The sequence below is a fragment of the uncultured Sphingobacterium sp. genome (assembly GCF_964277905.1).
Classification (GTDB): domain Bacteria; phylum Bacteroidota; class Bacteroidia; order Sphingobacteriales; family Sphingobacteriaceae; genus Sphingobacterium; species Sphingobacterium siyangense.
Genome location: NZ_CAXYKD010000030.1, coordinates 1 through 57,671 on the forward strand (window position 1 = coordinate 1; position 57,671 = coordinate 57,671).

The 57,671-nt window shown below is 39.9% G+C and carries 52 protein-coding genes (1 of these 52 running past the window's edge); 32 read left to right on the top strand and 20 right to left on the bottom strand.

What is annotated here, in order from left to right:
* From ACHWSC_RS13910 to ACHWSC_RS13920, 3 genes are all read left to right on the top strand, one after another.
* Positions 1 to 242 (top strand): hypothetical protein (locus ACHWSC_RS13910; RefSeq protein ID WP_394677166.1); only part of this gene is annotated, 242 nt, incomplete at its 5' end.
* 230 nt (positions 243 to 472) lie between these two features.
* Positions 473 to 1,363 (top strand): DUF4886 domain-containing protein, encoded by an 891-nt coding sequence (locus ACHWSC_RS13915; RefSeq protein ID WP_394677167.1) that lies wholly within the window; start codon positions 473 to 475, stop codon positions 1,361 to 1,363.
* A gap of 7 nt (positions 1,364 to 1,370) precedes the next feature.
* A complete protein-coding gene (locus ACHWSC_RS13920; protein ID WP_394677168.1) occupies positions 1,371 to 1,871 on the top strand; it encodes a DinB family protein in 501 nt (166 codons plus the stop codon).
* A gap of 76 nt (positions 1,872 to 1,947) precedes the next feature.
* On the opposite strand, the gene sucD is transcribed toward ACHWSC_RS13920, so the two are convergent.
* Together sucD and ACHWSC_RS13930 are read right to left on the bottom strand one after the other, a co-directional pair.
* Complete coding sequence (gene sucD / locus ACHWSC_RS13925; RefSeq protein WP_070564656.1) at positions 1,948 to 2,820, bottom strand: succinate--CoA ligase subunit alpha; 873 nt, start codon at positions 2,818 to 2,820, stop codon at positions 1,948 to 1,950.
* 90 nt (positions 2,821 to 2,910) lie between these two features.
* On the bottom strand, positions 2,911 to 3,444 hold the full coding sequence (locus ACHWSC_RS13930; protein WP_070564659.1) for an RNA methyltransferase: 534 nt from the start codon (positions 3,442 to 3,444) through the stop codon (positions 2,911 to 2,913).
* 113 nt (positions 3,445 to 3,557) lie between these two features.
* On the opposite strand from ACHWSC_RS13930, the gene rpsT reads away from it, so the two are divergent.
* On the top strand, positions 3,558 to 3,812 hold the full coding sequence (rpsT, locus tag ACHWSC_RS13935) for a 30S ribosomal protein S20 (RefSeq protein WP_046671646.1): 255 nt from the start codon (positions 3,558 to 3,560) through the stop codon (positions 3,810 to 3,812).
* 147 nt (positions 3,813 to 3,959) lie between these two features.
* Here rpsT and ACHWSC_RS13940 read toward each other — a convergent pair whose 3' ends face one another.
* Together ACHWSC_RS13940 and ACHWSC_RS13945 are read right to left on the bottom strand one after the other, a co-directional pair.
* The gene (locus ACHWSC_RS13940; RefSeq protein WP_394677169.1) at positions 3,960 to 4,811 is read right to left on the bottom strand and encodes a DUF1080 domain-containing protein; all 852 of its coding nucleotides are present in this window, start codon (positions 4,809 to 4,811) and stop codon (positions 3,960 to 3,962) included.
* Positions 4,812 to 4,850: 39 nt separating this feature from the next.
* Positions 4,851 to 5,684, bottom strand: coding sequence for an AraC family transcriptional regulator (locus ACHWSC_RS13945; RefSeq protein ID WP_075991193.1), 834 nt, complete (start codon positions 5,682 to 5,684; stop codon positions 4,851 to 4,853).
* A gap of 433 nt (positions 5,685 to 6,117) precedes the next feature.
* Here ACHWSC_RS13945 and ACHWSC_RS13950 point away from each other — a divergent pair, with 433 nt between their 5' ends.
* Positions 6,118 to 7,614, top strand: a complete 1,497-nt coding sequence (locus ACHWSC_RS13950; RefSeq protein ID WP_070564668.1) for a succinate CoA transferase — start codon at positions 6,118 to 6,120, stop codon at positions 7,612 to 7,614.
* 141 nt (positions 7,615 to 7,755) lie between these two features.
* On the opposite strand, the gene ACHWSC_RS13955 is transcribed toward ACHWSC_RS13950, so the two are convergent.
* Both ACHWSC_RS13955 and ACHWSC_RS13960 read right to left on the bottom strand, forming a co-directional pair.
* A complete protein-coding gene (locus tag ACHWSC_RS13955) occupies positions 7,756 to 8,481 on the bottom strand; it encodes a DNA alkylation repair protein (RefSeq protein ID WP_394677170.1) in 726 nt (241 codons plus the stop codon).
* Positions 8,482 to 8,497: 16 nt separating this feature from the next.
* Positions 8,498 to 8,995 carry a DinB family protein gene (locus tag ACHWSC_RS13960; RefSeq protein WP_075991195.1) on the bottom strand — a complete coding sequence of 166 codons (498 nt, stop codon included), beginning with the start codon at positions 8,993 to 8,995 and terminating at the stop codon, positions 8,498 to 8,500.
* 315 nt (positions 8,996 to 9,310) lie between these two features.
* Between ACHWSC_RS13960 and ACHWSC_RS13965 the strand changes: the two genes are divergently transcribed.
* From ACHWSC_RS13965 to ACHWSC_RS13980, 4 genes are all read left to right on the top strand, one after another.
* Positions 9,311 to 10,357, top strand: coding sequence for an alpha-L-fucosidase (locus ACHWSC_RS13965; RefSeq protein WP_394677171.1), 1,047 nt, complete (start codon positions 9,311 to 9,313; stop codon positions 10,355 to 10,357).
* 83 nt (positions 10,358 to 10,440) lie between these two features.
* On the top strand, positions 10,441 to 10,848 hold the full coding sequence (locus ACHWSC_RS13970) for an EthD family reductase (RefSeq protein ID WP_120335265.1): 408 nt from the start codon (positions 10,441 to 10,443) through the stop codon (positions 10,846 to 10,848).
* A gap of 184 nt (positions 10,849 to 11,032) precedes the next feature.
* Positions 11,033 to 13,423, top strand: coding sequence for a peptide-binding protein (locus tag ACHWSC_RS13975; protein ID WP_394677172.1), 2,391 nt, complete (start codon positions 11,033 to 11,035; stop codon positions 13,421 to 13,423).
* Positions 13,424 to 13,784: 361 nt separating this feature from the next.
* The gene (locus tag ACHWSC_RS13980) at positions 13,785 to 14,216 is read left to right on the top strand and encodes a DoxX family protein (protein WP_145328162.1); all 432 of its coding nucleotides are present in this window, start codon (positions 13,785 to 13,787) and stop codon (positions 14,214 to 14,216) included.
* A gap of 89 nt (positions 14,217 to 14,305) precedes the next feature.
* Here ACHWSC_RS13980 and ACHWSC_RS13985 read toward each other — a convergent pair whose 3' ends face one another.
* Positions 14,306 to 15,598: a hypothetical protein gene (locus ACHWSC_RS13985; RefSeq protein WP_120335268.1), complete on the bottom strand. Its 1,293-nt coding sequence runs from the start codon at positions 15,596 to 15,598 to the stop codon at positions 14,306 to 14,308.
* A gap of 636 nt (positions 15,599 to 16,234) precedes the next feature.
* Between ACHWSC_RS13985 and ACHWSC_RS13990 the strand changes: the two genes are divergently transcribed.
* Positions 16,235 to 16,810, top strand: a complete 576-nt coding sequence (locus ACHWSC_RS13990) for a 2,3-diphosphoglycerate-dependent phosphoglycerate mutase (protein WP_394677173.1) — start codon at positions 16,235 to 16,237, stop codon at positions 16,808 to 16,810.
* Positions 16,811 to 16,888: 78 nt separating this feature from the next.
* Here the strand turns inward: ACHWSC_RS13990 and ACHWSC_RS13995 are convergent, their stop codons facing one another.
* Positions 16,889 to 17,413 carry a hypothetical protein gene (locus ACHWSC_RS13995; RefSeq protein WP_394677174.1) on the bottom strand — a complete coding sequence of 175 codons (525 nt, stop codon included), beginning with the start codon at positions 17,411 to 17,413 and terminating at the stop codon, positions 16,889 to 16,891.
* A gap of 224 nt (positions 17,414 to 17,637) precedes the next feature.
* On the opposite strand from ACHWSC_RS13995, the gene ACHWSC_RS14000 reads away from it, so the two are divergent.
* From ACHWSC_RS14000 to ACHWSC_RS14010, 3 genes are read left to right on the top strand one after another with little or no spacing between them, the layout of a single operon-like run.
* Positions 17,638 to 17,862 (top strand): hypothetical protein, encoded by a 225-nt coding sequence (locus ACHWSC_RS14000; protein ID WP_394677175.1) that lies wholly within the window; start codon positions 17,638 to 17,640, stop codon positions 17,860 to 17,862.
* A complete protein-coding gene (locus ACHWSC_RS14005) occupies positions 17,859 to 18,092 on the top strand; it encodes a hypothetical protein (protein ID WP_394677176.1) in 234 nt (77 codons plus the stop codon). Before ACHWSC_RS14000 ends, ACHWSC_RS14005 begins: the two co-directional genes overlap by 4 nt.
* Positions 18,093 to 18,113: 21 nt before the next feature.
* Complete coding sequence (locus tag ACHWSC_RS14010; protein WP_394677177.1) at positions 18,114 to 19,526, top strand: aldehyde dehydrogenase family protein; 1,413 nt, start codon at positions 18,114 to 18,116, stop codon at positions 19,524 to 19,526.
* A 47-nt stretch (positions 19,527 to 19,573) separates the two neighbouring features.
* Here the strand turns inward: ACHWSC_RS14010 and ACHWSC_RS14015 are convergent, their stop codons facing one another.
* Genes ACHWSC_RS14015 through ACHWSC_RS14030 form a run of 4 tightly spaced genes read right to left on the bottom strand, consistent with a single transcriptional unit; the run spans position 19,574 to position 22,771 of the window.
* A complete protein-coding gene (locus ACHWSC_RS14015; RefSeq protein WP_120335282.1) occupies positions 19,574 to 20,512 on the bottom strand; it encodes a glycerophosphodiester phosphodiesterase family protein in 939 nt (312 codons plus the stop codon).
* Between the two features lie 3 nt (positions 20,513 to 20,515).
* A complete protein-coding gene (locus tag ACHWSC_RS14020; protein WP_394677178.1) occupies positions 20,516 to 21,031 on the bottom strand; it encodes a shikimate kinase in 516 nt (171 codons plus the stop codon).
* Between the two features lie 5 nt (positions 21,032 to 21,036).
* Positions 21,037 to 22,221 carry a BT_3928 family protein gene (locus ACHWSC_RS14025; RefSeq protein WP_394677179.1) on the bottom strand — a complete coding sequence of 395 codons (1,185 nt, stop codon included), beginning with the start codon at positions 22,219 to 22,221 and terminating at the stop codon, positions 21,037 to 21,039.
* 7 nt (positions 22,222 to 22,228) lie between these two features.
* Positions 22,229 to 22,771, bottom strand: a complete 543-nt coding sequence (locus ACHWSC_RS14030; RefSeq protein ID WP_088163452.1) for a DUF1599 domain-containing protein — start codon at positions 22,769 to 22,771, stop codon at positions 22,229 to 22,231.
* A gap of 305 nt (positions 22,772 to 23,076) precedes the next feature.
* On the opposite strand from ACHWSC_RS14030, the gene ACHWSC_RS14035 reads away from it, so the two are divergent.
* From ACHWSC_RS14035 to cysM, 4 genes are all read left to right on the top strand, one after another.
* Positions 23,077 to 23,874 carry a HipA family kinase gene (locus tag ACHWSC_RS14035; RefSeq protein WP_120335285.1) on the top strand — a complete coding sequence of 266 codons (798 nt, stop codon included), beginning with the start codon at positions 23,077 to 23,079 and terminating at the stop codon, positions 23,872 to 23,874.
* Positions 23,852 to 24,235, top strand: a complete 384-nt coding sequence (locus tag ACHWSC_RS14040) for a DUF3037 domain-containing protein (protein ID WP_120335286.1) — start codon at positions 23,852 to 23,854, stop codon at positions 24,233 to 24,235. The genes ACHWSC_RS14035 and ACHWSC_RS14040 overlap by 23 nt, the downstream gene beginning before the upstream one ends.
* A gap of 121 nt (positions 24,236 to 24,356) precedes the next feature.
* Positions 24,357 to 25,166 carry a serine O-acetyltransferase gene (locus ACHWSC_RS14045; protein ID WP_075991214.1) on the top strand — a complete coding sequence of 270 codons (810 nt, stop codon included), beginning with the start codon at positions 24,357 to 24,359 and terminating at the stop codon, positions 25,164 to 25,166.
* Between the two features lie 5 nt (positions 25,167 to 25,171).
* Positions 25,172 to 26,044 carry a cysteine synthase CysM gene (gene cysM, locus ACHWSC_RS14050; RefSeq protein WP_088160358.1) on the top strand — a complete coding sequence of 291 codons (873 nt, stop codon included), beginning with the start codon at positions 25,172 to 25,174 and terminating at the stop codon, positions 26,042 to 26,044.
* Between the two features lie 76 nt (positions 26,045 to 26,120).
* Here the strand turns inward: cysM and ACHWSC_RS14055 are convergent, their stop codons facing one another.
* On the bottom strand, positions 26,121 to 26,480 hold the full coding sequence (locus ACHWSC_RS14055; RefSeq protein WP_394677180.1) for a bleomycin resistance protein: 360 nt from the start codon (positions 26,478 to 26,480) through the stop codon (positions 26,121 to 26,123).
* 245 nt (positions 26,481 to 26,725) lie between these two features.
* Between ACHWSC_RS14055 and ACHWSC_RS14060 the strand changes: the two genes are divergently transcribed.
* Complete coding sequence (locus ACHWSC_RS14060) at positions 26,726 to 27,700, top strand: YeiH family protein (RefSeq protein WP_394677181.1); 975 nt, start codon at positions 26,726 to 26,728, stop codon at positions 27,698 to 27,700.
* Here ACHWSC_RS14060 and ACHWSC_RS14065 read toward each other — a convergent pair.
* The 3 genes from ACHWSC_RS14065 to ACHWSC_RS14075 form a co-directional block, all read right to left on the bottom strand.
* Positions 27,697 to 28,161 carry a GNAT family N-acetyltransferase gene (locus tag ACHWSC_RS14065; RefSeq protein ID WP_201666096.1) on the bottom strand — a complete coding sequence of 155 codons (465 nt, stop codon included), beginning with the start codon at positions 28,159 to 28,161 and terminating at the stop codon, positions 27,697 to 27,699. The genes ACHWSC_RS14060 and ACHWSC_RS14065 overlap by 4 nt on opposite strands.
* Before the next feature lie 40 nt (positions 28,162 to 28,201).
* Positions 28,202 to 28,660, bottom strand: coding sequence for a MaoC family dehydratase (locus ACHWSC_RS14070; RefSeq protein ID WP_046673910.1), 459 nt, complete (start codon positions 28,658 to 28,660; stop codon positions 28,202 to 28,204).
* 169 nt (positions 28,661 to 28,829) lie between these two features.
* Positions 28,830 to 29,261 (bottom strand): SRPBCC domain-containing protein, encoded by a 432-nt coding sequence (locus ACHWSC_RS14075; RefSeq protein WP_075991220.1) that lies wholly within the window; start codon positions 29,259 to 29,261, stop codon positions 28,830 to 28,832.
* 178 nt (positions 29,262 to 29,439) lie between these two features.
* On the opposite strand from ACHWSC_RS14075, the gene ACHWSC_RS14080 reads away from it, so the two are divergent.
* The 5 genes from ACHWSC_RS14080 to ACHWSC_RS14100 all read left to right on the top strand — a co-directional run bounded on the left by ACHWSC_RS14080 (position 29,440) and on the right by ACHWSC_RS14100 (position 34,782).
* On the top strand, positions 29,440 to 30,246 hold the full coding sequence (locus ACHWSC_RS14080; protein WP_394677182.1) for an alpha/beta hydrolase: 807 nt from the start codon (positions 29,440 to 29,442) through the stop codon (positions 30,244 to 30,246).
* Positions 30,247 to 30,392: 146 nt separating this feature from the next.
* Positions 30,393 to 30,797 (top strand): hypothetical protein, encoded by a 405-nt coding sequence (locus tag ACHWSC_RS14085; RefSeq protein ID WP_394677183.1) that lies wholly within the window; start codon positions 30,393 to 30,395, stop codon positions 30,795 to 30,797.
* A gap of 173 nt (positions 30,798 to 30,970) precedes the next feature.
* Positions 30,971 to 31,852: a DUF3347 domain-containing protein gene (locus tag ACHWSC_RS14090; protein ID WP_394677184.1), complete on the top strand. Its 882-nt coding sequence runs from the start codon at positions 30,971 to 30,973 to the stop codon at positions 31,850 to 31,852.
* A gap of 11 nt (positions 31,853 to 31,863) precedes the next feature.
* The gene (locus ACHWSC_RS14095) at positions 31,864 to 32,295 is read left to right on the top strand and encodes a hypothetical protein (RefSeq protein ID WP_394677185.1); all 432 of its coding nucleotides are present in this window, start codon (positions 31,864 to 31,866) and stop codon (positions 32,293 to 32,295) included.
* A 210-nt stretch (positions 32,296 to 32,505) separates the two neighbouring features.
* Positions 32,506 to 34,782 (top strand): multicopper oxidase family protein, encoded by a 2,277-nt coding sequence (locus tag ACHWSC_RS14100; RefSeq protein WP_394677186.1) that lies wholly within the window; start codon positions 32,506 to 32,508, stop codon positions 34,780 to 34,782.
* A gap of 377 nt (positions 34,783 to 35,159) precedes the next feature.
* On the opposite strand, the gene ACHWSC_RS14105 is transcribed toward ACHWSC_RS14100, so the two are convergent.
* Both ACHWSC_RS14105 and ACHWSC_RS14110 read right to left on the bottom strand, forming a co-directional pair.
* Positions 35,160 to 36,158 (bottom strand): beta-ketoacyl-ACP synthase III, encoded by a 999-nt coding sequence (locus tag ACHWSC_RS14105; protein WP_394677187.1) that lies wholly within the window; start codon positions 36,156 to 36,158, stop codon positions 35,160 to 35,162.
* 305 nt (positions 36,159 to 36,463) lie between these two features.
* Complete coding sequence (locus ACHWSC_RS14110; RefSeq protein ID WP_394677188.1) at positions 36,464 to 37,897, bottom strand: PLP-dependent aminotransferase family protein; 1,434 nt, start codon at positions 37,895 to 37,897, stop codon at positions 36,464 to 36,466.
* A 218-nt stretch (positions 37,898 to 38,115) separates the two neighbouring features.
* On the opposite strand from ACHWSC_RS14110, the gene ACHWSC_RS14115 reads away from it, so the two are divergent.
* Both ACHWSC_RS14115 and ACHWSC_RS14120 read left to right on the top strand, forming a co-directional pair.
* On the top strand, positions 38,116 to 39,273 hold the full coding sequence (locus tag ACHWSC_RS14115; RefSeq protein WP_394677189.1) for an aspartate aminotransferase family protein: 1,158 nt from the start codon (positions 38,116 to 38,118) through the stop codon (positions 39,271 to 39,273).
* 135 nt (positions 39,274 to 39,408) lie between these two features.
* Positions 39,409 to 39,822: an NUDIX domain-containing protein gene (locus ACHWSC_RS14120; protein WP_394677190.1), complete on the top strand. Its 414-nt coding sequence runs from the start codon at positions 39,409 to 39,411 to the stop codon at positions 39,820 to 39,822.
* Between the two features lie 14 nt (positions 39,823 to 39,836).
* On the opposite strand, the gene ACHWSC_RS14125 is transcribed toward ACHWSC_RS14120, so the two are convergent.
* Together ACHWSC_RS14125 and ACHWSC_RS14130 are read right to left on the bottom strand one after the other, a co-directional pair.
* A complete protein-coding gene (locus ACHWSC_RS14125) occupies positions 39,837 to 40,364 on the bottom strand; it encodes a hypothetical protein (protein ID WP_394677191.1) in 528 nt (175 codons plus the stop codon).
* 112 nt (positions 40,365 to 40,476) lie between these two features.
* Complete coding sequence (locus ACHWSC_RS14130; RefSeq protein WP_394677192.1) at positions 40,477 to 43,650, bottom strand: AsmA-like C-terminal region-containing protein; 3,174 nt, start codon at positions 43,648 to 43,650, stop codon at positions 40,477 to 40,479.
* A gap of 176 nt (positions 43,651 to 43,826) precedes the next feature.
* On the opposite strand from ACHWSC_RS14130, the gene ACHWSC_RS14135 reads away from it, so the two are divergent.
* The 7 genes from ACHWSC_RS14135 to ACHWSC_RS14165 all read left to right on the top strand — a co-directional run.
* Complete coding sequence (locus tag ACHWSC_RS14135) at positions 43,827 to 45,173, top strand: sensor histidine kinase (RefSeq protein WP_394677193.1); 1,347 nt, start codon at positions 43,827 to 43,829, stop codon at positions 45,171 to 45,173.
* 382 nt (positions 45,174 to 45,555) lie between these two features.
* Positions 45,556 to 48,159 carry a zinc-dependent metalloprotease gene (locus ACHWSC_RS14140; protein WP_394677194.1) on the top strand — a complete coding sequence of 868 codons (2,604 nt, stop codon included), beginning with the start codon at positions 45,556 to 45,558 and terminating at the stop codon, positions 48,157 to 48,159.
* A 19-nt stretch (positions 48,160 to 48,178) separates the two neighbouring features.
* The gene (locus ACHWSC_RS14145; RefSeq protein WP_201666067.1) at positions 48,179 to 51,517 is read left to right on the top strand and encodes a SusC/RagA family TonB-linked outer membrane protein; all 3,339 of its coding nucleotides are present in this window, start codon (positions 48,179 to 48,181) and stop codon (positions 51,515 to 51,517) included.
* A 20-nt stretch (positions 51,518 to 51,537) separates the two neighbouring features.
* Entirely contained in the window at positions 51,538 to 52,857 is a 1,320-nt protein-coding gene (locus tag ACHWSC_RS14150; RefSeq protein ID WP_394677195.1) for a RagB/SusD family nutrient uptake outer membrane protein, read from the top strand.
* A 74-nt stretch (positions 52,858 to 52,931) separates the two neighbouring features.
* Entirely contained in the window at positions 52,932 to 53,657 is a 726-nt protein-coding gene (locus ACHWSC_RS14155; protein ID WP_120335304.1) for a LytTR family DNA-binding domain-containing protein, read from the top strand.
* Between the two features lie 230 nt (positions 53,658 to 53,887).
* Entirely contained in the window at positions 53,888 to 56,998 is a 3,111-nt protein-coding gene (locus tag ACHWSC_RS14160; protein ID WP_394677196.1) for a SusC/RagA family TonB-linked outer membrane protein, read from the top strand.
* Between the two features lie 36 nt (positions 56,999 to 57,034).
* A protein-coding gene (locus tag ACHWSC_RS14165) for a RagB/SusD family nutrient uptake outer membrane protein (RefSeq protein WP_394677197.1) crosses the window boundary here: on the top strand, positions 57,035 to 57,671 show its start. It continues 848 nt past the right edge of the window; 637 of the gene's 1,485 nt are visible here — the first part of the coding sequence; its start codon is at positions 57,035 to 57,037; the stop codon falls past the right edge of the window.

Sequence of the window (57,671 nt, forward strand, 5' to 3'; positions counted from 1 at the left end):
ATCGCAGCACAGGACCGTCGGTGAGTCCGGTCCATCGGAAGCTGTTCCGCAACCGTCGCTATCCTGCAGCCTGCATTGACCGTATCAAATCCTATTACTTTTTAGCTGTATCCTATAGCTGCATATCGGCAAGTACCGCAAGGGCTACTTCTGCTACTAGCCCTGTCAAGCTATATTGTTTTTCGTCTGTATCGTATTGCTGTATATCAATGGACATTGCAGTAGCTACTTGTCATAACTAGTTGTATATGCTATCTGACTGTCGGGAAGTATACAGGTAGTGATTACAGATATAACTACCAGAATTACGCACTATACAGCTATTATACTCTATTATTAAGCTTTATGAGCAGATATCCCTGTCCCAGCTGTGCTGTCTCGATAACTTACAGATGGGAGAAAATCTCCCTTTCTAGGTATATCATTCGTATTTCTACGAGATATTATCTAATTTAGTTGTTATTGCATTATTATGATGATAAAAGTAAAACAGGTATTGGTTTTTGGTTTTTTAATCGTGTTCTTTTTGAATAATAATCGATTAAATGCGCAAAATAAATCTTTAGATGATGGTGTGCTACGAATATTGGCCATCGGTAATAGTTTCTCGGAAGATGCTATTGAACAGAATTTATATGAATTGGCGAAAGCCGGGAAGAAAAAGATAGTGATCGGCAATCTCTATATTGGGGGAGCTCCTCTAAGTTTACATGTAAGTAACGCAAAAGAAGATAAGCCAGCTTATCGCTACCGGAAAATAAATTTTGACGGGCAAATGTCCGAGAAAGCAAATGAGCGCTTATCTGAAGCGCTTATCGATGAGGCTTGGGATTATATTAGCTTTCAGCAAGCAAGTCCGCTATCAGGAGATTATGATTCGTATGCGGAGGATCTACCGCCTTTATATGATTATGTAACAAAACATATTCTATTTCCTGAAACTAAGTATATATTGCATCAAACATGGGCATATCAGAACGGTTCATCGCATGAAGGTTTTGTTCGTTATAATCGTAGCCAAGATAGTATGTATAGGGCTATTGCCAATACTTCGCAAGAGGTGTTTAACTGGGGTAATTTCGATCTGTTGATTCCTTCGGGTACAGCTGTTCAAAATGCGCGTTCGAGTTTTGTAGGGGATAATTTTACGCGTGATGGTTATCACCTAAATCTGAACTATGGACGTTTCGTTGCTGCCTGTACCTGGTATGAGGCGTTATTCCATGAAAATGTACTGAACAATACATTTTTACCGCTGAAGGTAACCTATGTAGAGGGAGAAATTGCGCGAGCAGCAGCACATAAGGCTGTAGAATTCCCTTATGCTGTTACCGTATTAAAAGATTTTCAATTAATGAATTAGTATTTATATGAGTATCAAAAAGAGCTATTTGATCGAATTGGATCACGAAACAAAAAATACCAAACGTATTCTAGAACGGATACCGGACGATAAATTGGATTGGCGCCCACACGAAAAATCGATGAGTTTGGGCGAATTGGCCGCTCATGTTGTCGAGTTACATAATTGGGTACACAAGGCGATACCAAAGGACGTATTTGATTTTAGAGTAGATTATAAGCCTCTCAAAGTATCCTCTGTAGAAGAGTTGAAAACAATCCTCACTCTTGGACTGGAAGAGAACAAGGCAACACTAGCGGATATCGCCGAATCGGATTGGTTTAATGAATGGGTGCTTAAAGCTGGGGACCATGAGATTGCCCGTTTGCCACGAGCTGGAGCGATACGTTTTATTGTCAATAATCATATCGTTCATCATCGTGGTCAGTTGACTGTTTATTTGCGATTATTGGATATTGCTGTACCGGGCTTATATGGACCATCGGCAGACGAAGCAATGTCGAGTTAATGTTGTCATCTAATTATTAGGTATAAAAAAAGGGAATCAAATTTGATTCCCTTTTTTTATATGCTCGATGGTCTAATTATTTAGCCAATTCTTCTGCGATTGCTTTTCCAATTTCAGCTGGAGATTCAACAACACGAATACCACACTCACGCATGATTTTCATTTTTGCAGCAGCAGTGTCATCTGCACCACCTACAATTGCACCAGCGTGTCCCATACGACGTCCTGGAGGCGCTGTTTGACCTGCGATAAATCCAACAACAGGTTTAGTACCGTGTTCTTTGATCCAACGAGCAGCTTCAGCTTCCATTCCACCACCAATTTCACCGATCATGATGATCGCTTCAGTTTCAGGGTCATTCATTAATAATTCAACAGCTTCTTTCGTTGTTGTACCAATGATAGGGTCACCACCAATTCCGATTGCTGTTGTGATACCTAATCCTGCTTTTACAGTTTGATCTACGGCTTCGTAAGTTAAAGTTCCTGATTTAGAAACAACACCTACATTACCTTTTTTGAAGATAAATCCTGGCATGATACCGATTTTAGCTTCGCCTGCAGTGATGATACCTGGGCAGTTAGGACCGATCAAACGAGAGTTTTTGTCGCTCAAGTAAGATTTTACTTGGATCATATCTTTTGTTGGGATACCTTCTGTAATACAAACAATCACTTCGATACCAGCAGCGGCAGCTTCCATGATCGCATCTGCAGCAAATGCTGGAGGTACAAAAATAATAGAAACATTAGCTCCTGTAGTGTCAACTGCATCTTGCACAGTATTGAATACAGGACGGTCTAAGTGTTGTTGACCACCTTTACCAGGAGTAACACCACCAACTACATTTGTTCCGTACTCAATCATTTGAGTAGCATGGTAAGTACCTTCGTTTCCAGTGAAACCTTGAACGATTACTTTTGAATCTTTATTAACTAATACACTCATTTCTTCTTTAAATTTTGCACACAAATCTACTATTTTGCTTTCTAAAATGGAAGCAATGTGAATAGGAATGTGACCTTTATTGATAAATTTTTAATTGAAATTGCGTTTTTGGATAAAATCCCAAAGAATAATGCCAATTGCGACAGATACATTTAAGGAATGTTTGGTTCCGTATTGTGGGATTTCGATGCAGGTATCAATTTTTTCCATGACATCTTCATCTACTCCATTGACCTCATTTCCAAAAATCAATGCATACTTTTTGTCATTTTCTGGTTCAAACTGATGTAACATAACACTATCATCTGCTTGCTCGATGGCAATAATGACATAACCTTCTGACCGAAGCTGATCAACAACAGCTGTGGTATCTTTGTGGTATTCCCAAGCAACTGATTGAGTAGCCCCGAGGGCGGTCTTTTCGATTTCGCGATGGGGAGGTGTGCCCGTAATGCCACACAAGTATATTTTTTCAATAGCAAATCCGTCTGCAGTACGGAAGGCCGAGCCTACATTATGCATGCTCCGTACATTGTCCATAACGATTGTGATAGGAGTTTTTTCTTGTTTTTTAAACGATTCAACATCTGTACGTTGAAGTTCATCCATCGATAATTTTTGCATGTCGCAAATATACTAAACCTAAAAAATAAAATAGATTTTGAATATTGAAAATAAGGTGTTATTTTTGCAGTCCGAATTACAAGAAAAAATTGAATAAAAATTAGCTAAAAAAAATGGCAAATCATAAATCAGCGATCAAAAGAATTAGAGCAAACGCTACTAAACGTTTAAGAAACCGTTACCAAGCAAAAACTACACGTAACGCAATCAAAAAATTACGTCACACTACTTCTGCAGAAGAAGCAAAAACATTGTTACCACGCGTAATTTCTATGCTTGATCGTTTGGCAAAGAAAAATGTGATCCACAAGAAAAAAGCTTCTAACAACAAATCTAAGTTAACAAAATTTGTTAACGGTTTAGCGTAAGCTTTTCGTATAGATATAGAGGGGTACAGCTCGCTGTATCCCTTTTCTTTATGTTATATACTTTGGATTTCTCTTTCCAAGCGAATGGTAAATAAAAAAGCATCGATATTCGATGCTTTTTTATTTTAAAACTGGTTTTCAGCGTATTTATTGCTGCAAATTTGGAAGTAACTCAGCGATGACCTTTTTCAATTTGTTGGGATCTTTCATGTAAGGTTCCAAATCGTAAAGTTCCACCTTTTTGAAATCAATAGGATGACTCTCACTCTGTAGTGAAATAGTCCCCTTACTTAAAAGCTGACCATCCTTTTTCACTTTAGGATCGAAACCACTTACATTACCGCCACCAATTTGGGGTTTATTATACTGTAATACGACCTTATTTTCAAGGATATGCTGCACAAGTGAGTCTCCCAATACCAAGAAATCAGCAGTTACCCATTGATCTCCCGCATAGGTTTTTGATGTTGAGCTGATGCAATGTGGTGTAAATAGCTTATTGTCGATTACAACGTTTGTGCCTGGTGTACAAAGGTTACTTGTGGTCCGTTCGTCATTGCCATTTCCACCCAACAGTTGCCCTTCGATCGATATTGGAAAGTCTTGATCCACACCCATGGTATTAGGATCCTGTCCATGTAGCATGGCTCCGCTATTACGCCAGGCCCAACCTTCTCCACCATTTACCTGTTCACCAACAAATCTGTAAGTGACGCGCAATAAATAAGCTGAGAATTCTTTATTGTAGAATAGATGGCCATACTGAAAATTAAAATTATCATAACCATCATATCTTACTTTGAGTAAACCGTCTTCTACACGAAATGTATTTTTATAATTATCCCCAACTTTGTGGTTTCTGATTTTTGGGGTCCAGTTCTTCAAATCTTTCCCATTAAATAACTGAATGGGTTTGGGTTTCTTATCTTGAGATTTGGCAAATAAAGAAGTGCTGAGCAATAAAATTCCAGCACTATAAATGATATGTTTGAATTTCATCCTGAATTAGGTTTATTGACCTAAATTAGGTAAACATTTTTAAATAAGCAATTCTTTTTGTTTGACATATTCGCTTGGACGGATACCGACGACCTTATTGAATGTGTTACTAAAGGTGGGGAGACTATTGTATCCAACTTTGAGTGCAACTTCATTTACACTTAGTTTTTCGTCTAAAAGGAGCTTAAGAGCAGTCAGCATTCTGAGAATAGTGTAGTACTGGATAAAAGACATATTTAATTCTTTTTGAAATAGTCTGGCTAATGTACGTTCACTAATGTTAAATAATCCGGCAAGTTTTTTAAAGCTGACATTTTCCTCTATATTCTCTTCGAGGTAAGTGACGATATCCTTTAATTTCTGATGATTAGGATAGGGCAAGGCCAATGGAAGCTCATGCAGCGATAATTCCGGCAGGATAAGTTTAAATGCAGTAGCAATACTATATTTAGGTTCTTCGACCGGAAAGATATTGCCATTCCAGCGGTTGGTAAACATAATCAGTTCTATCAAAAGATCATTTACTGGATAGATTCCCATTTTGCTATAGAAGGGTGCGTCATTATTGGTTTTGGGAAAGTACAAATTACGCATAACGACCTCCGGGGTACTTGGATGAATACTATGTTTTATTCCAGCGGGAATCCACAAATAATGTCGGGCAGGTAGAAAATATGATTTTTCCTCTGTCTTAACAAATACGACACCGCCTTCTGTATATAAAAATTGGTCCTTATCGTGGCAATGTTCGGAAATATGATTCTCTGCAATAATAGCGTGGTGACAGTAAATGCTATCTTCAAATGAGTCTACTTCCGTCATATAATAACGGTTGACATATTTAGCATCTGTCGTTATATCTTGTGTATTCATTTTAACCTATAATACTATGTCACAAAGGTAAGACTTTTTTACTAGACCCCACCTTTACTTCTTGAAAGTGAGTGTATGCTTACGTTAAAATGGCAATTAATCGACCGGAGAGTTAGTCTTTACTTACTTTAGTTTTACCCTTGTTATTGTAAGTTGTTTGTTATCAGTGTGATATATATTGTCGATCAGTGTGATATAAAATATTTTTTTATTATGATTTGTTGTATATTTTTGATTTGTAGTGAGTTGTGGTTTTTTAGTCTCGTTTGGATAATTTTGTGTCGAATGGTAATAAATATGCAGTTGAAAAAAATGCTAAAATTGTTTGGTTAAGAGGTGGGAAAATATAACAAAGAACTTTACAAATAAGGGAAATATATAGGTTTCAATTTCTTAAGTTTACAATAATGGAATAAAATCAAACTATAACAATATGGCTTACGAAAGAATAAAAGTTCAAAGCTTACATGATAAAGTGATTACAGCGGAAGAAGCTGCTAAGCTATTTCAAAACGGAATGGTCGTTGGATCGAGTGGTTTTACTAAGGCTGGAGACAGTAAGGTTGTGTTACCAGCCTTGGCTGAACGTGCAAAAGTGGATCCATTGAAAATAACCTTGATTACTGGGGCTTCGTTGGGACATGGAACAGACGGTAAATTGGCGGAAGCGGGGGCACTATCCAAGCGGATGCCTTTTCAGGTAGATCGTATTTTACGTAATAAAATTAATGCCGGGGATGTGCTGTTTATTGATCAGCATCTAAGCGAAACAGCCGAATTGCTGCACAATAAGAATTTGCCTCAGGTGGATATTGCTGTTTTGGAAGTAGCAGCAATAGAATCAGACGGAAGTATTGTTCCAACGACTTCTGTGGGAAATTCGGCTACTTTTGCTGCATTGGCTAAGCAGGTTATTTTGGAGGTCAATACTGCGATACCGATGACGATTAAAGGGATACATGATATTTACCAAGCGGAAGATTACCCTCGCCGTAATGTTATTCCAATTGTAGCTCCTGAAAATAAAATTGGGCGTAAAACTATTCCTTTGGACGCAAGCAAGGTGGTGGGAATTGTGTTTACGAATGAGCTTGATAGCCCAGCCGATATTGCTGAACCGGATACCAAAACTACAGCGATAGCGAAGCATATTTTACAGTTTTTCGAAAATGAAGTAGAGCTAGGCCATTTGTCAGAAAGCTTGATGCCCCTCCAAGCGGGTATTGGAAAAGTAGCTAACGCTGTTCTGACCGGATTTATACATAGTAAGTTCCGTAATCTAACGATGTTTTCTGAAGTGTTGCAAGATAGTACCTTTGACCTTATCGATGCTGGAAAACTGGATTTTGCTTCTGCTTCTTCAATTACTGTTTCGGAAGAGTGTTATTCAAGAGTGTTCGATCATTTGGATCGATACCGCGATAAAATTGTATTGCGCCCACAGAACATTTCCAATACACCTGGACTGATCAAACGTTTGGGAATTATAGCAATTAATACAGCCATAGAGTTTGATATTTATGGAAACGTAAATTCTACCCATACTTCAGGAACAAATATCATGAATGGTATCGGTGGATCGGGGGACTTTGCACGTAATGCTTATTTGAGCATCTTTGTTACACAGGCAGCCTCTAAAGGGGATGCAATTTCTCATATTGTTCCTATGGTTTCTCACGTAGATCATACCGAACATGATGTCGATATTTTGGTAACAGATTATGGTTTGGCAGATTTGCGTGGTTTAGCGCCTCGTGAGCGAGCGAAAGTAATTATTGAGAACTGCGTACATCCCGATTATAGGGAGCAGCTATCAGACTATTATAACCGCGCTTGTGAAAGGGGAGGGCATACACCACATTTGTTAGAAGAGGCTTTTAGCTGGCATATTAATCTTCGTGAGAAAGGAACAATGAAAAAAGATCACTAACCGAGGTCGCGCGGTTACATATAGACTAAATGTATAAAGAAAGGCGAGGTTTAATGGTAGACTTCGCCTTTTTTGATGTATAACTATCACAAAGAAAATCACGTATTCATTTTATTGGTTTCAATGAGCCATTGTGGCTTCCTACTGGATCTGTTTAGCCCCCAATTTGTGGCGATTGAGACCAATCGTAATTTTTGTCCGAAACCATTGTTTGGTTTCGGGCGATTCAATTTCTTTACTGTAGCAAGCAACTAGCTTAGGGTGAAACTTTGCGATTGTTTTGGCCCCCCAGCCAATTCCTTTCTTCACATGGAAATCTGTCGTGTTTGACAATGAAATCAGCAGCTTCAATAAAATGTCTACGTATGTGGCTGGTAGTCCCTTTTTTACAGCATAGTGCGTAGCTACACCAGTGGTACGAACAATCCATTTATCAGGATGATGAGCTAATTCTTCTAATAATGGTATTGCTTTTTTAGGTGAAGTCAACAGCGCATGACCAAGTACGCGTTCGCCGATGATATCACAGACGTACCATTGATTGCCCATGGTTATATAGGTGCAGGCTTTATGGATGGATTCTTCAAAGTGTTCGGGGAGACGTTGCTGAAGAATTATTCCCGTTAAAACATAACTTCCCATTTCTGTTGTGGCAATGAGACGATCTGTCAAGTGTAACTGTTCGGCCTCAGGCACGAATAGCATAATTTCCCTGGCCGCAAACTCCAGAAGTGGAAATCGAACTTTCTTTTTCAGTAAACACTCTTGTAAGCTTAATATAAGGCATTCAATACCGGATTGCTGTCCTTGCTGTTTCGCAGCTGCGACAATTTCTCGGATCTGTACTTTACTGGTAATTTGGTCCATAGTGCTGCTCGAATCCCTACTCTTGATCTTTATAAATATTCCAATAATTAAAGTCTGTCATTGGGGCATCCGTAATTCCAATAGCTCGACCCATTGTAACGATTTGTCCCCTATGATATGTTCCGTGGAGGATCAGCTGTTGTATGTATTCATACTTTGTGAAATCGCATTGAAACCATGGTGATTCCACTTTGATATTTTTTTCAAGATCTAACTCCGATAGCTTGTTTATATAATCCACAAGTTGGACTGAACTTCTTCTTAGCGCTTCAAATATTTCTTCTTTTGTGGTTCGCTTTTTTTCAAAATCGAAATCATTGCTTTCTGAAATGTGGCTCCACCAATATTCCTGTGTCTGCAAGATGTGGTTTAAGGTTTTCAAAATGGTCGGGAAGCTTGAAGGTACCTCCTGGTTAAGTTGGTCGTCCGATTTATCAGCCAGCCAATTGATGTATTTATTGACAACCCAGTCGTTATACTCGGCACTTTTTGTGATTAAGGTCTTTAAACTCATAATTTCAATCTATAGTATGGTTTTTAATGAAATATTTACTAAATATAAATCCTTTTTGGAAAGAATTTATATTAAATTTCATAGCAGATAGACTGTTTGATAAGCTGCTTTGGAAGTTTTTATTTTTGTAAAATTGAGGCAGGTATAGCCCTATACGCTAAGCGTAACTTCTTTGCAATAAATAAAAAGTGTTGTTCATATTTTTTATATTTATTTTGCAATAGCAGAATGGTTTAGCATTTGTCGAATGCGCAAGATACCAATAGAAGATTTGACAGCCGCTTGAGCTTGTTGGATTAACCAATTACAATAAATATGATAAAAGCAACGCATTGTATTCTTTCTCTACTAGCCATGTTGTTTATGAACATGGGAAACGCCCAAGTTAATAATTTACAGGAATCCAAAAAGGATTTTGATGAACGGATGCATTGGTTTAGGGAAGCAAAATATGGAATGTTTATTCATTTTGGGCTTTATAGTCAACTTGGAGGGATATATAAAGGGAATTCAACCAAAGGATATGCCGAGTGGATACAATCGGAAATGAATATTCCGAAGGCAGCCTATTCGGAGCTGATTAACACATGGAACCCCAAGGACTTCAATGCAGATCGTATTGTTCAATTGGCTAAGGATGCTGGAATGAAGTATATTGTCCTGACGACCAAACACCATGAGGGCTTTTGTCTGTGGGATTCCCCCTACACAGATTATGATATAGCTTCGACCCCAATGAAAGGAAGAGATCTCGTGCGGGAGTTGTCCACAGCTTGTAAGAAAGCTGGGATTAGATTTGGTACCTACTACAGTATTATCGATTGGCATCACGATTCGCAATATGTCGATCCCAATGGTAAAGGCGATTGGGGCCAGATCCTCATCAAGCCAGAACAGAAAGCTGCTTATATTCAATACATGAAAAATCAATTGAAAGAATTGGTTGTAAAGTATGATACCGACATCCTTTGGTTTGATGGGGACTGGGTGAACTGGTGGGATATGGCGGCAGGGGAAGATCTTTATCAATATCTACGCAAATTGAAGCCCTCTCTTATCATTAATAACCGCGTAGCAAAGCGTGATCAATTTAAGCGAGATTTTGGAACGCCTGAACAAGAACATCCTGGAGCATTACTGGATTACGATTGGGAAGCCTGCTATACCCTGAACAATTCTTGGGGATATAAAAAATTAGATAATAATTGGAAATCTCCCACAGAAGTAAATACTAAGCTACGAGAGATAAATGAAAAAGGTGGAAATTTGCTGCTCAATATTGGACCTGATGCTAACGGAAACGTGCCGGTTGCTAGTAAAGAAATTTTGTTGAAAGCAGCCGCAGAGCGCAAAAAGAACTAATCTAAGCAATATTCGCTGTTTATTGACTCATGGCAAATGTTTTTGGAAAAAAGAGTGTTATTTAATCTTACTTATCAACAAATATGAAAACAAAGATCATTTTAGTTATGGTTTTGATAACCATGCTGTTGGGGTTTCAGTGCAATGTAAAGGCAGATCCACCTTTTCATAAAAAAGGGATGATCAAGGTATCGATCTTTTATCGTAATGGACCTGGAAAGACATTTGATTGGGATTATTATCTCCCTAAACATATTGCGCTTGTCAAAAAAGTTTACGGTAAAGCACTGAAAGGCGTAACCATTGATAAAGGGCTTTCGGGACGTAGCTCAGCAGAAGGTCCGATCTTTTTGGCCATTTGCCATTTGTATTTTGATTCTGTTGCAGCCTATCAGGATCCTTTAAAAGAAAATGGGAAAAAGTTTGCCGAAGATTTTCCAAAGTACACGAATATTACGCCAGAGGTACAGATCAGTGAAGTGATTCAATAGACCCTTCGTTAATTAGGCGAAATACTATTGTTTTGTGAAATATAAATCTGATTGAATGAAACACGAACTGAAAAAGTCGTTTGTGCATAGCAAACGACTTTATTTTTATGGACTTATAGACCTAACTATATAGCAGGTTTATAGTCGATGTAATCTAGCTAAAACTATATGAACGATTAAAATTATGAAGATATCTTGTATGCTATTTCCTAAATTATTATTTATTGGCCTTACCGGTGTCACTTCGCTTAGTGTGCATGGGCAACAGGCTGGCTCGGTCAAACGTATTTATGTCAGTACAAAAGGAAGTGATAGAAACCAAGGAACTATGGCCAGTCCCTATGCCACAGCTGAAGCCGCATTGCGATCGGTAGAAAAACAGAAGCAAGGGAAAAATACACCAGGCATCGAAATCATCTTTATGGCAGGCACCTATCAGCTGGATAAACCGATTGAATTGTCTGCTGGGATATCGGGTACAAGAAGGCAACCCTTGCGGATTAAAGCTGAGGATGGAGCACAAGTTACGCTGAGTGGTGCCAAATCGCTTAAACTCAAATGGAAACAGGGCGATCATGGTATTTGGGAGGCTAAGGTCCCAAGAGGATTAAACTTCCAAAGTCTATATGCTAATGATAAGCATCTTGTCCGAGCACGTTATCCAAACTACGACCCCACTGTCTTGCCATTTCAAGGCTATGCTGCAGATGCATTAAGTCCCGAACGTGTTGCAACCTGGAAAAACCCTAAGGGGGGAATTGTACATGCTTTGCATGCTGGTCGCTGGGGAGGATTCCATTATAAGATTACCGGAAAAGATGGCTTATCAACAGTTACACTTGAAGGTGGACAGCAAAATAATCGTCCCAGCAAAATGCACGAGACCTATCGCTTTGTAGAAAATATCTTTGAAGAACTCGATACCTTTCAGGAGTGGTATTTGGATGAGGAGAAGGCACTCTTGTATTATATGCCTGCTAAAGGAGTTGATCCCAACCAGCTGAAGTTTGTAGCGCCACAATTGGAAAATCTAATCTATCTTTCAGGTTCATCTTCCAGACCAGTGCATGATATTGAGGTTAGTGGCCTTCGCTTCATGTATACTGCTCCTACCTTTATGAAAACAAGCGAACCACTCTTACGTAGTGATTGGACGATCTATCGACAGGGAGCCGTAAAGATTGAAGGTGCGGAAAACTGTATCTTCCGCGCGAATGATTTTATCGCTTTGGGTGGCAATGCAATATTTGTTAATAATTACAACCGCGGGGTCAAAATCGAAGGCAACCGGATTGAACAGATCGGTGCCGGAGCGATCAATTTTGTAGGAGATCCAGCAGCAGTACGCTCACCGGAATTTCGATATGAAAAATTTGTTCCGTTTGACCAAATGGATACCATCAAAGGGCCAAAAACCGATAATTATCCTATGGACTGTGAGGCGAGTGACAATCTGATTCATAACATTGGATTGATCGAAAAACAAGTAGCAGGTGTACAGGTCTCTATGGCTGAATCTTTACGAATTTTGCATAATACCATTTACAATGTGCCTCGAGCAGGTATTAATGTAGGTGATGGAACCTGGGGCGGTCATGAGATAGCTTACAATGATGTTTTTAATACAGTCTTGGAAACCAGTGATCATGGAGCCTTCAACTCATGGGGGCGCGACCGATTTTGGCATCCCAATCGAAAGGAGATGGATGAACTGACGGGGAAACATCCCAATTTAATATTGCTGGATGCAGTCAAAACAACTAAAATTCATGATAATAGATTTCGCTGTGATCACGGTTGGGATATTGATTTGGACGACGGATCGTCCAACTATGAAATTTACAACAATCTTTGTTTAAGTGGGGGATTAAAACTAAGAGAAGGATTTTATCGCAAAGTGTATAACAATGTGATGATCAACAATGGTTTTCATCCACATGTCTGGTTTCAAAATAGTCACGATGTATTCCGTAATAATATTGTGATGGAGTCCCATCAGGATATACAGGTCAAGTATTGGGGGGAAGAGGTAGACCATAATATCTACGGAAGGCAGGATGACCTAGACAAAGATCGGGCGAAAGGCATAGAAAAACATGGTCGTGTTATTCAATTGAACTTTACGAATCCTGCACATGGCGATTTCCGATTGAAGAACTGGAAAGATCAGGATTTTAAAAATTTTGACATGCTGCATTTCGGGGTTATGAGTAAAAGACTTAAATCTCTTGCCGCTAGTCCTGAAATACCTCAGTTGATCCAATCCGAAGCAAAGGAACAGGGGAGCAGATGGGCCTGGAAGTCGGGCTTATTTAAATCAGTGGAGACTTTGGGAGAGCAGTCGGCTGCGGGCCTACCCTCGATAAACGGTGTGCTGCTACTCCAGTTGGATGAAAAAGGCAATCTTTATAAAAGCGGTTTGCGTGTCGGTGATGTTGTACTGAATTACCAGGGCGAGAAAATAGATCAATTAATAGACTTGCAACAAGCGATTAAAAAGCATGTACACGCAGATCAGCCGAAGGTGTTAATTTTTAGAAACCAACAGCAGCAGGAATTAACGCTGCAGCTGTAGCAAATAGTTTTGATTTCCATTAGGACTATTGAGCATCTTGGTCGTCATTATAACAGTGTGTTATCATTTAATGGAGTAGACACATGATATTAAATTCTTATTCGTATTAATTGATGTATAAGGCTGTACAGCACCCATGTGCTGGCAGCCTTATTGATTTAACTGTGCAATGGATTTAACCACAGGTGATCGCCGAACGATGAGCGAGGAAGTGAAGGCACAACACCGGTACGACAATGAGAGGGTCTTTGTGGGTATGGGATGGTTGAAACAAGTTTCTTAAACTGGTTTAAGTTTGGACTGTTTTTGTTCTCTTAAATTTGATTTATATCGTTTATACCATATTTATATAATTTATACCATGTATAATCAACTTTTTGTACGTATAGCTGTATCGACAGCATTTTTGTCTGCTGTTGCAGATCGTTTGGGACTGTGGGGGGCACCGGGGGCATCACATGTTTCCTGGGGAAATTGGGCCAATTTTGTAGCTTACTCAAATACCCTTAATTTTTTTGTGCCTGAATCTTTCGGTAATATACTTGCTATAGGTGCAACATTATTAGAGGTTGTCTTAGCAATCCTATTGTTGATCGGCTATAAACTGCGTTTTACGGCATTCGTTGCCGGGATTCTACTGATCAGCTTTGCGATAGTGATGACACTCTCTTTAGGAATTAAATCGACCTTCGATTATTCAGTCTGGGTGGGAGCAGCGGCATGTTTTCTTCTGCGTACTGCCGATAATTTTCCCATTAGCATAGACCGCTATATTGAACTTCGAAAAAAGTAAATGGATAGATGATCTTCTCATTTTAGGAATAGATCTCAAAAAAAATAAAAAATGCCGTTAAACGAGTCTGTTTAACGGCATTTTTAGGATTACATTTCCTTTAAGTTTACCTCTTTTTTTTCGCCGTCTTTGTCGATGCTGACGTGTTTCTCGATATTGGCTTTGTCGACATAAGATGATCTTGCCGTACCGTAATTTGTCGTGGAACCTGTATAACCCCAATAGTTATAATAATTGGTGTAGCCTGATACATAGGAATAGTTGTAAGAATTGGTGAAATCGAAGCTCGCCATAATCACGTATGCACCTGGCATGAGGTCTGCAAATTCGAAATGCCCCTCATCATCATACACTTTTGCTTTTTTAACCGCATAACCAAAATCAGGGTCTAATGGAACTTCCTGGACCTTTTTCTGTTTTCGGATCTTTTTATTGACTTCAAGCCATTCTTCGTAATAGGCCGAGTTGGCGAATAGCGTAATTTCTGTTCCTTTTGGAGCATATTGCTTTTTTGCAGTATTCACGAGCCCGCCAAGTTTTTTTCCGGAGCTAGATCGTGCGTAAGCCGTCCCGATAATAACACTGTTCCCTTGAGAAATCTGTTGGGCAGCCTGTTCTTTGTTGAATCTATTTTTAATAGGTTGATAGTCCAGTTCTTCGTTTACGGTAATTTCCCACTTTCCGTTTCCCATGGACATTTCCCTTTGCCATAATCGGCGATCTTTTTTATCGATGACATAATTGTAGATGGCTCCGGTACTTTCTTCTAAAAGTGTAACCAGCCAACTGTCGTGCTTACCTGTTTTTGGGGAACCATAACTGTAGCTTTTTACTTCCTTGATGGTATAGTCTTCGACAAAAATGTCGGAATCACTATTGTAATAAAATTGCGGGATGCGCGCTTTATACCCTAGATCTAAAGGTAGAGTTGAAATCAGATGGTCTGTCCAGTTAAAATCTACAAAAGGTCTAGTTGGCTGTAAGTTGATCTTTTTTTCCTTTTTAGTTTTCTTCGAGTAATAATTGCCTGTAATTGTTTCTGCAAAGTTGAGGTTTACTTTTGTTTCCTTGCCATCGCTAGCGTAGCTGATGGACCGAAGTGTTTTTGCGTCGGCAATCGTTGTGCGGATCGAAGTCCAGGCATTGTCTTTCGGAACATAGGTATTGGTTAAGGTCAGCTGATTGTTGGCCGCTACGATATCGTAGGTCAATGATCCTTGTTTGTCCCAGGTGTTATCTTTAACATAATATACCGTATACAGTGATTTCTCCGGTTTGATATAGTTGGTATTGATATCGCTGCTACCAGGGGTGACGGTCTTTTGACATAATCCTACGGCCGGAAGTAAGCCTACTCCCAAAACAAAGGCATATAATTTCATATATGTGAACTATAGTTAATGAAAAACAAGTTGTTTTCTTGTTCGATTTATTTATCTAAGGTAATAAAAAAGTTTTTTATTTTTTGCTGGGGATAGCCTCGTCGAATAAGCTTATGCTATAGCGGGAATTTGACGCTGTAACCTTTTGGAGGTTTATCGTTTACTTGGTGTAAGGAGTAGACATGTAGTAATGATAGGAATTATATTTCGAAGAGTTCTACTAGCTATTTTTTATTCACAGATTTTACTTTTGCTTCGGGTTTCATTTTTAGGATGATCTTTGCTAGCGTTTCCTCCTTAACTTGAATATTTTTTTGATCTTGATATGAACTGAGATTGGCATTGGCGGAAAGATTGATCCGTTAGGGTTGACGCAGTTGAATATCTTCGACCCTTACTTTCTCAATTTTAGGTGTTACTTGCAATTCTTCAATTATGGTTGCAGATTTTTTGATGGGGCAGATTTTTTGAGGACTGAATGGTTAGACAAGCACGAAATAGTATAAATAAAACAAAATTTAGCATATCGCTATTATATGATAACCTTGGTGGCGTGATTTTATCTTATCGTCTCTCTAGAAATTGAACTTTTTTTGATGGTTAATTGAATAGGTTTAGACAAACTTTGAATAACTAATGGCAAAACTTTTTTTAGTCCGACATGGACAGTCGCAATGGAATTTAGAAAATCGCTTTACGGGCTGGCAGGATATTGATATTACCGAATTGGGACAACAGGAAGCTCGGCAGGCAGGCTTGGCGCTGGCAAATGAGCCGATTGATATAGCATTTACATCGACGCTTATCAGAGCGCAGCATACGTTAGAGATTATTTTGCATGAAATGGGTAATCCTCACATTCCCATTGTTATCAATGCTGCTTTGAATGAGCGTGGTTATGGAAAGCTCGAAGGATTGAACAAAGCTGAAACGGCGGAAAAATATGGCGCTGAACAAGTGCATATCTGGCGAAGATCTTTTGATGTACCTCCGCCTGGTGGCGAGAGCCTAAAAGATACATACGAACGTGTTATTCCATATTATGAACGTTTTATAGCACCAGACCTTACAGCAGGTAAAAATGTACTTATTGTTGCGCACGGGAATAGCTTAAGGGCCTTGATCATGTATCTAGAGCATCTTTCCCCTGCACAGATACTGGAAAGAGAGATTGCTACCGGGCAGCCGATCACGTATCAAATTGATGGATAAACATGAAACGCAATGAAAACAAAAAATCCTGCCATATGGATGATGAGCAGGATTTTTGTTATTTGTATTCGCGTTATGCTATTTCAAAACGAATTTAAATCCTAAAGAAAAACGCGATGGCTCGAAATTAGAACCATGAGAAAGATTCCACCAAGGTTTCCAGTCGAAATGCATGGCCAATGGTGCAGAAGGTATTTTGAACTCTAGACCCAAAGCTGGACGGATCGCAAAATCAGTATGTGTTTTTCCATCTTTCCAATGGTAGTCGTCATACCAGTCGTCGTGCCATTTACCATAATCAATAAATGATACTTGTGGACCAACACCAATGTACCATGAAAGACCTCGAGATCCAGGAATACGTTTGTTGTATGAATAATCCACGCCGATAACAGTAATATTATCGCCAAATAATACTTGCGCATTTCCAGCGTCATTTCCACCGAAATTGTGTTTTATCTGTGGACCGAATAATGTTTGTCCATCGCCGACATCTATTCCAAGACCAATGGCTGTCCGATAAGGAGTTTGTGCGTTTGCTTGCTGAAGAGCAGCAAATAGGAGCGTAAAAAGTGTTAGAAAAGGTAGAATTACTTTTTTCATGATAATTTAAAAAAATATAAGTTGTGTGCTTCCGATTAGAAAGCTTTCGCTGTTCAAACAAATAGTTTGCCAAAGATTTTTTTGATATTTTGACAAACAATAAATGATTTGTAACTGCTTCTTTTTTAGTGTTCTTTTTTTAGGATAATCTAAAAATAAATCCACCCTTATATTCTAAGGTATTGTTCTACTCAAGGTGTGCTAAAGCTCGAAACCTCAATTTTGTGCGATTAGGTGATTCGATCAATCAACTAGCCAAATGGCTTTCCCTTGGCCGGGTGGTCAATATGCCCGATCTAAAGAATGTACCCCAATTGCCGGTATGGACCGATGAAAACAAATTCAGTTTGGAACAACGGGCAAGAGCCTATTTAGATGTGAACTGTGCACATTGCCATACTAAAGGGGGAGACGCTTATAATACGGGTTTTTACTGGATTATGATGTGAAAATTCCTGCCCACCTTGGTATTGGTAAAGCTCCTGTTTCAGTGGGAGGTGGAGCAGTTGGCTTGCATTTTGATGTGGTTCCCGGAGATGCCAAGCATTCTATCCTGCTTTATCGCATGAACAGTGTTGAACCCGGTACAGCGATGCCAGAGTTGGCCAGAAGTATAATACATAAAGAAGGTGTGGATCTGATTCGCCAATGGATCGATAATATGCCATCAAAAAAATAATAATATTGATCTTCAATTGGTATGAACAAAGAGACGTTAACGGATCAGATAGGTTTAATATTTAAACAGCAGCAGCTTTTTAAATATGAATTACGGTCTAGTAGTGCACAGGAGCGTATAAAGAAACTCTATAAGCTAAGGGCGCTTATTGAAAGTCATGAAGATTTAATCTATGCGGCGCTCGAAAAAGATTTACGGAAGTCACGAAGTGAAGCTGCCATAAGTGAAGTATTGTTTATTTACGGTGAAATAGCATTTGCAATACGACATTTACGAAAATGGATGAAGCCTAGACGAGTTGGCCGCTCGATGACCAATTTTCTTGCTAAAAGTACAATTACTTACCAACCTAAGGGTACGGCGCTCATTATATCGCCTTGGAACTATCCTTTTCAGCTCACAATGAGCCCTTTGATTTCAGCTATAGCAGCGGGCAATTGTGTGATTTTAAAGCCCTCAGAACATAGTCCATTCACTTCTGCAGTTATTGGGGAGATATTGACCAAAGGATTTGACCAACGGGAAGTGGCCTGTATTGAAGGTGAACAGCGTGTTTCCGAAGCACTATTAGAGCTTCCCTTTGATCATATTTTCTTCACCGGGAGTCCAGCAGTAGGTAAATTTGTTATGCAGGCTGCTTCCCGCAATCTCAGTTCTGTAACCTTGGAGCTTGGAGGAAAATCACCCGTTATATTAGATGAGACAGCAGATTTGGAAATGACTGCCCATAAAGTTGCTTGGGGAAAATTAATCAATGCAGGGCAAACCTGCATTGCACCAGATTATGTTCTTTTGCCTAAAGATAAGCGGGATGAATTTGTAGACTATTATCTAAAGGCGATTAAAAGTATGTTTTTTACGGAAGATGGGCAGCTGGATCGAACAGTTTATGCAAAGATCATTAACCAAAAGCACGCTAGTCGTCTTGTTTCATTAATCGCGAATGCAACAGCATGTGGGGCAAAACTGACCGAAGGTGGACAATTAGCCGATGATCTGACATTAAGTCCGGCATTGTTGATCGATGTGAAGGCCGACAACAGCATTATGCAGGAAGAAATATTTGGTCCCATACTTCCGATAGTAACCTATGAAGACCAAGAAGAGGCGCTAGCAATTATAAATCGTGCTGAAAAGCCTTTAGCTTTATATATATTTAGCAATAACAAGTCTAATATTCAATATATCCTGAAACAGGTGTCCTCAGGAGGGGCTTGTGTGAATGATGTTTTGATTCACGTTTCCAACCCTCATTTGCCTTTTGGTGGTGTCAATGGCAGTGGCTTGGGCAGTTGTCATGGGCAGTTTGGTTTTAAGGCATTTTCACACGAAAGGGCTGTCATGTTTCAATCTAAATTTTCAGTTTCTACGTTGATCTATCCACCCTATGCTAAAAAAAGCAAAGTTTTTAAATTATTGAAGAAATGGATTTAGCCAATTGAAACAGTGCTATAATGAAGGCAAGCACAAGTCCAGGAATCTTACTGAATAAATTTCGAAGTAATTCCTCTTTTCTTGATGTAGAAATTCAGCGCTCGCCCTGCCTCTGTAGGTCGATCTGTACTTAATATATCTGCACCGCGATCAATAAATCCAGCATAAACTTGAAAGCCTTTTTTGTCGGCCTGTCTGTCTAAGTTTCCCAGTGTACCCAATATGCACATGATTCCATGGTCATGTAGTACTTTGGTTAATGCTGGGTCTGCTTCACGTGTTCCGACGAAGGCTAACAAGCGATTGTCGGGGATATCTTTTTCATTTAGACGAGCAAGGTCATCCAGGTTATTGACCGAGGCCGAAATCATGATGTCGCTAGCTAGACTGTGCACTTTGGCCGCCTGGTTGGCACTATACGTGATGATGACTACGCTAGATTCTGCCCTTTGTTTGCGAATAGCATTGATAACGGCTTCATAAGGGACATCATTTTTAATGTCTAAGGTGAAGATTACCTTTCCTTTTCCCCAAGAAAGTGCTTCTTCCAGCGTGGGGATCCTATATGGCGTTATCTTTTTGTTATTGTCCAATAGACGAAGCTTTTTAAGCTCAGCTAAACTGCTGGCGTTCACGGGCCCTCTGCCGGTGGTTGTTCGGTTTAGCGTATTGTCATGCATTAATATCAGCGCTGAGTCTTTACTGATGCGAACATCACATTCAACAAGGACTGGCTGCAAGCTCGCATTATAGGAAAATGTTTCGATTGCATTTTCGGGGTATCCGGATGCGGGGCCACCACGATGCAAACTGACCAATGGATAACGATTATCATCATAGGTCAAAAACTGATATAATTCCTCCACATTTTGGAGCTGTATACGTTTACCCACTGGCAAGCCATCCGTATTGGCTCCGTTACGAAAGCAACTGCTTACGATAAAGCAGATCAATAAAAGGAAGTAGTGGCGTATACGTATATTCATTGTCTATCTATTGTGCTGATTAATCAGATCGGCTAGTGCCTCGACACTGGTATTCAATTGGTCGACTGTCAGATGCGCCTGCGTATAATAAGGTTCTCTTTCGATCAACTTCTCTTCAATAAATAACCGTAGTTCCTCAGGTGATTTTCCGATTAGAATGGGCCTTTTGTGTAGTTTAGATTGAGAAAGACGGTCAAAAAGCGCTTTGGGTGACATCTGTAAATAGACGGCATATCCATTCGTCCTGATCCATTCCATGTTGTCAAAGAAACAGGGGGCACCACCACCGGTAGATATTACGGCAGCATTCTCAGAAAATTTACGCAATTGCTCGCGTTCTAATGCCCGGAATGCGTCTTCGCCATGTTGACTAAAATATTCGGTAATGCTCATGCCAATTTGTTTTACGATCTCCTCATCTGTGTCGATAAAAGGGAGTTCGAGTTTAGTGGCAAGTTTCTTACCCAGGGTAGTTTTTCCACTTCCCATATAACCAATCAAAAATATAGGTTTAGGCATAGGTACTATTTGTCTTTACTTAGAAATTTATCTTCAATGGTTTTGGCATCCGGAAAGTTATTATAGTGCCATTTTCCGACGACGTTGCCTCCTTTTAGGAGCAGTACACCAGGATTTGCTCTGACCATGCTTTTTAAAGGAATGAGATCGGCATAGAATATCTCCGCAATTAATTGCATTTTATCACTCAGATATTGCGCATCTTTGGATGCCGAAGCAGTCAATAGAACAACACGAAGCCCATTATAATCTTTTGTTAATTGGATGGCTGCCTGATTGATCTTTTGGACAGCATCAATATTGGTCGAAGAAAGATCCTTTGCAACGATCACAAGATTGTAATACGGATTAGCAATGATTTCTTGCGTATGGTCCACTCCGTCAGCATCCGTAATCAAGAGATCAGGAATAGGAATATCATATCCCTTTTTGACCAATTTACTCTCAGGTTCACCTATAATTTCCCACGATTCATCTTCCCATAGCTTGTCAGCCATATAGACCTTGTCATTGACCTTTTTTGTTTCGCCCGTCTTTTTGTTTTTCATGGTATAGATTTGCTCAAACAAATCGCCTTGTTTGCCTTCAGGAAGCACCATTAATGAAGGTAAGTTGTTGCCAACTTTGTAGGGTAAGAAATCAATAAACGGGAGGTAGTTTACGGTATAGATACCAATACCTAAAGAGATAATCGCTGTAATCACAGTAGCAACGAATTGATTGCCTGATCCTTTGATAATTGATCGTAATTGCTTTCGGTTAAAAAATATAATAAGGATCAACGCCAAGAGCACCAGATCTTTAGAAAATGATTGCCAAGGTGTAAGTGGGATGGCATCCCCAAAACAGCCACAAGAGGTCACAACCTCAAAAAATGCCGAATAGAAGGTTAGAAAAGTGAAAAATAGAATCAGAAGTAGCAGGCCCCAGGCAACGGTATTCGCATAGACCCCCAATAATAACAGTGCTCCTAACAAAATTTCAAAACCACAGATTACTACAGCGATGGCAGTAGCGTATTCATTAAAAGCTGTGAGATGAAAGACCTCAAAGTATTCCTGAAGCTTATAGCCAAACCCTGTCGGGTCATTTGCTTTAATAAACCCTGAGAATATGAAAAGAAGTCCCGTAAAAATCCGGCAAAATCCTAAAAGATAATTTGTTTTGGTACGCTGCTGTGTAGCTGTCATAATCCGATTATTGTTGTGCGATTCCTAATTTAATTAATGCAAAAACTGCGTAATTGAGCATATCCTGATAGTTGGCATGGATGCCTTCAGAGACCAGGGTTTGTCCATCGTTATCCTCAATTTGTTTGACGCGATGTATTTTCATCAAGATCAGATCTGTCATGGAAGAAACACGCATATCGCGCCATGCCTCACCGTAATCGTGGTTTTTGGCAAGCATGAGATCTCTGGTCTCGGTAACCTTTTCTGTATATTTCTGATTCACAAAGGTTGGATCCAAATTTTCTTCACCATCTTCACCCAAATCAATCTGAATCATGGCCATGACACAGTAATTGATAATACCGATATATTCGTCAACAATTCCTTCGCCCACTTTGGAAACCTTTTTGATTTCTAGCGTGCGTATACGTTGTGCTTTAATGTAAATCTGATCCGTAATGGAAGATAGGCGCATAATCCGCCATGCCGTTCCATAATCTTTTGTTTTTTTAATAAATAAATCCTGACAATGTTTGATAACACTGTTATATTCCTGAATGGTATCCATATCGTTGATTGAAGAAACTTGATGAGACAAGTTGTGATTACACTACAAATATAATTAGAAAATAATACTTCCAACGGTCAAATGAATGTACAATTTGTGCTTTATTGCTAAAATATAAACAATAATTTTGGATATTACCACAATTAAAAGTTCGCAGGGGCTAGGGGCAACAGCATCGTGCAAGTGCATGACGTGAATTTCTCGTTTCCTATATCCCCAAACGTTTAAATATCGGTAACTTTAGATAAGTTTGATCAGTTTGCAAGGTGTATTGCCAACTTTGAAGATAGTAAAAATATAAATTCATGGATTTTCAACAACCTGTTATTAGAGAAGTAGAGATCATCCGATATGTTCAGCCATTTCGGGAAGGGGGGTCTTTACCCGCATTAGTCGATGCCGATGATGGCTTTAGTTATGTTATAAAATTTAGAGGGGCAGGTCAGGGACGAAAAGCATTGATTGCGGAATTGATCGGTGGAGAGCTGGCAAGATTGCTCAAATTAAGAGTTCCCGAAATTGTATTTGCGGAGTTGGACGAATCCTTTGGCCGTACAGAACCCGATGAAGAAATTCAGGATCTGCTCAAATTTAGTGTGGGCAAAAATCTTGGACTTCATTTTCTGAGTGGAGCCATCACATTTGACGCGAATGTCGATGCTATCGGCGCGGAAGAAGCATCGAAGATTGTTTGGTTGGATTCACTCTTGATGAATGTAGACCGCACTGTGCGGAATACAAATATGCTGATATGGCACAAAGAACTTTGGTTGATAGATCACGGTGCATCCTTATATTTTCATCACAGTTGGGATAATTGGGAAGAACAATCCCTAAAACCATTTGTTCAGATTAAAGATCACGTACTGCTCAAAAATGCAAGTATGGTGGAGAAAATAGATCAGGAATACCGTTCCGTTTTTACGGAGGCGGTATTTCGCGGAATATTGGCGGTGGTACCCGATGAATGGCTGGAAGATGCCGAACGTGAGCTCTCTGCAGCCGATGCGCGCGAAGTGTATGTTTCTTTCCTGAAACAGCGTGTAGCCAATTCATCCATTTTTGTAAAACAAATAGAAGATGCCAGAAAAGACCGTATATGAGTATGCTGTGGTACGTTTGATGCCACGGGTGGAGCGAGAGGAATTTATCAATGTAGGCGTAGCTCTTTATTGTCGTAAGTATCGTTTTGCGAAGATGGTTTATCTTGTCAATGAACAGAAGGTACGGTCGCTTTGCCCGGATATTGAATTGGAATTGATCGAAAATCATCTATCATCTTTCCAACGAATCTGCCACGGCGAAAAAGATGCCGGCAAACTTGCTGCGCTGGATATTACCGAACGCTTTCGATGGCTGACCGCGAAGCGGAGTACCCTGATTCAATGTTCGGCGTCACATCCCGGATTATGTGAGGACCCCGAAGCAACATTGAAGGAGCTGTTTGAGCGTCTGGTTCTGTAAATTAAAAGATGTGCACCCTTGATCACGGGACAATACGTGATGGTCAAAGGGGCTAAGTTTTGATAATAAGGCTTAATCTATCAATATTGTATAGTATATTTGTTTTAATAAACTAGTGAAGATGCATGATTTTTATCAACATATCTATGAACAGCAACTGGCTGTTCTAGAAATGCCTTCTAACAAGAAGATCTGCGGCTGGGCTATCCGAATTGTGGATGTGCTCTTCCCCGAACGAAATTCTAGCGAGATGAAATCGGTCGATGATGTGAAGCTCGCTTTTGAACAATTTGAATTGGAGCTCGAGCAGCTCCTGAGCAAATCCAAAGCTTGTCAAAGTTGTAATCATTCGGAAGTAGCGCACAAATTTTTTGAACGGATTCCACAGCTTTATGAATTGATGTGCTGGGATGCGGATGCATTGATGGATGGGGATCCAGCAGCACAGAATAAAAGAGAAGTCGTACGTACTTATCCCGGTTTCTTTGCCATCTGTATCTTCCGAATGGCCAATGAACTGCATCGCTTGGGTGTTCCTTTGATACCGCGCATATTGACGGAACATGCCCATTCCAAAACAGGTATTGATATCCATCCCGGAGCAACGATAGGCCATCATCTGCATATTGACCATGGTACCGGATTAGTTATCGGTGAAACCTGCACCATTGGTAATTACGTGAAGCTTTATCAGGGGGTAACCTTGGGCGCGTTGAGTGTTGATAAGGTGTTTTCCAATGTAAAACGCCACCCGACAATCGGTGATCATGTCATTATCTATTCAGGGGCCACAATCCTAGGCGGTGAAACACACATCGGCCATCATTCGGTCATTGGCGGGAATGTTTGGTTGACAAGTTCTGTAGAGCCTTACACCACAGTATATCATCAGGCTACATCAAAATTTATAGATTCAAAACCAATAATATAGATACCATGGGGAATATCATAGATACCATAGGAAATACGCCCTTAGTCGAGATAACACAATTTCATACAAATCCCAAGGTGCGAATATTTGCGAAAATGGAGGGGAATAATCCTGCTGGTTCGGTGAAAGATCGTGCAGCATTAAATATGATCCGCTCGGCGATGGAACGCGGTGACATTACAAAAGATAGCAAATTGATTGAGGCAACGAGTGGAAATACCGGAATTGCACTAGCTATGATTGCAGGTATATATGGACTTAACCTTGAGCTTGTAATGCCGGCTTCTTCAACACGGGAGCGAACACTTACGATGGAGGCTTATGGTGCTAAAGTTACCTTATTGGAATCCATGGAAATATGCCGCGATTATGCAGAAGAAAAGGCCGAAAAAGAAGGCTATTTTATATTGAATCAATTTGCAAATCCGGATAATTACGAAGCACATATCAAGACAACAGGACCTGAGATCTGGCGCGATACAGACGGAAAGATTACACATTTTGTAAGCGCTATGGGCACTACAGGTACAATTATGGGAAACTCCATCTATCTGAAGGAGAAAAATGCAGCTATTCAGATTGTAGGTTGCCAGCCTACTCCGGAATCCTCGATACCAGGTATACGGCGTTGGCCCGAAGCGTATCTACCCAAGATTTTTGATCCGAGCAGGGTAGATCGTGTCATCGATATATCCCAACAGGAAGCAACCGAGTTTGCGCGGGAGCTTGTCAAGCGCGAAGGTGTTTTTGCCGGAATGAGTACCGGTGGAGCTTTTGCCGGAGCACTTAAAATTGCAAATGAAATCGAAGCAGGCCTTATTGTCTTTATTGCCTGTGACCGAGGTGATCGTTATTTGAGTTCAGACCTTTTTGGCTAAGAACCCATACGAACAATACCAAGCCCACTACGGATCTTCGCTTATTTTTAGCAATCTTTAGTGGGCTTTTTAATGTTTAAGCATCGGCGCCAAAGGTTAGTAGATTGCTGTCGGGATCTAAAATCGAAAACTCACGCTGACCCCAGGGCTTCATCTCAAGTTTACCATTGGGATGGATCTCAACGTTATTTTCTTGAAAAGATTGATACAGACAATCAATATCGTCTGTGCGTATATAAACCATACCATAATTTTCTTCGGGTGGAAGTTCTTGGAATTCAAAAAAATGAATTTCAATATCGTCCTTTTTTAGCATCAGGTAACCGTCGTAATCGACTGGTCCACATAATGAAAATCCAAGTTTATGTAGATAAAAATCCTTTGTGATGGTTTTGTTGCGCATGGGCAGTTTGGGATGAATGGCTGTCAGTTTCATCGGTATATAATTATTAAGTCGAGTTTAATACATATGTTTAGTAACCTATTTGAAATATAATCATTTATCGTAATATTTTAATGTTCTAACAATAAGGATTATTTCATTTTTATAACGTATTCTTTAGCTATTTTGGCTAAAATGTAGCTGTTTGTTATAACCAATTGTTATGACTCATTTATAATAGTGTCTTTTAAAATAATTGAGAGTTATTCAATTTTGTACCAAATCAATGTATCATTGTCATGGACAAAAAAATAAATACGACAATTCGTTATAAGCAGCTACTCAATCGAAAGGTCTCCGTTCGGGAAATCATTTTTATGCTCTTATTTGTATTGTGTCTTACGCCATTTGTTTCAGCTCCGCTTGCCTTACTTTTGGGCATTATTGTAGCACAATGGATCGGTCATCCCTTTCTGGCAGTCAACCACAGGGCAACACAGATTTTGTTACAGATTTCTGTCGTTGGACTTGGCTTTGGAATGAATATCGATACGGCTATCCAAACGGGTAAGCAAGGGTTTGTGTTAACCGTTATTTCTATTCTCGGAACATTATCATTGGGCTATCTATTGGGTAGGTTACTCAAGTTGGAAAAGGTAACCGCTTATTTGATTTCTGTCGGCACTGCCATTTGTGGTGGAAGTGCTATTGCGGCGGTTTCACCGACGATAAAAGCCAATGAGAAGCAAGTAAGTGTGGCGCTAGGGACCATATTTGTACTGAATGCCATTGCTTTATTTATATTTCCTGTTGTCGGTCATTTGCTTGATCTCAGCCAGACGCAATTTGGTTTATGGTGTGCGGTTGCTATACAGGATACTAGTTCTGTCGTTGGTGCAGCGAGTAAGTATGGTAATGAAGCACTACAGGTCGCGACAACCGTAAAATTAACTAGAGCTTTGTGGATTATTCCGATCGCCTGTTTAAGTGCTGTAGCATTCAAGACCAAAGGGACGAGAATTAAAATACCATATTTTATTGGTCTATTTGTATTGGCGGTTATCTTAACAAGTTATATCCCTTTTTTTCAGCATATAGGAGGTTATGTCGTCCATATTTCAAAGATGGGGCTTACCTTAACTTTGTTTTTAATTGGAGCAAGTTTGTCTAGGGAGGTTTTGTTGGCAGTAGGTTTTAAAGCTATACTACAAGGAGTAGTGCTGTGGTTGGGATTATCAATACCGGTACTTGTCTATATTTATTTTTGCCTTTAGGCATTTAACGTATACTTCAGCATAATCATATCTTTCAACAGTTGACCATTTTCATAAATAGGCAGCTCATAATTTTTGATGAAAAAATCTTTACGGATAGCGTATTTAACAAAGCCATTTCGTTCATAAAAACGAATTTGAGCCAGACCACAATCTGCGGTACCCACAATCAGGTTCGGGTATTGCTGGTAGTTCTCCTTGATAAAATCAAGCAGTTGACTTCCGAGTCCCATGCCTTGAAACTCTGGTGATACGGCGATGTTTTTAATTTCTAATGTTTCCGTATTGACCGGATATAAACAGAAAACAGCGATAGGTTTTACCGTTTCATAGACAACATAAACCATCGATTCATAGAGGTATTTGTCGATTGCATGAATGGTTTCGTCTGCTAAAAGCAACAAATCATAAGGATAATCCTTATGATTTGTAATGAGTTTTATTTGAAAGCTATTGCGCATGTATAAGAATTCGCCAATGGCCTATAGTCTAATGTTTGAATTAATTGAAATGATATAAAAAGATAACATCACCCACGTAAGCCGGTTTTGCACTGTCTTTGATTTTCAATGTAGCTTCAATGGTAACTTTAACAACCCCTCTCAAATTGACCACCGATTTTACTTGTGTATGTAGCTGTACAGCATTGTCAACCAAAACGGGTTGTGCAAAACGTAGGTTTTCAATCCCATAATTGATTTCCATTTTGACATTTCTTACTTCAGCAATTTGTTTCCATAAATAAGGAATGAGGGACAAGGTCAGATAGCCGTGGGCAATAGTTGATTTGAAAGGACTATCCGTTTTGGCCTTTTCGCTATCTAAATGAATCCATTGGTGGTCTAGTGTTGCATCCGCAAATTGATTAATTTGTTTTTGATCAATAACATGCCATTGGGATTCGCCTAATGATTTTCCTTCAAAGGCTTTGTACTCTTCATAATTGTTAATTATTGTCATATGTAATCTTTTTATCGCGTTTTGTTGGTATCGTTCCCCGCTTTTAATGGAGAAGGGAAGATGAATTAGTGGCTAAATATAACTATACTTTTAAGAATCCTAAGCATATCCTTTATTTAAAAGATGATCGCATGAAAAGACAAGCTAAGTTTGTTCGTCATTCATACGATTACCCGAGTTGTGTCGTTGCATAGGTGTTTTCAACGTAGGATCTGAAATTTTCGAGTATGGCCTGCCATCCATTACGCTGCATATCAATTGGATTTTCCGTTTCTGCATCAAAAATTATCGTGATATCCGTAGCAGACTTTTTTGCATTGAAGTTGACTTCAACATGACGGCCATCAGGCATAACATAGGCTATTTTTTTAAAGGGTTCAAGTGCGGTGTAGCTGCCTTCAAAATCAAAGCCCATAGATCCGTCTTTTGCCTCCATGCGGTTTTTGAACTTTCCGCCAATGCGTAAATCATTGATTGAACTTGTACAGTGCCAATCGTCTGAAGCATGGTTCCATTGCATGATATCCTCGGCTGAGTTATATGCATTCCAGATCGTTTCTACGCGTACGTTGATATGGGTTTCAATCTTTATCTGTTCCATAAAATATATGATGTTTGCTAAGTTAATAACAGGAAAATTTGGGTTTTGTTATATCTGTTGTCAGATAATTATCAATATATAATAAAAAGTGTAAAGTTGAAACTTATTTTGGTGCAACCAAATGGTTTTGATTGAGTTTTGTTAACTTTAAGCTATTTAACACTTAAACACGATTTATATGTCCTCCAAATTGCTTATTATCTTCTTTTTTCTGTTTTCACCAAGTTTGATTTTCGCGCAGCAATATAAAACGACAACCGACGTTGCCTATTGTAAACCCGATGAACCAGATTCTTATAAGAAAGAACGTTGTAAATTGGATATCTATATCCCGACTGATCGTAAAAATTTTGCTACCATCGTATGGTTTCATGGAGGTGGGCTAGAGGAGGGAAATAAATTTATTCCACTTGAACTTAAAGAGAAAGGTGTAGCGGTTGTAGCGGTAAATTATCGGCTAAGCCCCAAAGCCAAAGCGCCGAGCTATATTGAAGATGCTGCTGAGGCTGTTGCATGGACATTTTCACATATTGCCAGCTATGGTGGAGATCCTTCAAAAATTTATGTGTCGGGGCATTCTGCAGGTGGATATCTGGCTTTAATGGTTGGTTTGGATAAGCATTACCTTCAAAAATTTGGTGTTGATGCAAATAATATAAAAGGACTGGCTCCGATTAGTGGACAAACAAATACGCATTATACAATTAAAAAGGAACGTGGGCAATCTATGGTGATCCCCCAGATTGATCAGTTTGCACCACTTTCTTTTGCACGGAAGGATGCGCCGCCAATTCTCCTGATCACTGGCGATCAACAATTGGAAATGGCTGCACGGTTTGAGGAAAACGCACATTTAGCAGCGATCTTAAAACAGGTTGGACATACCAAAACCTCGTTGTACCAGCTGCAGGGTTTTGATCATGGAGGAGTGTATGCACCCGGCTGTCTGTTGATGCTTAACTGGATCAAAAGACTTGAAAAATAGTTTTTATGTGGTCAGACGGAGAATCGGAAATACAGCAAATCAAAATATTATAAACAAAATAAGAAATATTACAATTGTACATTCGTAAATTCTACCGAAATTTACCTCCAAAGTAGCACATCTCTACTTTTCAAATTTAATTCGTTATGTGGGCAAAACGCAATATCGTATTTATAATCTGTATGCTGGGGCTTTTTTTAGCACCCTATAGGTTATTTGCCTGCCACGAACCGTCCGAAAAGCCAAAACAGGAAGAACAATCCTGTTGTCTTGATGAAAGACAACAGATAAAAGACGTCGGAACAGAAGATTGTTGTAAAGATGAAAGAGCTGAATCGCCAAAATCAGATCACCATGGGGACGACTGTGGTAAACATTGTGGCGAAAAATCGTGCCGCACCTCCCTGCAATGTAATCCCATTGTTTCAGTTATAGAAGTTCAGCTTATTTTACCCTTGCATGCTGATGCATTAAACGCTTATGCGCGTTATAAACAACCTTATTGCGCAGATGCCTATTTTTCCATTTGGCAACCTCCTCAGATCGCTTAAAGTTAGACTGATAGCCCATGCTATGTCTTTTTGGATCGGTTTCTCTATCCAAAACCTCGTTTATTTAACTTATGAAAATCCCTTTGAATCTATCGGATTCAATATGCAAATACAGTAAATCGCTGTAGAAGAGTTTTTCATCAGTATTCTTTTATATACTACATATCATAATCATGAGATTAATTTCATTACTTGGTTTGGTAATCCCTGTATTACTATCCACCCAACATACACATGCACAAATTAAAAATGCAAAGACAGCGACTGTAAAGATTTTTGGAAACACTCCGGCTGTTAAAACGATCATTGAAAAAGAAGGTAAGGACGGACAATTTGCTAAAGTTGACTGGAATCAGACAACCAAGCTAGCGGTTGTTACCTACGACTCTTCAAAAACAAGCGCGGATGAGGTCCTTAAGCGTATTGCATTGGCGGGGTTCGACAATGAAAAATTTCTGGCTCCAGATGATACTTATATTCAATTGGCAAAAGCTGAACAATATGAACGAATCCTAAAACCAGCATTAAAAAATGGTACTGAACATCAGGTCGATCATACGAATCATAGCCAGGGCGTACAAACGATAATTCAACCTTCGGCGAATACAAAATCAGCCGATGAAAAGACCGCATTTGCGCAGTTGACAAATCCTTATTTTGCGCTAAAGGATGCTTTGGTGAAGACGGATGCAGTGGCGGCCGCAGCTCAGGCAGAGGCATTTCAAGCAGCAATCAAAGCTGTCGATATGAATAAACTTAGCCATGATGAACATACCGTATGGATGAAGGTTATGAATAAGCTGGCAACCGATGCGGCAGGTATAACTAAAAATAAAGATGTGGCTAAGCAACGTGTGGCTTTTGCATCTCTTTCAAATACGTTGTATGAGCTTCTGAAGGTGAGTAAAGTGGATGGACCTATTTATTATCAGCATTGCCCCATGTTTAATGAAGGTAAGGGAGCGCATTGGTTAAGTCAGGAGAATGCCGTGAAAAACCCATTCTTTGGTGCACAAATGATCAGTTGTGGAAGTACAGTAGAAACGTTAAACTAATCGGCTGCGTTATGAGTTATTTCCTAGCTTTCCTATCGGTTGTTGTGTTGTCCTTAACGGCCTGTAGTGGTTCACAAAGCAATACGCAAGCTGAAGATCAAATAGTTTCGACTGATCCTGCTATCAATTTGCCTGTACAGTCCGTTCAATACAAGGTAGGCGATCTTGTGCCTACAGCACAAGTTTGTATGGTGAATGATGCTTTTATGGGGAAAAAACAATTGCTGGTCAGACACGAGGGTAAGGATTATTATGGCTGCTGTGAAATGTGTAAAAAGCGCATACCCCAAGAAGCTGCGGTACGTGTAGCCATCGATCCTTTTTCAAAAAAAGAAGTAGATAAGGCGACGGCTTCCATCGCAATTACCGGCGATCAGGGTGAGGTCTCCTATTTTGAAAACGAAGCAAACTATCGAAATTACATTAAAAATCTAAACCTATAAATAGCCTCGGGCTAGCAAGTGGCACAACAGTCCTGCATTTTGTTGGATTGCGGAAAGATACAGGTGTCTGGATAAACTATTTGATATTGATTTTGTTGATAAGTTTATCGGTGACACTATTTGTCACAGGACATCACGGGGCTAGACTGGTCTACCAATACGGCGTAGGACCGATGGGAAATGGAATACTAATCAATTAAATGAATGAACATGCGTAAAAAGAGTAATATATTAACGGTTGTTTTATTATTGATGACACAACTGACAGTGCTGGCCCAGAAAGTGGTTCGTCATGACCTTTATGTACGGGATACCATTGTCAATTATGCCGGCAAATCAAAACGGGCAATCGCTGTAAACGGACAGATTCCGATGCCTACCTTGACTTTTACTGAAGGAGATACGGCGGAAATTGTTGTTCACAATGAGGTAAAGGAGAGTACGTCGTTACATTGGCATGGTATTTTTCTGCCGAATAAAGAAGACGGAGTGCCACACCTGACGCAGGAACCTATAAAGCCGAATTCGACTTATACCTATCGCTTTCCGATAATCCAGCACGGTACACACTGGTATCATTCGCATTCCGGCCTGCAGGAACAGATCGGTATGTATGGTAGTCTTATTCTCAACAAGCGTGCAGATGATAAAACTTTCCGCAAAGGAATTGATGATTTACCCACGATTCCGGTCATATTGAGCGAATGGACAAATTATAATCCCAATAACATTCAGCGGATGTTACACACGGCCAACGATTGGGCCGCGATAAAAAAAGGTGCTACACAATCGTACATTGAAGCTATTAAAGAAGGGAAGTTTAAAACCAAAGTTACGAATGAATGGAAACGTCAGCTGGCAATGGATGTCAGTGATGTGTATTATGATAAGGTCTTGATGAACGGGGCTCATTCCACGGATTTAAAATCGGTGAACGGTAAAGCTTTGAAAGCAGGAGATAAAGTGCGTTTACGAATTTCCAATGGTGGTGCTTCGTCTTATTTTTGGCTGCGCTATGCAGGTGGCAAAATTACTGTTGTTGCCAATGATGGGAATGATGTGGTGCCGGTGGAGGTCGATCGATTGATGATTGCCGTATCGGAGACTTATGATGTCGTTGTAACAATTCCAAATGAAGGTACAGCTTACGAATTTATGGCAACAACAGAAGATCGAACACAATCTGCAAGTTATTTTGTCGGAAATGGTATTAAACAGTTGATTTCTCCACTTCCCCGCCTTAAATATTTTGAAGGCATGAAGATGATGAACGATATGATGAAGATGAATGGGGATCTCAATGATATGGGTATGAAGATGAGCTTGAATCAGATGGATATGAATGTGGTGATGTATCCCGAAATTACAGGTGATGGAAAGAAAAAAGAAGATCACAGTAAACATAGCGGTATGGATCATGGGCAAATGAAGATGGAAGAAGATCCCAATCGTTATAATGCCAATGCATTGGGCGATATTGTAACGCTAAACTATGCGATGCTGGAGTCTCCTCAAGCGGCCGAACTGCCTAAAGAAGCGCCGATACGAGATCTTAAATTTACGCTTACGGGAAATATGAGCCGTTATGTATGGAGCATGGACAATAAAATTCTCTCTGAAACGGATAAGATACCGGTAAAAAAGGGCGAGGTATTGCGCATTACCATCTATAATAATTCGATGATGCGTCATCCAATACATCTGCATGGCTTTGACTTTAGACTGTTGAATGGAAAAGGATCAAAAGCGCCATTGAAAAATGTAGTAGATATCATGCCAATGGAGACGGATACGATCGAATTTTTAGCAAATGAAGAAGGGGACTGGTTTTTTCATTGCCACATCCTGTATCATATGATGGCTGGGATGAATCGTGTGTTTGCTGTGGATGATTATAAAAACCCCAATCTTCCAGACAAAGCCAAAGCTTACAAGGAATTGCAAATGGAAAGTAATATGACCCATTTTATGGCGCAAAATGATTTTGCGACCAATGGAAATGACGGTCAGGCCATGTTTCAGAATGCGCGTTGGCAGCTCGGTTCCGAATGGCGATTAGGGTATAACGATATGCATGGCTATGAGGTGGAAACCCACCTGGGTAGATACTTTGGGAAGATGCAATGGTTTATGCCATTTGTAGGTTTTGATTATCGTTATCGCCGTATGGGGGAGGATGAACATGAGAAAAATATCTTTGGACAGGCCAATAAAAAAGATAGTCGCAAAGCTTTGAGTCTAGGTTTTATGTATACTTTACCTATGTTGGTCAACTTTCAGGCGGAGGTGTATCACGATGGTATTGTCAGATTGCAGCTGATGCGAGAAGATATTCCGATCGCTAGAAGAATCCGTGGTGATTTTATGGTCAACTCGGACCTTGAATATATGGCCGGACTAAATTATGTCATCACCAAAAATATGGCGTTTAGAACGCATTATGATAGTGATATGGGTTTTGGTGTGGGTCTGTCATTAAATTATTAAAAGCGTAGATCTTATTTGAGTGAGGGGGCTTTGCGTTGCAAAGCCCCTTTTTTATTCGGTCAAAGCAAATGATAAGTGGAGGACATTTTCTGAAATGATACTGATTTTATTGTTTGATTATTGGGAATTAAATCGGACTTTAGACGCTTTTATCCGAATGAGGTCCCTATAAGGTCCGTATAAGCTCCCTATAAACTCCCCAGTATTTATTCCTTTCTTCTTCACAGTGCTGCCTGTAAAAAGAGGATAGGTCCGATTCTTCTTGCGCAATGGCGAACCTGTTTTTGGTGGCAGGAAATAAAGAAAAACCCCAGAAATCATTGATTCCTGGGGTTTCATTTTAGTGTGAATTTATGACGACTAAAGTTTTTGATCGCTTAAATCATCCATTTAAATATGCTGGCTCCCCAAGAGAAACCTGCACCAAAGGCGGTTAACATGACTAAATCACCGGTATTTAATTTTTTAATATTTTGCCAGATACATAGTGGGATCGTGGCTGCAATGGTATTTCCTAGGTATTCAATATTACTTAACGCTCTGTCTTCTGGTATATTAAGACTACGTCCAACGGCATCAATGATGCGCTGATTAGCCTGATGTGGGATTAACCAATTGATATCTTCAATCTGTAGGTTGTTGCGTTGCAAAATCGTATTACAGGCATCGCTCATAGACTGCACAGCATGTCTAAATACAGTTTTACCATCTTGTTTCAGGAATCTGTTGTCGTTAACAGGAAGATTGCTGTCGATTGGATACAAAGAACCGCCAGCTTCAATTTTTAAAAATTCTTTTCCCGCTCCATTGCTACATAGATAGGCATCCATAATTCCACCTTCTAAAGATGGCTCAAGCCATATCACACCAGCGCCATCACCAAAAAGAATATTGGTTGAACGGTCTTTTAAATCGACATAAGTACTGATGTTGTCAGCTCCAACTACGAGTACATTTTTATAACGTCCAGTCTCAACGAGAGCAGAAGCCATATCTAAAGCATATAAAAATCCAGAGCAAGCAGCATTGACGTCAAAAGCCCAAACATTGTTAAGACCTAATTTTTCTAAAATGATATTTGCTGTTGCCGGCATGGGCATATCAGGTGTAGAAGTCGCCACAATTAGGGCATCTACATCGTTTAGATTTTTATGATATTGTGTTGCCAAATCTTGTATAGCTTTTACAGCCATGTCTGATGTGGCAAGATTTTCTTCTAAAATTCTCCGCTCCTTAATACCTGTGCGTTTGATAATCCACTCATCGGATGTATCGCAAAACTGCTCTAAATCTGTATTCGATCTTTTATTCGGTGGAATATATCCGCCAATACCAGTTATTGCTGCATATGGCCTGCTGGGTATTCTCTCAGTCATAAATTAATGTACTCTATTCTCTCTCTTATTATATAGCTATCCTAACAGGAATTACTCGTGTGTTTTTTGCGCCGTAAAACTACGGTTAATTTATGCGATTAATAAGTGAAAAAGTTGATTTTTGACAAAATAATTACGTTTATCAGCATTTTTAACTGTTTTTTACGTATTGCCTATACTAATCTTTTAATCGGTCTTTATGGGGCGGAATTAAATATTGAATGTACTTGTTTTTTCAAAATTTTAATTTAAAGAAGTCCGTCCAAATTGGAAAATAGTCTAGCTACTTTTTATGATTCAAACCACTAGGAGGAGAGTTTTGCCTGTTCCAAAAGTTCAGCCAAAATGACTATTCCTTCTTCGATCAATTCCTCTGATAAGGATCCGTAGCCAAGTCTTATTCCGCCAAAAACATTTTCTCTACTGTAGTTTTCGGGATGCGGTATATGTACTGATCTTTCCTTTAATTTTCGGAATAAAAATGCCCAGTCGATTTGATGTTTAAAAGATAGCCAAACCGCCAATCCCCCTTGTGGAGAAGTGTAGTTCACATGATCCTGCAGATGTTTGTCCAATTGGGCGATCATAAAATCACGTTTCCTTTTGTACAACTGTGTTGCTTTTCGGATATGTCTACGAATTGTTCCATCCTGAATGAGTTCCAGTACAGCTTGCTCCATAATATTGTCACCTTGAATATCGATGATGTAACGAAGTTCGGTAATCTGCTGGAGCAACTGCTCGTTTATCGTCGCAAGATAACCGATACGGAGTGCTGGTGCGACAACTTTGCTCAGCGTACCAATGTATACTGTATTGATCAGCTCCTGCTGTGAAGCGAGCGGATAATAGGGAACTTGTTCAAAATGAAATTCGTAGTCGTAATCATCCTCAATGATCGTGAAGTTATATTGGTTGGATAATGCTATTAATTGTGATCTCCGTTCTTTGCTTAAAGTGACAGTGGTTGGATATTGTCGATGTGGGGTAAGGTACAGTGCCTTAATGTTGCTCTTTTTCAATAAATGAGGCAGCAATTTTTCAACGATAAGACCATCGGTATCTACGGGAATAGGAATCAATTTCGCGCCAGCTTTTTCAAAGATCTTCCAGGCTGAATGGTATCCAGGAGACTCCACAAAGATATAATCATCGCGCTGCAATAGGCATTGAGCGACCAGGTACATGGCCATTTGGCTTCCACGACTGATGCATAGCTTATTTTTATCGATGTGCATGTTGCGTTCGATGTTGAGCATATTGGCGATTTCTTCCCGAAAATCTAGATGACCTCGGGGATCGGCATATCCCATCATTTTCCAACGTGCGCTGCGTTTAAAAATTTGGCGATAGGCCCGTCCGAGCTGTTCTACCGGGGCAATTTTACTGTCTGGATTACCGTCATCGAATATAATGCGTGTGGGGGGCTGATGATCAGATAATTCGATCTTTTGTGCAACATATAGGTTCGAGCCATAAGGTAATTGGGCCGCTACAAATATACCTCTACGTGCTTGACTAACCAGCCAGCCTTCGCTCAACAACAACTGTATGGCATCGATTACCGTGTTTCGGTTTAATTTTAGTTGGGCTGCAAGAGATCTGCTACTCGGTAAGGCCGTTCCCTTCGGCAATCTACCAGATTGAATATCAGTAGCAATGTTATCCGCTATTTGGATGTAAATCGCTTTTGAAGAGGATCTGTCAATATCTATCGTTAAATTCCAAGGTCTAAGCATGAGCCTGTTGTATCGGGTAATTGTTCAAATATACAATTGTTCTGCAGGATTAAAATACATTCGATAGATGGCGCATGAGCAGTGCTAAGCTATTCTATTTAAGATGAGTTATTTTGTTTATTGTCTGTGACGGCTGGACTAGGAATAAATAACCATCTTGGACTAGGAATGAAAGGAGATTTAAGTTGATTTTTGAGTTTTACTAATCGAAGTCATTCATGAAACCATTTCCCGTTTTTGAGAAAGTTGATATTGCAATCGAACGAGCCCTTGGTTGCTTTGTCTATGATAAACAGCAACAGGCCTATCTAGATCTCTATGGTGGTCATGCCGTTATTTCTGTTGGGCATAGCCATCCGCATGTTGTTGAGCAAACTATACAACAGATGAACAAAATAGGATTTTATTCAAATGCAGTTACAAACGATCTTCAGGATCATTTGGCCGAACGCTTAGGCAATGCCTGTGGCTATCCGACCTATGCTATTTTTTACAGTAATTCAGGAGCTGAAGCGAATGAAAATGCATTGAAGTTAGCTTCGTTCCATACGGGAAGGAGGAAAGTATTGGCGATGTCCAATGCATTTCATGGGAGAACCTCAGCTGCGGTTTCGGTAACGGATATCCCGTCAATTCGTGCACCATTCAATGACAGTGAACAATTTGTCTTTACACCTTTCAACGAGATCTCCAGTTTGAAAAAACAATTGGAAACGGAAGAATATTGTGCGGTCATTATTGAACCTATTCAAGGTGTCGGGGGAATTCATCGGGCAAGTCCTAGTTTCTTACAGGAAGTAAGAGCAATCTGCACGAAAACTGGGACCATGCTTATTTTGGATGAAATTCAATGCGGTTATGGGCGCACGGGACTTTTCTTTGCACATCAGCATGCTGGGATAGAAGCCGATCTAATTACTGTGGCCAAAGGGATTGCAAATGGGCTGCCGATGGGGGCGACAATTATTTCGCCTAAAATAAAGCCGGTCATAGGACAATTGGGGACTACTTTTGGCGGAAGTCATGCGGTCTGTGCGGCGGCTCTGGCTGTACTTGATGTAATTCAAAAGGAGCAATTGATTGATAATGCCGCAGCTGTAGGTGAATTTTTGTTGACAGAATTAAGAAAAATTCATGGCGTGAGTGAAGTTCGGGGGCAAGGTTTGATGATCGGCGTAGAGTTTGAAAACGATATTCGACAACTGCGGAAAGAACTTCTGTTTTCTGAAAAGATTTTTACAGGATATGCAGGACGCTATACGCTCCGTTTATTACCGCCGCTGTGTTTTACCATGAATCATGCGGAGATTTTTTTGGAGAGTCTACGGAAGCTTGTGCACAAAGAGAAACTAGCCCATGATGTTTCGGGATATTGATTAGCCTCTCTATTGATTTTGTGCTAAGTTTTAATGAAGGATTCTCCAGATTAGCTGTCGCGCTTTGATAAATGTCGTAAAAGAAGTAATTTCACATCTAGCGTATTTAATCAGTAATAGCTTATAATACATTTCATGACAACAACAAAATGTTTGCCTACAGCGGGTTTAGTGAGTATTAAGGAGGATAAATTATTATTAGCGTATAGCAACAATAGAAAGGCATGGTATCTGCCGGGTGGAAAGATTGATGCGGGGGAGGAAGCTCTGCAGTCCCTTCGTCGTGAAATTTTGGAGGAGCTAAATATCAATCTGGACCCGGATAAAATCTCCTATTATTGCCATGTTACAGCCCCGGCATACGGGCTTGTGCTAGAGGTTATCATGGAACAAGATTGTTTTCTGTATCCATTAACAGAGCAGATCGAACCCAGTAATGAGATTGGCGCCGTTCGTTATTTTTCACACCAAGAGTACCAGGAAGAACCGATCCAGGTCATTGGCGTTTTGCATGTGTTTGACAAGTTGAAGGCTGACGGATTGATTTAAAAACCCTGTCGCTACTAGATGCCGTAGCCTTCATTGAGACAGCTTATACCTTTTGTGTCTTTTAAAGGAATAATTTTCTGGCTTTTGGTATCCATGCGCCATGCCTTGACGATTTTGTCGAAATATTCTTTGCTTTCATCGACCCGGCTAATGGCTATAATTTCACTGTTTGGTTTGTCTCCTTGCTTGCAGTTACATAAGCTAAGCTGCTCGTTGGACTTCAGTTTTTGGATATTGATGGTATCCAAAATCTTGTATTTGACTTTACCTTTGCTATCATCGGGTAACAATTCTTCTAAAATACAAACACCATTTTTAGCATTTGTAAAATAGCCGGCAGCAAAGCGATAATCGCCCTGTGCATTCTTGTCGGTTTCAATAAGTGCGCCAGTTGCGTAGGTATAAGATTTTAATTCAGCAATTTCATTGATCTCACGGAATACTTTCCCATATAAGGGGTTTTTCTGATCGTTAAGGGTATTGAAACTGGACCAACTGCAGATGGATAGAACCGCTAGGGGTATAATTAGTATATATCTCATAGTTTTCATCAATTAAAAACGTTATTAAGTTAACAAATCTTTCTGTTAACTTAATAACGTTTTTAATTGAGCACTATTGTGTCGACTGAATTTACTAAAACTAATTGCGCGTTTACTTAGTCTGTGTTTCTTGCACTTTTTGAGATTCTTTATATACCTTGCTGTCCTCGTCATCCATGTCCATGTCGAGATCCTCTTCTTTGTATTTTCCCATTTTTAAGTGAAAGTTATCTGGAGTGCCCGTAATTCGCATAGGTATCCCAAAGATTCCAAAAGGAGGTAAGCCCAGCCTAAAACCCAGGTTCATACGTCCGTCTAAGGTTACTTGGCCTTCAAAGCGAGGCCTGAATCCCATCATTTTCATTTTCGTGCGTTCGATGGTCATCACATTATTTTTGATATGGGATTTAATAACAACTTTTTTTACTTCGCCATCCTTCAATTTTTCTTTGGAAGTAGATTGACTAATTCCATTGAGTAGTTTGAAGCCTCTGAACTTAATCTGATTTAGCGTTAAGGATCCCTCGCCGACGATAGAAGGCATTACTGGCTGCATATTGCCATTCAATAGGCCACCCAATTTGTAATCCAATGAAACAAGACCATAAGCATTTTTGGCGGAGCTAACCATTTCTCTGAACATCGGTATCTCTTTGTAAGCGCGTTGAATATCAAAGCTGTCGGCTTTCACCGCATAATCAAAACTTGCTCTACGTGGATTTATGGGACGATAACTTCCGTTCATATCTACTTTCAGTCCCGCGAGCTCAAAGTTTGTCTTATTCAGTGTCATTTTACCTTCTTTTACCTGTAGGTCCCCTTTGAAATCTTTGATATTCATTTTGTTATATGATATGGCGTTGACAAGCCCTAAAACCTGAACGTCCAAATTTTTGGGGAGAAGAACCACACCGCTTTCGGATGTGCCTGTAGCTGTCGAGGAAGATGGCGATCCGAAAACCATGAAATCATCCACATTGATTTTCTTGCTGCTGAGTGTAAATTGACCTTTTAACGGTGCTTGACTACTTGTTGCATAATTAATAATATTGTTGAGATATCCTTTGATGGAAATATCATTCTTAGCATAGGCAACCAGGAATTTATCGAAATTCATTTTCTCCTGATTAAAACTGAAGTTCCCACTTCGAATTGCAATAGGCTGTGGAAGCATGTCGGACTGAACCTGGATATTTCCAATACTTAACCGACCGTTATTTTGAAGTCGGTTATAATGACCATTGGTGGCATCGCTCTGTAAGCCTTTTAAACTAAAATCCGTATAGATAAAGCCATCGACATTGGTACCATCCAATGCAAAGAGTTTATAAATAGGGCCGAGATTGAGCTTACCCTTGGACTGTATGTTGTATTTGATGTTATTGAAGTTCTTGAGGTCTGCATTCAAGAAAAAAGGTTCACCTGCAAATGTAAACGATACCGGTAGGATTTTGACATTCAGATCTCGAAGTGAACCTTTTTCGCTATTGACAAAAGCTTCGACCTGAATATTTTCCATCGGGATAGGATAATCATTTGACTTGATCAACCCATTCTTCATCACGATGGATGTATTGGTTTCGGGAAAAATGTTTCGTTTGAGATCCACATAACCTTTTGCTATGAGGTTGACATCTACCAATCCCGCCAATTCGACTTGTTGAATTGGATAGAATTTTTTGATATCTGCTAAATTAAATGAGGCCTTTAAATCGGAATTGACTGCAATTTTATTAAAATCTGTTATTGAAATAAATCCTTTTATATAATTGTTAAGTGCTTGAACAGAAATATCATGGATTGCTATTGATGCACTTTTTAACTGGCCATCGGGATCCTTTGCTTCCAGACGATAGGCAATTTTGTCCAATCCCTGTGGGAGCTTAGCTAATTTGAATTTACCATCTACGAGTGTATTTTTGATATCAAAAGTAGGAATGGATGCAACGTATTCCTGTTCGCGTTTTTGGAGCCCTACCTTACGAATAGCTTTGGCGTATGTGCCGTCGATTTTTGCGTCAAGATTCCACTTTCCACCGAAAGAAAAATCGGGAAACTGTAGCGAGGCATGGAGTTTATCGAGATTAAGATCACTTTTTATGTTGGCATGCACGGTTACAGGGTGTAAACCCGCAATGTTACCCTGTGCATTGAAATAGCCTGAAGCAACTTTAAAGTCAAATTGTTTAAGATCAATTTGTAGTGAGTCTGGATTCAGTGCCGGCAAGTCTATCCGTAATTTTGCATTCCAGTCTGTTAGCGGATTGGTGGATTGTTTATACGCGAGAAAGCCATTGTTGATCATGAGCCCAAGTGAAAGATTAGGCATTTTGTTGTTGTCGACAATATAATCACCTTCTAGATTAACAAAAACCTCAGATGTACCTTTCACGGAGAGGTCCTTGATCCAAGAAGCATAGCTATTTGGGACTAATGAAAGTAATTCGGCCAAGGTGCTTTCCTGTGATTTTAATTTAAAATCTAGGTGATAACCATGGGAAATAAAAGACAACAATCCACGGAAACGAACTGGTAATTGATTTATTTTAATATCATTTCGTTCGAAGACGAAGGATAACGTATTGGTATTGATGCGTGTTAGCAAATTGGCATCGATCGACTTTTTGTCCACATATAATTCATTGTCAAAGGAAAATGAAAAGGATGCAATTTTTGCCCGTGTGTTCAAGTCAAAAATATTTGACATCAGATCTCCCTTACCCTCATATTCGAGATCTTTTGCCTCTATCTGAAGCGGAATGGAGCGGTCTTCATAATGGAGATTTGTTTTTTCAAGTTTAATTAATTGAAAAGCCAAAGCGCTACTTTCTGCCTTATCTTGTGTTTTTGTTGAATCCGACGGGGTGGATTTATAAATAGAATAATTGGCATTTCCCAAAGAATCAACCAAGATGTTGATCTTTCCGCTGTTCACGATAAACTTGTCGATGACAATTTTAGATTTGAGAAGACTCATAAGATCCACGCCAAAACTGACTTTTTTCGCGGCAAGCAGCGTATCGTTTTTAAAAGGCTCGGCCCCTTTTAGTAAGACATCATCCATCGATGCAGTAAGCAAAGGGAATTGATCAAAGAAGGTTAATCTTACTTTCGAATAATTTAACTCACCAGTAATATGCTCGTTTACGAGTGATTTGACCTTGTTATTGACTTCATTTTCGAATATATAGGGAATAGATAATGTGCTGATAACGAGTAGTACGACGATGCTTGTAAAAACGATAGCGATACGTTTCACAACTTTTATAAATGTTGCTTTTGACACTTTGTAATTTTTTGTGTTTACAAAAGTCAGAAAATTATTATTAATCTTTATTAAATGCCTCATTTATTTTGGTTAGCTCTTGGAATATGTCGTTTTTCATTGACAAAAGGCTGGGTTAGAGCTTTCTTATGAACTTGTTTGCTAAAGCTTTGAAAATTTTGATGTATTTTTGCGCCGTGAAATTTCGATTTAAAAATGCCGAACAGAAAAATAGTATTATCCTGATTGTCTGTTTGTTGTTGCTGCTGCTGGTAGGAGGGGGATTGCTCGGTGTTATCCATCATAAAGTTGATCGTCTTAAGAAAAGAATATTGATCGATTTTGCGGATGAGAATATGTTTCTTGTCAAAAAGCAATTGGAATTGCTACAGCAGGATCTGTACCTTTCTGAGAAAAAAATATTGGAACAACCCACGTTTGATCCAAAGGAAAGTGGTGATTCCTTATTGGTCATTATCCCGGTAGGCCAACCTGATTATATGAGCCATAGGATGCTAACATTGTTACGGACACGAACAATAAATCATCGGCTATATCATATCTATATGGATATTGAAAGGCTGAATGCTTATTTTGCGAAGCTCAATTTCGGAAGGCGGGCTTATTTTGAGATCTATGATGACCGCGGCATCTGTGTATATTCTCCTGATAATCGAAAATGGGGAAAGAGAAATACTGCTGCTGTGTCAAAACAGGGGCAAATTGTCCAGTCAGATTTTCTGCAGCTGGACGTGATGGTTAATTCCTATCCCTGTAACATTCTGTTTGTTGGTGGTGAAATCAAGGTGTATGTTCTCTTGTTGAGCATTGAAGAAGAAATCCAGGAATTGCTGACCTATAGTATCTTGCTCGGTGTGGGGTTAATGTTGGTGGCGATGGTATTGATCTATTTCAATGTTATGGAGCGACGCAAGATTCAACAATTGAAATTGCTGGCCCTGAAGCAGGAAAATGAATATACGCAGATGCGTCTAGTACAATTGCGACAACAGATCAATCCACATTTTCTATTCAATACATTTGGGTCACTTCAGTACCTGATCGGAAAAGACGATGAACTGGCCAAGTCATTTATTGGAAAGATGACCAAGGTTTATCGTAAAATGTTACGTACAGATGAGGCGGAATGGTCTACGCTAAGGGAGGAACTGGAATTGGCCCAAGCCTATTTCTTTTTGCAGCAAGTACGATTCGGAGCGGCATTGCAGGATATGGATATAAATATTCCAAGAGAATTATTAGAACAGAAAATTCCACGTTTGGGTTTGCAAATGCTGGTCGAAAATGCCATTAAGCATACCCGTATTTCGAAAGAGAATCCGCTTACAATTCGTTTAATCTATATACCCGAAACCAACCTGCTGGAGGTTAGCAACAACTGGCAGCCCAGACAGGGAGCAGAGCCTGAAGGTGAGGGGTACGGGCTCAATTATTTGTCATCCATCTATAGTTACTATGCCATGGCAGGTTTTCATTTCGGGTTAGAGTCGGGGCAATTTATTGTGCGATTACCACTCGCATAATGCGGTATATGAATAATGAAATTGAAGATGTCTACGTATTCATGTTTTTATAGTGCGTGTTCATCGCTCTGAATTGCGTGTTCATCTCTTTATGTATTATTCTGTACAATATTTTTAACAAATTTGGCTCTTAATCCAGCGGTTTTAGTTTGTGATTAGCCTAATCTTATCCCATAAAATGCCAAGGTCTTTATAAAGTGCAACTTATGATTGATCTCCATGGAATAGATGCAATTACTTTCTGATTCAAAATCCGAAGCTAAAACAGGCTTAGGATCAACAATGGATTTTCGGTTGATGTTACGTCGTCACCAGTGAAAAACAAATAGAATGCCACGAGCTCATTTATGCCTTTGAAAGCGAGCTCAAAAATAATTATTTGATGAAAAACACTTATACTAAGCTAGCCATTGGTCTTTTATTTTCGGCGGGTCTAATGCAATCTTGTTCTATATTGCAAACAGTAGGTTTAAGAAAAAAAGAGACCGTTACTTCTGCCAAAGATTCTACGGCCAAGAAAGATTCTACAGCTGCATACGACAAATTGTTGAAAGATGCGCGTGTGGATAGCGGAATGTTTACTGTGATCCGTAAAGAAAACAACTACTACTTTGAAATTCCATTGAAAAAGATGGGGCAAGATATATTGTTGATCCAAAAGCTATCTTCTGTACCGTTGGCCTTGAATGAGGCTGGGGTAAACAAAGGGATGAATTATGAAAATAAGGTCATTCGTTTTACCCATCGTAAAGAGAAAAAAGAAGTGTGGGTTTCGGAGATTAAACCGCAGGTCGAAGTACCTAAGGGTGACGCAATAGCCGCTTCGGTATATGATAATTATCGTCCTTCTTATATCGAATCTTTTAAGATTGAAAGCTATTCAAAGGATTCAAGTGCCGTGGTGATCAAAGTCAATAAAGTATTTGACGGTTCAGAAAAAAGCTTTACGGATGTGTTTACGTCTTTGGGTTTGGGAACTTCACCTAAAACGAGTATATCTACCGTTGAAGACATTAAATCCTATGCGAATAATATCGTTGTGAAGTCTGTATTCTCTACCAAGGTCACTGAAGGTAATGAATCTGTACCGGTTTCTTTAGAAATTACAAGTAACCTTTACGAACTGCCTGAAAATCCTATGGTTGCGCGGTTTGCAGATCCAAGAGTAGGTTTCTTTACTTCACCACGTTGGTATTTTAATGATAAACAACAGGAACTGGATAAGAAAAATCTGGTCAATCGCTGGCGCTTAGAGCCGCGTGACGAAGATAAAGCGCGGTATCTGAAAGGAGAGTTGGTCGAACCAAAGAAACCGATTGTCTTTTATTTAGATCCGGCGACACCAAAACAGTGGCGACAAGCCATCATCGATGGAGTTCATGATTGGCAGGTTGCCTTTGAAGCTGCTGGTTTCAAAAATGCAATTCTGGCCAAACAACAGCCGGATAGTGTCAAATTTGATCCCGATGATGCCAATGTATCCTCGATCGTTTATGCCGCATCTGCTCAGGCTAATGCCATGGGACCTTCTGTGGTCGATCCGCGCTCGGGAGAGATTCTCGAAGCCGATGTGATCTGGTGGCACAACGTCATGACGATTTTAAATAGCTGGATGCGTATACAAACAGGTATAGTAGATACATCGGTACGATCCAATGTGTTTTCGGATGAAAAAATGGCACATGCCATTCGCTTTGTTTCTTCCCATGAAATTGGGCATACCTTGGGTCTTATGCATAACATGGGTTCCTCGGCAAGTTTTCCTGTTGATTCATTGCGTAGTAAAAGCTTCACCGCCAAAATGGGGGGGACTGCTCCTTCAATTATGGATTACGCTCGTTTCAATTATGTGGCGCAACCCGAAGATGGTGTGGAGCAGATCACTCCCGTGATCGGTGCTTACGACAAGTATGCCATTGGCTGGGCTTACCGTTGGTATGGCAAAACGCAACCTTGGGATGAAATTCCTTTGCTGAGAAAGGAAATTGACAGCCATGTAAATGATCCTATTTACCATTACGGTGAACAGCAAGATTCTAAAAATATCGTTGATCCGCGGGCTCAATCGGAAGATCTTGGTGACGACGCGATGAAAGCTGGTGAATATGGCATGCGGAATCTGCGTCGTATGATGCCTAATATTATCAACTGGACCACTAATGTAGGTGATGATTACTACCGTGCCGGTAAATTATATATGGGTGTAGTGGGACAATGGTATGCGTATGCTGACCATGTCTTAAATAATATCGGGGGCATATACCTGGAAAATGCTGTTTTGGGCGATCAAAAAGATGCCTATAGTCCAGTACCAAAAGACAAACAAGTACGTGCTTTGGAATACCTCAAGAAGAATGTCTTTTATATGCCCGAGTGGTTGTTCGTCCCAGAGCTGATGGCAAAAACTTTTCCATTGAAAGATTCTCCAATAGGACCATTTGAGTACGCTCCTTATAACTTACAACGTGAATTTCAATACGCTATGTTGTATAAACTCGTGAACGATGAGCGCCTACTGCGTATGGTTGAGATGGAAAATCTTTTTGGAAGTAGAAAAGCATGGAGTGCACCTGAGTTTCTAACTTCAGTACGTCAGACGGTCTTTGCTAAAACCATCAGTGGACAATCGTTGGATCTTAAAACACGGATGCTACAACAAAACTATGTGGATGTTCTGATGGTATCTACCAATAAATCCATGGAGAAATTAAATGCGAAGAAACTGGCAAGCATTGAGCAGCTAGTTGAAGCGACACAACCTGATCTATGTTTACATCCACAACATGCATCCTCTTCACAAACGGGACTTCGGAATGTACATGTCACTGGTATGATACGCACTTCCGATATGTTGACCTATAAACGTGCTGAACTATATGAGATCTACCAGTTGTTGAAGCAAAAGCAGCGGACAGGTGACGCGACTACAAAATCGCATTACATGGATCTTTTACTACGTATTGCAAATACCTTAGAATTAAACTAATATATTAACATCTACCAAAATGAATAAGTTTTTAATACCGTTGACCTTCATGTGTGTGCACGTTGCGCATGCGCAGGAATCCAGGGAACTGAAAGGAAAGGTTTTGGATGCGGTCACGTTAAAACCGGTCGTAGGGGCGACGGTCGTCGTTGAAAGTTCGGCAGTAGCAGAAGATATCGGTGTACCTAATCAGGTGCAGCAGTCGGCATTGGGTTCATTGACCGATGCCGCTGGTGAATTTCGCTTAAAAGTGCCTAGTAATTTAAAGTATGTAACGATTAGCTATGTCGGGTACCAGCGTATTCAAGTGCCGGTATTCCAGGATCATAAAACAATCTTGCTGCAGCCAAGTGGTGAATCCTTGGATGAGGTGATCGTAACAGGTTATACGGATATCAAAAAACGCAAGAATACGACGGCTTACAATAAAATCAATGTAGCGGACATCAAACAGACGGGGGTTGCATCGATCGATGAAATGCTTGCTGGTCAGGTGGCGGGTTTGCAGTTGAGTAATTTTAGTGGCGGCCCCAATAGTGCACCACAGATCCGTATCCGTGGTACAGTATCACTGAATGGTACACAGGATCCTTTATGGGTCATTGATGGACTGCCTATCGAAGGTACTGAAATGCCCAATCGAATTGACAAGGATAATCTCAATAGCTTGACAAATCTGCCAATTGCGGGAATCAATCCTGACGATATCGCGGATATTACCGTTTTAAAAGATGCTGCAGCGACTTCAATCTATGGCGCACGGGCGGCAAATGGTGTAATTGTGATTACCACAAAAAGAGGGAAATCAGGACCTGCAAAACTGCAGGTGTCAGCAAATACCTTTGTGACCGAACGCCCGGATTACAGCAACCTCAATCTGATGAATGCTAACGAAAAGGTTGACTTTGAGTTATTGATGGCAAATCGCACGGATCTAAATTATCGTACTAACAAAGGTGCGATTATGCGGATACTAAACAAAGCAGACGCATTGGATGCTTACCGTTCCGGTGGTTTGGCGGCTTTGTCTCCGGAAGTGCAACAGTCAATCAATCAATTGCGTTCACAGCAAACAGACTGGGGGAAAGAACTTTATCGTCAGGCGCTGAATCAGCAGTATTCTGCATCTATTTCAGGTGGTAATGATGGACATCGTTATTATTTGTCCAGTGGTTTGTACGATGAAAAAGGAGCGACGAAAGGTGTAGATCTACGCCGCTATACATTGACATTAAATAACGATTTTAATATTAATGATAGATTTAAAGCAGGTATTAATTTAATGGGGACGGTTTCAAACCGACAAAATCCAATTCAGGATCGGGATGCTTTTACGAACCCAAGTTATTATGTGCGTTCAGTTAATCCTTACTTGTCGGTTTATGATCAGTCTGGTAATTATAATTATGATCCAGATATTGAGGGGTTTGAGGGCGATACCTATATTCCTTTTAATGCTGTTGAAGAGCGCGAAAATACCAAATATAAATTCACGAATAAAGGGCTGAAGGCAATTAGCTATCTAGAATACACGATCTTGCCACAGTTATCATTACGGACAGAATTTGGGTTACAATTTGACGAAAACGGTTCGGAAAAATTTGCGGATCAAGAAAGTTATAACACGCGTAAATTGCGCGCTGCTACACGTTATTACGATGCCGCTAGTAAGACAAATAAGTATTTCTTACCCGTAGGTGGAACGATCGAAAATACCCATAATAGTATTTTTCAATATAATTGGAAAACATACTTAAAGTACAATAAAACATGGAATGACCGTCACGAACTGGAAGTAATGGGTGGAACCGAGTTGAGAAGGACCAAAAATACAATGGTCACTACGAAGGGATTTGGTTATAACCCAGCAACATTGACGACCCAGACAATTATTTTTCCAAATAGCACTTATCAAAATGACTCTAGGTTTGTCCAGTATAAGAAGGCATTTATTGAGAATTCATATGCATCTTTCTATGGTAATGCAACCTATACATTGGATCGTAAATATAATGTGTATGGGAGTATCCGTTATGATGGATCGAATATGTTTGGGGTAGATCCACAATATCGTTTCTTACCGATTTGGTCAATTTCTGGATCATGGAATGTGCTAGAAGAAGAGTTTATCAAAGGAAAAACGGCCTTGTCTGATCTTCGTGTACGTGCTTCTTACGGTATCCAAGGGAATGTGGATCGCAATACCTATCCTTTTATCGTAGGTAAATATGGTAATACAACGCTTCTTCCGGGTAACACGGAAGGATCTGTGGTCGTTGACATGCCTGCAAATGATAAACTACGTTGGGAACGTACACAATCCTATAATGCTGGAATTGATTTGGGCTTATGGAAAAATCGATTAAACATTACAGTCGACTATTATAACAGAAAAAGCACGGATCTTATCGCATATAGTGCGTTGCCTTTGGAAAATGGTTTTCAGAATGTTCAGGTTAATTGGGCGTCAGCACGTAATCAAGGTGTAGAATTAACCATATCCAGCCGTCAGATTCAGACAGATAAGTTTTCTTGGTCAACGGATTTCAATATTGCACACAACAATAATAAATTACTAAAAGTAATCAATAATCCAACGGCCTACGCCCCAGAAACCCAGGCTGGTCGACCAATTAACGGTCTTTATGTATTGGAGACTGCAGGTTTGGACAAAGATGGCGTGATGCAGTTTAGAAATCAGGATGGTTCTGTTGCGAGTATGGAAGAGTTTTATGGCCTTTACGATCCTTGGGCAGATTTCTTACCAGGATACACCTCCCAAACTGACATGTCAGCGGCAACGTATCGCTCCAAGTTTAAATATGCCGGCAGTAAAGATCCTAAATTCATTGGAGGGATGACCAACCGTTTCCGTTATGGACAATTCGATTTGGCCATCTCCGCGGTATTCAATTTAGAACGCTGGGTGAGCCGTACGCCAACTTACAATCCTGCCAAAGTTGATCGTGGACAAAATTACACCAAGGATCTGTTGATGGCTTTACAGGGTAAAACAGCCTTGCCAGCCTTGGGCAGTATAAGTTCCGAATTGAATGAGCGTTGGATGGCTTATGCTTGGATGGAAAGTAACGATCCGATTAATTCGTTTAAACAGTATGATATCTGGGCGAAAAAAATGAGCTATGTCCGCATCAATAGCATTCGTTTAGGCTACACTTTACCGGCTGCAATAAGCAAAAAAATTGGCACAAGTAATCTAAGAGTAAATGTTGAAGGGCGTAATTTATTTGTTTTCGGAACAAATTACGATGGGTATTTTGATCCTGAAACTTATGGTGATTATTATGCGCAGCCAATTAGCAAATCTTTTGCTTTTGGTCTTTCTGCAAGTTTTTAATTCTTTTAATTGATTCATAAATGAAAAAGATAATTTATTTTGGAATGATCATGGCCGCTAGTGCATTGGCTTCCTGCAATAAATATTTAGATATACAACCGGTAGGGACCGTTATCCCCAGCTCGGAAAGTGATTTTAGAGGACTGATTACAAGCAGTTATCTAGGGTTTCCAGCACATAAGTCCTATTTGTCCTTGCGTACAGATGAACTATTGTTGGATGAAAGTTCGACCGATGCTGCTAGAACCAAAGATATCTATCTTTGGAACGATCAAAATCCTGATCCGACAACAATCGCTTATCCCTATTTGACATTTTACAACAGTATTTTTTATACCAACCAGGTCATCAGCACCATTGATGAAAAATTAGGAAGTAATGCCACGGTAGATCAGATTAAAGGTGAAGCTTACCTAATGCGCGCTTATGCTCATTTTGAGTTGTTAAATCTATACAGTGAGGTCTATTCAGGAAGTAATGCAGGGCTTCGGGGTGTTCCTTTATCGACAAAGATTGACCTGGAACAACGTTTTGTTCCCGCGACGATTGGAGAATCCTATGTACAGATCCTAGCTGACATGGAAAAAGGGACAGCTTTACTGACTGTGGATGATCAGGCAAAAGGTGTTAATTATCGCTTTAGCAAACGCGCTGCTTTTGCCATGGCCTCACGCGTTCATTTATATCGCGGTGAGTGGCAGGAAGCAATTGATGCCGCTAAAAAATCTTTGGCTATAAATGACAAGCTGGTTGATCTGAATGTTGCTGGAAGTCTACTTCCGAATGATTTTGAATCCGTAGAGATGATTATGGCTTTGGAAAAAGTGTCTGTTCCTGGCGTACGTACAAGTTCCTTTATTTCACCGGGCTTGTTAGACAGTTATTCTACAGGCGATTTAAGAAAAGGCCGTTACTTCCAAAAAAGTGGTGGTGATTATGTATCTCTCAAAGGCGGTGAAAATCGTTTTAACGTGAGTTTTAGAAATGCTGATCTTTATTTGACGATGGCGGAATGTTATGTTCGTCTGGGAAATACAGCAGAGGCATTAAAATATCTGTCTGCTTTAAAGAAAAACAGATTTACCGCAGATGCCTATGTCAAAGAAACAAAGGCTGACGCAGGTTTGTCAACAGTACAGTTACTGGATGCGGTTTTACTGGAGCGTAAGCGTGAACTGGCGCTAGAGGGATTACGTTGGTATGATCTAAAACGGACGACACGCCCTGCGATCACGCACAGTAGTTTCGGTAGAACGGTAACTCTGCAGCAGAACGATCCTCGTTATGTGATACGCTATCCACAGGAAGCAATCAATAATAATCCCGATCTGTTAAAATAATTGATTTTTTTTTAATCCTATATATATTAATCCATTTTCTTTTTAGGAAATGGATTTTTTATTACATTCAACCCATGGGATGGAAAATACTGATTGTCGAAGACGAAGACTGGGCTTTTGTAGGCTTAAAGGAGATGTTGACTGCGCGCTATGGAGAAAGCGAACTGACCTTTACCAATGCAAAAGAGGTTCAGGAAGCGGTGGTGACAATCAATAGAAATCAATTCGATCTGATTTTTATGGATATCCACCTGATGGATGGACTGAGCTTTGAAATTTTTAAGCAGGTATCTATTGATGTACCGCTGATTTTTACGACTGCTTACGAACAATATGCATTGGAGGCCTTCCAAAATAAGGGTTATGCCTATCTGTTAAAACCTTTCGACAGCGACGAGTTGGCTGAGGTCATGAAACGTATTGAACCGCTACTGCCTAAAGTAGAACCTCGGCTCAAACAGCGTTTTCTAGTGAAATATGGTAATTTTTTAAAGTCGCTAGCCATTGCTGATATTGCTTATTTTATGGCAGAGGACAAAGAGCTGTATGCTGTAGAAAAAGGATCTGGAATTGCATATATTATTGAAGATACCATCACTCATCTCGTTACACAAGTAGATCCCACAGTTTTTTTCCAGATCAATCGTAAATTTCTTGTTCGAATAGATGCGATTCAATCCATGTTAAAAATTAGTCGAAATCGAATCAAATTAGAGTTAATACCCTCAACTCCAGCGGGAATTGTAGTCATTGTTAGTGAGGAACGATCTCCGAAGTTTCAAAAATGGCTTGATCAATAATAGTGAGTTAGCTTACTAAATAACTTTTATAGGCTTAGTTTTTAATTTTAAATGATTCATTTATAGTGTTTTGTGTTTTTATATAACAAAATCTATTAATTCAATAGATTTTGTTATATATTTGCATTCCAATAAAAACTACTTATTAGGTAGATTTTATTGGAATGCAAGGAGCCACTGTGTTTTTTGTATTTAATCACACTTAACTTATTTAGTAAAGCATTCTTACGATGTACGCAAAACTTAAATACATTCCTATTGCTGCGATAGCATTATCAGGTGTCAATATGAACAGGTTGTATGCTCAGCAGCGGGCTATACAAGGAAAAGTTGTTGATGCCAATACCGGTCACCTACTTCCTGGAGTAAATGTTCGCATTTCGGGGCAAAATCAAGGAACCTTAACGAATTCAAAAGGAGAGTTTACAATCAATGTCACAGGTGACGCATTACCTGTATTGGAATTTTCTTTTGTAGGTTATGAATCTCAACAGCTAAAACCAACAAGTACAAACTTAACATTGTCCTTGAAACCCTCCAGTACAGATCTGGAAGAGGTGGTGGTCGTGGCTTACGGTACTGCCAAACGTACAAACATAACGGGATCGGTCAGTACGGTGAGCAGCAAAGCTATTGAAAATAGACAGGTATCAAATATTACGAAGGCTCTAGAGGGACAGGTACCGGGCTTACAGTCCGTAGCGTCCTCGGGACAGCCAGGTACAGAAGCAGCCATCCGTATTAGGGGTATCGGCTCCATTAATGCCTCCAGTTCACCTCTGATCGTGTTGGATGGGAGTCCTTATGCCGGGGATATTAACTCCATCAATCCAAATGACATTCAGTCTATCTCTGTATTAAAAGATGCAGCATCAAGTGCACTTTACGGCTCCAGAGGGGCGAATGGTGTGATTATTATTACAACGAAGTCCGGTGTGTCTTCCGACAACACCAAGATTAATCTCAATTTTACACAGGGCTATTCAACCCGTGCAGTTCGTGACTATGATCAGGTATCGACCGATGAATATTTTCAGCTCTATTGGGAAGCTTTGAGAAACAAAAACCTGTCAAATGGCCTTACAGCAGAGCAAGCGGCGTCCAACGCAAGTAAGACCGTATTGACAGATTTAAATATCAATCCGTATGGCAGTCAATACCCGCAGCCGGTCGGAGTAGATGGTAAGTTGGTTGCCGGAGCTAAGACACTATGGGATGATCCATGGACAGACGTATTGCAACGTACGGGAGTGCGTACACAAGCAGACCTAGGGTTTAGCGGTGGTAGTGCCAAAAGCACCTATTATATTTCGGGTGGTTATCTGAATGATCAGGGGATAGCGATTGAATCTGGATTTAAACGGTACAACCTACGCGCAAACCTTGACAGCAAGGTGAAATCCTGGTTAAATGTCGGTCTCAATATTGGTGGTAGCAGTACACAACAAAAATATCCGCAGTCTGAGGACAGCAATACGGCAAACATTATAAATTTTACGAGACTGGTGCCATCTTTTTATCCATACTATGAGCGCAATGCAGATGGTTCATTTGTGTTTGATGGAGCCGGAAATAAGATTTACGATTTTGGAGAATATCGTCCAAGTGGTGCAACACCGCGTAATAATTTAGCTGCTTCTCTTCCTTTGGACAGAAATGATATCCGTCGGGAAAATCTATCTGCCCGGACTTATCTGGAAGTGTTGTTTTCTAAAAATTTAAAATTTAAGTCGACATATAATGTTGATTATATCAACGGGAATACACACGACTATACCAATCCTTTATTGGGAGACGGTGTGAATACGGGCGGGTATGTTTATCGTTCAAATGTGCGTACCGTAGCGCAGACCTGGAACAATTTATTGACTTATGAGAAGCAGTTTGGCTTACATTACCTCAATGTATTGGCCGGTCAGGAATACTATGATTTTAACAGTAGTAATATCAACGGTAGCAGACAGCAATTTGTGCTCCCTTACTTTGATGAACCTGCTGCGGCATCACAACTCAATAACTTCACGGGATCAAGTGCAGGGTATAGGCTATTGAGTTTCTTGGGAAGAGCGGAGTATAATTATGATAATAAATATTATTTATCGACTTCGTTACGTACCGATGGTTCGTCGCGCTTTTCGCCAGCAAAACGTTGGGGAACATTCTGGTCTGTGGGTGGATCTTGGAAGCTGAAACAGGAAGAATTTTTGAAGGATAACACAACGATTGATCAGCTGACGGTAAGAGCAAGTTATGGTGGACAAGGAAACGATAATTTAGGTACCTATTATGCTTATAAAGGACTTTATACCATTGCAAATAGTTTAGGTAAAGGCGGAACGTATACCGGTAGGTTGGCTACACCAGATCTAAAATGGGAGTCGAACCTCAATTTGAACGTAGGTGTCGATGTATCTGCATTTGAAAACCGGGTTTCATTGAGTGTGGAGTACTTTAACCGTCGGAGTAAGGATTTGCTGTTTACTATGCCGATGGCTTATTCAACAGGCTATACGGGCTATGATGCAAATATTGGAGCGCTGAAAAATACCGGTATCGACGTGGATATTCGTACTGTCCCGGTTCGAAATGAAAATTTTAAATGGAATTTAGACGTCAATCTTTCGCATTACAAAAACAAGATTACAGCTTTGCCAAAAGATAACAAACCGATCATTACGGGGAATAAGCTTTTGCGTGTAGGCGGAAGTATCTATGATTTTTATCTGCCGGAATGGGCTGGAGTAAATCCAGATAACGGTCTCCCGCAATGGTATACCGCTGATAAGGACGGTAATAAAACAGGTGAAAAAACTTCGGAATACAGTAAGGCCGGTAATTTTATTGCCGGGACTTCATTGCCAGATCTTGTCGGTGGGATTCAAAACAGTTTCACCTACAAAAATTTTGATTTGTCTGCTTTGTTGAGTTTTAGTTTGGGTGGACAGATATTAGATAACGATTATATTCAGCTTATGCATAGCGGTAATAATCCGGGACGTGCTTGGTCCAAGGAGATCCTCGAGCGCTGGACGCCTGAGCATACGCAGACCGATGTGCCTAAATTGACAACCGATAACTTGAATTGGACTTCTTCGTCCACACGTTTTCTTTACAGTGGCACTTATGCACGCCTTAAAAATGTGAGTTTGGGCTATAGATTACCTTCGGATTTATTGAAGCGGATAGGCGTAGAAAAACTTCGTGTCTTTGCAACTGCCGAAAATCTATTGACATTTTATGGTCATCAAGGAATGGATCCAGAACAGACGGTGAATGGGGCGACCTATTTTCGCTATCCGGCAATGCGAACAATCTCTGGTGGTATTCAGCTTGTTTTTTAATGCCTTATTGTTAATCTGAGAATTTAAATGAAAATCATGAAACTAAAAATTGTATATATCATCTTGGCGCTCTCTCTAGTGAATGCATCATGTAAGGATGCGCTTGAGTTGGATCCGACCACTTCTGTGCCGGAAGGTGAAGTGTTTAAAAATACCGACAATGTTGCTACGGTGATCAATGGTACCTGGAAGTATTTAAATGATACCTATTTTACTTATGCCAATCCAGGTTATACGGCGGTAATGCGTACAAGTGATGCAATGGGAAGTGATGTTGCGGTGACGACCAAATATGGTTATCGCGACGCATACGCATTTACCGAATTAACAAACAATCGTTCTAATCGCGTTAATTCTTTTTGGATAATGCTGTATAAAGTGATCGATAATATGAATAATGTGATCGCGAAAGTGGATGGAGCTGAGGGATCTGTCGAAACCAAGAATGTATTGAAGGGAAGAGCGAAAGCATTGCGCGCGTTTTCTTATCTAAACCTGGCGACTTTTTACCAGTTCAGTTATCTGAAAGATAAAAATGCCAAGTCTGTTCCGATCTATACCGAACCCAGTACATTGTCGACTGAAGGAAAATCAAAGTCAACACAGGCAGAAGTGTATGAACTTATCTTGAAAGATCTCAAAGACAGTGAAAGCTTGTTGGCTTCTGCTAGTA

Coding starts and splice junctions, on each gene's coding strand:
- ACHWSC_RS13940 (WP_394677169.1), bottom strand. CDS start 4,811: ATGAAATTCAAACATATCATTTATAGTGCTGGAATTTTATTGCTCAGC.
- ACHWSC_RS13985 (WP_120335268.1), bottom strand. CDS start 15,598: ATGAAATTATATGCCTTTGTTTTGGGAGTAGGCTTACTTCCGGCCGTA.
- ACHWSC_RS14065 (WP_201666096.1), bottom strand. CDS start 28,161: ATGCGCAATAGCTTTCAAATAAAACTCATTACAAATCATAAGGATTAT.
- ACHWSC_RS13995 (WP_394677174.1), bottom strand. CDS start 17,413: ATGAAAAAAGTAATTCTACCTTTTCTAACACTTTTTACGCTCCTATTT.
- ACHWSC_RS13945 (WP_075991193.1), bottom strand. CDS start 5,684: ATGAATACACAAGATATAACGACAGATGCTAAATATGTCAACCGTTAT.
- ACHWSC_RS13930 (WP_070564659.1), bottom strand. CDS start 3,444: ATGCAAAAATTATCGATGGATGAACTTCAACGTACAGATGTTGAATCG.
- ACHWSC_RS14075 (WP_075991220.1), bottom strand. CDS start 29,261: ATGGAACAGATAAAGATTGAAACCCATATCAACGTACGCGTAGAAACG.
- ACHWSC_RS14045 (WP_075991214.1), top strand. CDS start 24,357: ATGCATGATTTTTATCAACATATCTATGAACAGCAACTGGCTGTTCTA.
- ACHWSC_RS14100 (WP_394677186.1), top strand. CDS start 32,506: ATGCGTAAAAAGAGTAATATATTAACGGTTGTTTTATTATTGATGACA.
- ACHWSC_RS14010 (WP_394677177.1), top strand. CDS start 18,114: ATGAACAAAGAGACGTTAACGGATCAGATAGGTTTAATATTTAAACAG.
- ACHWSC_RS14090 (WP_394677184.1), top strand. CDS start 30,971: ATGAGATTAATTTCATTACTTGGTTTGGTAATCCCTGTATTACTATCC.
- ACHWSC_RS14115 (WP_394677189.1), top strand. CDS start 38,116: ATGAAACCATTTCCCGTTTTTGAGAAAGTTGATATTGCAATCGAACGA.
- ACHWSC_RS14070 (WP_046673910.1), bottom strand. CDS start 28,660: ATGACAATAATTAACAATTATGAAGAGTACAAAGCCTTTGAAGGAAAA.
- ACHWSC_RS14060 (WP_394677181.1), top strand. CDS start 26,726: ATGGACAAAAAAATAAATACGACAATTCGTTATAAGCAGCTACTCAAT.
- ACHWSC_RS14160 (WP_394677196.1), top strand. CDS start 53,888: ATGTACGCAAAACTTAAATACATTCCTATTGCTGCGATAGCATTATCA.
- ACHWSC_RS14040 (WP_120335286.1), top strand. CDS start 23,852: ATGCCAGAAAAGACCGTATATGAGTATGCTGTGGTACGTTTGATGCCA.
- ACHWSC_RS14145 (WP_201666067.1), top strand. CDS start 48,179: ATGAATAAGTTTTTAATACCGTTGACCTTCATGTGTGTGCACGTTGCG.
- ACHWSC_RS13920 (WP_394677168.1), top strand. CDS start 1,371: ATGAGTATCAAAAAGAGCTATTTGATCGAATTGGATCACGAAACAAAA.
- ACHWSC_RS14055 (WP_394677180.1), bottom strand. CDS start 26,480: ATGAAACTGACAGCCATTCATCCCAAACTGCCCATGCGCAACAAAACC.
- ACHWSC_RS14150 (WP_394677195.1), top strand. CDS start 51,538: ATGAAAAAGATAATTTATTTTGGAATGATCATGGCCGCTAGTGCATTG.
- ACHWSC_RS13965 (WP_394677171.1), top strand. CDS start 9,311: ATGATAAAAGCAACGCATTGTATTCTTTCTCTACTAGCCATGTTGTTT.
- ACHWSC_RS14125 (WP_394677191.1), bottom strand. CDS start 40,364: ATGAGATATATACTAATTATACCCCTAGCGGTTCTATCCATCTGCAGT.
- ACHWSC_RS14155 (WP_120335304.1), top strand. CDS start 52,932: ATGGGATGGAAAATACTGATTGTCGAAGACGAAGACTGGGCTTTTGTA.
- ACHWSC_RS13955 (WP_394677170.1), bottom strand. CDS start 8,481: ATGGACCAAATTACCAGTAAAGTACAGATCCGAGAAATTGTCGCAGCT.
- ACHWSC_RS14085 (WP_394677183.1), top strand. CDS start 30,393: ATGTGGGCAAAACGCAATATCGTATTTATAATCTGTATGCTGGGGCTT.
- ACHWSC_RS13950 (WP_070564668.1), top strand. CDS start 6,118: ATGGCTTACGAAAGAATAAAAGTTCAAAGCTTACATGATAAAGTGATT.
- ACHWSC_RS13970 (WP_120335265.1), top strand. CDS start 10,441: ATGAAAACAAAGATCATTTTAGTTATGGTTTTGATAACCATGCTGTTG.
- ACHWSC_RS13915 (WP_394677167.1), top strand. CDS start 473: ATGATGATAAAAGTAAAACAGGTATTGGTTTTTGGTTTTTTAATCGTG.
- sucD (WP_070564656.1), bottom strand. CDS start 2,820: ATGAGTGTATTAGTTAATAAAGATTCAAAAGTAATCGTTCAAGGTTTC.
- ACHWSC_RS13990 (WP_394677173.1), top strand. CDS start 16,235: ATGGCAAAACTTTTTTTAGTCCGACATGGACAGTCGCAATGGAATTTA.
- rpsT (WP_046671646.1), top strand. CDS start 3,558: ATGGCAAATCATAAATCAGCGATCAAAAGAATTAGAGCAAACGCTACT.
- ACHWSC_RS14140 (WP_394677194.1), top strand. CDS start 45,556: ATGAAAAACACTTATACTAAGCTAGCCATTGGTCTTTTATTTTCGGCG.
- ACHWSC_RS13960 (WP_075991195.1), bottom strand. CDS start 8,995: ATGAGTTTAAAGACCTTAATCACAAAAAGTGCCGAGTATAACGACTGG.
- ACHWSC_RS13980 (WP_145328162.1), top strand. CDS start 13,785: ATGTATAATCAACTTTTTGTACGTATAGCTGTATCGACAGCATTTTTG.
- ACHWSC_RS14105 (WP_394677187.1), bottom strand. CDS start 36,158: ATGACTGAGAGAATACCCAGCAGGCCATATGCAGCAATAACTGGTATT.
- ACHWSC_RS14080 (WP_394677182.1), top strand. CDS start 29,440: ATGTCCTCCAAATTGCTTATTATCTTCTTTTTTCTGTTTTCACCAAGT.
- ACHWSC_RS14025 (WP_394677179.1), bottom strand. CDS start 22,221: ATGACAGCTACACAGCAGCGTACCAAAACAAATTATCTTTTAGGATTT.
- ACHWSC_RS14020 (WP_394677178.1), bottom strand. CDS start 21,031: ATGCCTAAACCTATATTTTTGATTGGTTATATGGGAAGTGGAAAAACT.
- ACHWSC_RS14030 (WP_088163452.1), bottom strand. CDS start 22,771: ATGGATACCATTCAGGAATATAACAGTGTTATCAAACATTGTCAGGAT.
- ACHWSC_RS14110 (WP_394677188.1), bottom strand. CDS start 37,897: ATGCTTAGACCTTGGAATTTAACGATAGATATTGACAGATCCTCTTCA.
- ACHWSC_RS14095 (WP_394677185.1), top strand. CDS start 31,864: ATGAGTTATTTCCTAGCTTTCCTATCGGTTGTTGTGTTGTCCTTAACG.
- cysM (WP_088160358.1), top strand. CDS start 25,172: ATGGGGAATATCATAGATACCATAGGAAATACGCCCTTAGTCGAGATA.
- ACHWSC_RS14120 (WP_394677190.1), top strand. CDS start 39,409: ATGACAACAACAAAATGTTTGCCTACAGCGGGTTTAGTGAGTATTAAG.
- ACHWSC_RS14035 (WP_120335285.1), top strand. CDS start 23,077: ATGGATTTTCAACAACCTGTTATTAGAGAAGTAGAGATCATCCGATAT.
- ACHWSC_RS14015 (WP_120335282.1), bottom strand. CDS start 20,512: ATGAATATACGTATACGCCACTACTTCCTTTTATTGATCTGCTTTATC.
- ACHWSC_RS13975 (WP_394677172.1), top strand. CDS start 11,033: ATGAAGATATCTTGTATGCTATTTCCTAAATTATTATTTATTGGCCTT.